At 71.1% G+C, this 56,175-nt stretch carries 52 protein-coding genes, 6 tRNA genes and 2 pseudogenes (1 of these 60 running past the window's edge); 23 read left to right on the top strand and 37 right to left on the bottom strand.

The window, feature by feature from the left end:
* Positions 1-349: 349 nt before the first annotated feature.
* From EG812_RS18300 to EG812_RS30290, 6 genes are all read right to left on the bottom strand, one after another.
* A complete protein-coding gene (locus tag EG812_RS18300) occupies positions 350-1,546 on the bottom strand; it encodes a helix-turn-helix domain-containing protein (protein ID WP_126712266.1) in 1,197 nt (398 codons plus the stop codon).
* 252 nt (positions 1,547-1,798) lie between these two features.
* A complete protein-coding gene (locus EG812_RS18295) occupies positions 1,799-2,068 on the bottom strand; it encodes a hypothetical protein (protein WP_126712265.1) in 270 nt (89 codons plus the stop codon).
* 856 nt (positions 2,069-2,924) lie between these two features.
* Positions 2,925-3,647 (bottom strand): hypothetical protein, encoded by a 723-nt coding sequence (locus EG812_RS18290; RefSeq protein ID WP_233579535.1) that lies wholly within the window; start codon positions 3,645-3,647, stop codon positions 2,925-2,927.
* A 146-nt stretch (positions 3,648-3,793) separates the two neighbouring features.
* Entirely contained in the window at positions 3,794-4,177 is a 384-nt protein-coding gene (locus EG812_RS18285) for a hypothetical protein (protein ID WP_126712264.1), read from the bottom strand.
* A 129-nt stretch (positions 4,178-4,306) separates the two neighbouring features.
* Positions 4,307-4,378 (bottom strand) — tRNA-Val (locus tag EG812_RS18280).
* Positions 4,379-4,428: 50 nt separating this feature from the next.
* Complete coding sequence (locus EG812_RS30290) at positions 4,429-5,103, bottom strand: TIGR02611 family protein (protein ID WP_502697201.1); 675 nt, start codon at positions 5,101-5,103, stop codon at positions 4,429-4,431.
* A gap of 300 nt (positions 5,104-5,403) precedes the next feature.
* On the opposite strand from EG812_RS30290, the gene EG812_RS18270 reads away from it, so the two are divergent.
* A complete protein-coding gene (locus EG812_RS18270) occupies positions 5,404-5,835 on the top strand; it encodes an SsgA family sporulation/cell division regulator (RefSeq protein WP_007457244.1) in 432 nt (143 codons plus the stop codon).
* A gap of 124 nt (positions 5,836-5,959) precedes the next feature.
* Here the strand turns inward: EG812_RS18270 and EG812_RS18265 are convergent, their stop codons facing one another.
* Positions 5,960-6,736, bottom strand: a complete 777-nt coding sequence (locus EG812_RS18265; protein ID WP_126712263.1) for a glucose 1-dehydrogenase — start codon at positions 6,734-6,736, stop codon at positions 5,960-5,962.
* Positions 6,737-6,926: 190 nt separating this feature from the next.
* On the opposite strand from EG812_RS18265, the gene EG812_RS18260 reads away from it, so the two are divergent.
* Both EG812_RS18260 and EG812_RS18255 read left to right on the top strand, forming a co-directional pair.
* On the top strand, positions 6,927-7,817 hold the full coding sequence (locus EG812_RS18260; RefSeq protein WP_013732432.1) for a helix-turn-helix domain-containing protein: 891 nt from the start codon (positions 6,927-6,929) through the stop codon (positions 7,815-7,817).
* A 60-nt stretch (positions 7,818-7,877) separates the two neighbouring features.
* A complete protein-coding gene (locus tag EG812_RS18255) occupies positions 7,878-8,333 on the top strand; it encodes an RrF2 family transcriptional regulator (protein WP_013732431.1) in 456 nt (151 codons plus the stop codon).
* A 12-nt stretch (positions 8,334-8,345) separates the two neighbouring features.
* Here EG812_RS18255 and EG812_RS18250 read toward each other — a convergent pair whose 3' ends face one another.
* On the bottom strand, positions 8,346-8,972 hold the full coding sequence (locus EG812_RS18250; protein WP_013732430.1) for a flavin reductase family protein: 627 nt from the start codon (positions 8,970-8,972) through the stop codon (positions 8,346-8,348).
* Between the two features lie 245 nt (positions 8,973-9,217).
* On the opposite strand from EG812_RS18250, the gene EG812_RS18245 reads away from it, so the two are divergent.
* Positions 9,218-9,397, top strand: coding sequence for a DUF4236 domain-containing protein (locus tag EG812_RS18245; protein WP_013732429.1), 180 nt, complete (start codon positions 9,218-9,220; stop codon positions 9,395-9,397).
* 120 nt (positions 9,398-9,517) lie between these two features.
* Positions 9,518-10,021 (top strand): potassium channel family protein, encoded by a 504-nt coding sequence (locus tag EG812_RS18240; protein WP_013732428.1) that lies wholly within the window; start codon positions 9,518-9,520, stop codon positions 10,019-10,021.
* Here EG812_RS18240 and EG812_RS18235 read toward each other — a convergent pair.
* Together EG812_RS18235 and EG812_RS18230 are read right to left on the bottom strand one after the other, a co-directional pair.
* Positions 9,996-10,856: a hypothetical protein gene (locus EG812_RS18235; protein ID WP_013732427.1), complete on the bottom strand. Its 861-nt coding sequence runs from the start codon at positions 10,854-10,856 to the stop codon at positions 9,996-9,998. The two genes, EG812_RS18240 and EG812_RS18235, sit on opposite strands and share 26 nt — an antisense overlap.
* Before the next feature lie 63 nt (positions 10,857-10,919).
* The gene (locus tag EG812_RS18230; RefSeq protein WP_126712262.1) at positions 10,920-11,441 is read right to left on the bottom strand and encodes a VOC family protein; all 522 of its coding nucleotides are present in this window, start codon (positions 11,439-11,441) and stop codon (positions 10,920-10,922) included.
* Between the two features lie 49 nt (positions 11,442-11,490).
* Between EG812_RS18230 and EG812_RS18225 the strand changes: the two genes are divergently transcribed.
* From EG812_RS18225 to EG812_RS18215, 3 genes are all read left to right on the top strand, one after another.
* Positions 11,491-11,952, top strand: coding sequence for a MarR family winged helix-turn-helix transcriptional regulator (locus tag EG812_RS18225; protein ID WP_043723507.1), 462 nt, complete (start codon positions 11,491-11,493; stop codon positions 11,950-11,952).
* A gap of 68 nt (positions 11,953-12,020) precedes the next feature.
* Complete coding sequence (locus EG812_RS18220; protein ID WP_126712261.1) at positions 12,021-14,000, top strand: tetratricopeptide repeat protein; 1,980 nt, start codon at positions 12,021-12,023, stop codon at positions 13,998-14,000.
* 155 nt (positions 14,001-14,155) lie between these two features.
* Entirely contained in the window at positions 14,156-16,444 is a 2,289-nt protein-coding gene (locus EG812_RS18215; RefSeq protein WP_126712260.1) for a HelD family protein, read from the top strand.
* 94 nt (positions 16,445-16,538) lie between these two features.
* On the opposite strand, the gene EG812_RS18210 is transcribed toward EG812_RS18215, so the two are convergent.
* The gene (locus EG812_RS18210) at positions 16,539-16,940 is read right to left on the bottom strand and encodes a hypothetical protein (protein ID WP_013732422.1); all 402 of its coding nucleotides are present in this window, start codon (positions 16,938-16,940) and stop codon (positions 16,539-16,541) included.
* Positions 16,941-17,355: 415 nt separating this feature from the next.
* Between EG812_RS18210 and EG812_RS18205 the strand changes: the two genes are divergently transcribed.
* Positions 17,356-17,730, top strand: coding sequence for a hypothetical protein (locus tag EG812_RS18205; RefSeq protein WP_013732421.1), 375 nt, complete (start codon positions 17,356-17,358; stop codon positions 17,728-17,730).
* A gap of 149 nt (positions 17,731-17,879) precedes the next feature.
* Here EG812_RS18205 and EG812_RS18200 read toward each other — a convergent pair whose 3' ends face one another.
* Both EG812_RS18200 and EG812_RS18195 read right to left on the bottom strand, forming a co-directional pair.
* Entirely contained in the window at positions 17,880-19,130 is a 1,251-nt protein-coding gene (locus tag EG812_RS18200; protein ID WP_126712259.1) for a sporulation protein, read from the bottom strand.
* Positions 19,131-19,347: 217 nt separating this feature from the next.
* Positions 19,348-20,727: a cellulase family glycosylhydrolase gene (locus EG812_RS18195; RefSeq protein WP_013732419.1), complete on the bottom strand. Its 1,380-nt coding sequence runs from the start codon at positions 20,725-20,727 to the stop codon at positions 19,348-19,350.
* 359 nt (positions 20,728-21,086) lie between these two features.
* Between EG812_RS18195 and EG812_RS18190 the strand changes: the two genes are divergently transcribed.
* Positions 21,087-22,049 (top strand): TIGR03557 family F420-dependent LLM class oxidoreductase, encoded by a 963-nt coding sequence (locus EG812_RS18190; protein ID WP_013732418.1) that lies wholly within the window; start codon positions 21,087-21,089, stop codon positions 22,047-22,049.
* Positions 22,046-22,903 carry an alpha/beta fold hydrolase gene (locus EG812_RS18185; protein ID WP_126712258.1) on the top strand — a complete coding sequence of 286 codons (858 nt, stop codon included), beginning with the start codon at positions 22,046-22,048 and terminating at the stop codon, positions 22,901-22,903. Before EG812_RS18190 ends, EG812_RS18185 begins: the two co-directional genes overlap by 4 nt.
* A 154-nt stretch (positions 22,904-23,057) precedes the next feature.
* Here the strand turns inward: EG812_RS18185 and EG812_RS18180 are convergent, their stop codons facing one another.
* The 8 genes and pseudogenes from EG812_RS18180 to EG812_RS18150 form a co-directional block, all read right to left on the bottom strand.
* Positions 23,058-23,825, bottom strand: coding sequence for a hypothetical protein (locus EG812_RS18180; RefSeq protein ID WP_126712257.1), 768 nt, complete (start codon positions 23,823-23,825; stop codon positions 23,058-23,060).
* Positions 23,826-23,981: 156 nt separating this feature from the next.
* A complete protein-coding gene (locus EG812_RS18175) occupies positions 23,982-24,755 on the bottom strand; it encodes an endonuclease/exonuclease/phosphatase family protein (RefSeq protein WP_126712256.1) in 774 nt (257 codons plus the stop codon).
* Positions 24,756-24,761: 6 nt separating this feature from the next.
* Entirely contained in the window at positions 24,762-26,252 is a 1,491-nt protein-coding gene (locus EG812_RS18170; RefSeq protein ID WP_126712255.1) for a phosphatase PAP2 family protein, read from the bottom strand.
* 106 nt (positions 26,253-26,358) lie between these two features.
* The gene (locus EG812_RS18165) at positions 26,359-27,375 is read right to left on the bottom strand and encodes a YihY/virulence factor BrkB family protein (RefSeq protein ID WP_126712254.1); all 1,017 of its coding nucleotides are present in this window, start codon (positions 27,373-27,375) and stop codon (positions 26,359-26,361) included.
* Between the two features lie 95 nt (positions 27,376-27,470).
* Positions 27,471-28,487 (bottom strand): diacylglycerol/lipid kinase family protein, encoded by a 1,017-nt coding sequence (locus tag EG812_RS18160; protein WP_126712351.1) that lies wholly within the window; start codon positions 28,485-28,487, stop codon positions 27,471-27,473.
* Between the two features lie 74 nt (positions 28,488-28,561).
* Positions 28,562-28,786: pseudogene (locus EG812_RS30285) on the bottom strand (Clp protease N-terminal domain-containing protein); the annotation flags it as partial.
* Between the two features lie 150 nt (positions 28,787-28,936).
* Positions 28,937-29,140, bottom strand: a pseudogene (locus EG812_RS30280) (Clp protease N-terminal domain-containing protein); the annotation flags it as partial.
* Positions 29,140-29,376: an HTH domain-containing protein gene (locus EG812_RS18150; RefSeq protein ID WP_013732409.1), complete on the bottom strand. Its 237-nt coding sequence runs from the start codon at positions 29,374-29,376 to the stop codon at positions 29,140-29,142. The pseudogene EG812_RS30280 and the gene EG812_RS18150, both read right to left, overlap by 1 nt.
* 132 nt (positions 29,377-29,508) lie before the next feature.
* Between EG812_RS18150 and EG812_RS18145 the strand changes: the two genes are divergently transcribed.
* The 3 genes from EG812_RS18145 to EG812_RS18135 all read left to right on the top strand — a co-directional run bounded on the left by EG812_RS18145 (position 29,509) and on the right by EG812_RS18135 (position 33,732).
* A complete protein-coding gene (locus tag EG812_RS18145) occupies positions 29,509-30,333 on the top strand; it encodes a universal stress protein (RefSeq protein WP_126712252.1) in 825 nt (274 codons plus the stop codon).
* A gap of 117 nt (positions 30,334-30,450) precedes the next feature.
* Positions 30,451-32,844, top strand: coding sequence for a phosphoketolase family protein (locus EG812_RS18140; protein WP_126712251.1), 2,394 nt, complete (start codon positions 30,451-30,453; stop codon positions 32,842-32,844).
* Between the two features lie 12 nt (positions 32,845-32,856).
* Complete coding sequence (locus EG812_RS18135) at positions 32,857-33,732, top strand: universal stress protein (RefSeq protein WP_013732406.1); 876 nt, start codon at positions 32,857-32,859, stop codon at positions 33,730-33,732.
* 30 nt (positions 33,733-33,762) lie between these two features.
* Here the strand turns inward: EG812_RS18135 and EG812_RS18130 are convergent, their stop codons facing one another.
* Positions 33,763-35,694 (bottom strand): heavy metal translocating P-type ATPase, encoded by a 1,932-nt coding sequence (locus EG812_RS18130; protein WP_199743898.1) that lies wholly within the window; start codon positions 35,692-35,694, stop codon positions 33,763-33,765.
* A gap of 231 nt (positions 35,695-35,925) precedes the next feature.
* Here EG812_RS18130 and EG812_RS18125 point away from each other — a divergent pair, with 231 nt between their 5' ends.
* Complete coding sequence (locus tag EG812_RS18125) at positions 35,926-36,924, top strand: Acg family FMN-binding oxidoreductase (protein WP_043720116.1); 999 nt, start codon at positions 35,926-35,928, stop codon at positions 36,922-36,924.
* A gap of 142 nt (positions 36,925-37,066) precedes the next feature.
* The gene (locus EG812_RS18120) at positions 37,067-38,695 is read left to right on the top strand and encodes a sensor histidine kinase (RefSeq protein ID WP_193386313.1); all 1,629 of its coding nucleotides are present in this window, start codon (positions 37,067-37,069) and stop codon (positions 38,693-38,695) included.
* A gap of 82 nt (positions 38,696-38,777) precedes the next feature.
* On the opposite strand, the gene EG812_RS18115 is transcribed toward EG812_RS18120, so the two are convergent.
* Positions 38,778-39,416 carry a response regulator gene (locus EG812_RS18115; RefSeq protein WP_013732401.1) on the bottom strand — a complete coding sequence of 213 codons (639 nt, stop codon included), beginning with the start codon at positions 39,414-39,416 and terminating at the stop codon, positions 38,778-38,780.
* A 258-nt stretch (positions 39,417-39,674) separates the two neighbouring features.
* On the opposite strand from EG812_RS18115, the gene EG812_RS18110 reads away from it, so the two are divergent.
* Positions 39,675-40,649 carry an Acg family FMN-binding oxidoreductase gene (locus EG812_RS18110; RefSeq protein WP_013732400.1) on the top strand — a complete coding sequence of 325 codons (975 nt, stop codon included), beginning with the start codon at positions 39,675-39,677 and terminating at the stop codon, positions 40,647-40,649.
* Between the two features lie 6 nt (positions 40,650-40,655).
* Here the strand turns inward: EG812_RS18110 and EG812_RS18105 are convergent, their stop codons facing one another.
* The 4 genes from EG812_RS18105 to EG812_RS18090 all read right to left on the bottom strand — a co-directional run bounded on the left by EG812_RS18105 (position 40,656) and on the right by EG812_RS18090 (position 45,492).
* Positions 40,656-41,669 (bottom strand): NAD-dependent epimerase/dehydratase family protein, encoded by a 1,014-nt coding sequence (locus EG812_RS18105; protein WP_126712250.1) that lies wholly within the window; start codon positions 41,667-41,669, stop codon positions 40,656-40,658.
* A gap of 252 nt (positions 41,670-41,921) precedes the next feature.
* On the bottom strand, positions 41,922-42,938 hold the full coding sequence (locus EG812_RS18100; RefSeq protein WP_126712249.1) for a LacI family DNA-binding transcriptional regulator: 1,017 nt from the start codon (positions 42,936-42,938) through the stop codon (positions 41,922-41,924).
* A 187-nt stretch (positions 42,939-43,125) separates the two neighbouring features.
* Complete coding sequence (locus EG812_RS18095; RefSeq protein ID WP_126712248.1) at positions 43,126-44,145, bottom strand: LacI family DNA-binding transcriptional regulator; 1,020 nt, start codon at positions 44,143-44,145, stop codon at positions 43,126-43,128.
* A 54-nt stretch (positions 44,146-44,199) separates the two neighbouring features.
* The gene (locus EG812_RS18090; protein WP_013732396.1) at positions 44,200-45,492 is read right to left on the bottom strand and encodes an extracellular solute-binding protein; all 1,293 of its coding nucleotides are present in this window, start codon (positions 45,490-45,492) and stop codon (positions 44,200-44,202) included.
* 253 nt (positions 45,493-45,745) lie between these two features.
* Between EG812_RS18090 and EG812_RS18085 the strand changes: the two genes are divergently transcribed.
* Together EG812_RS18085 and EG812_RS18080 are read left to right on the top strand one after the other, a co-directional pair.
* Positions 45,746-47,371 carry a glycoside hydrolase family 43 protein gene (locus tag EG812_RS18085; protein ID WP_126712247.1) on the top strand — a complete coding sequence of 542 codons (1,626 nt, stop codon included), beginning with the start codon at positions 45,746-45,748 and terminating at the stop codon, positions 47,369-47,371.
* 3 nt (positions 47,372-47,374) lie between these two features.
* On the top strand, positions 47,375-48,046 hold the full coding sequence (locus EG812_RS18080; RefSeq protein WP_232510710.1) for a polysaccharide deacetylase family protein: 672 nt from the start codon (positions 47,375-47,377) through the stop codon (positions 48,044-48,046).
* Between the two features lie 9 nt (positions 48,047-48,055).
* On the opposite strand, the gene EG812_RS18075 is transcribed toward EG812_RS18080, so the two are convergent.
* A complete protein-coding gene (locus EG812_RS18075; protein ID WP_013732393.1) occupies positions 48,056-49,354 on the bottom strand; it encodes an MFS transporter in 1,299 nt (432 codons plus the stop codon).
* Between the two features lie 112 nt (positions 49,355-49,466).
* Positions 49,467-50,510 carry a saccharopine dehydrogenase family protein gene (locus EG812_RS18070; RefSeq protein WP_126712246.1) on the bottom strand — a complete coding sequence of 348 codons (1,044 nt, stop codon included), beginning with the start codon at positions 50,508-50,510 and terminating at the stop codon, positions 49,467-49,469.
* 102 nt (positions 50,511-50,612) lie between these two features.
* On the opposite strand from EG812_RS18070, the gene EG812_RS18065 reads away from it, so the two are divergent.
* Positions 50,613-51,560, top strand: a complete 948-nt coding sequence (locus EG812_RS18065) for a helix-turn-helix domain-containing protein (RefSeq protein ID WP_126712245.1) — start codon at positions 50,613-50,615, stop codon at positions 51,558-51,560.
* A gap of 111 nt (positions 51,561-51,671) precedes the next feature.
* Here EG812_RS18065 and EG812_RS18060 read toward each other — a convergent pair.
* A tRNA-Val gene (locus EG812_RS18060) sits at positions 51,672-51,743 on the bottom strand.
* A 40-nt stretch (positions 51,744-51,783) separates the two neighbouring features.
* A tRNA-Gly gene (locus tag EG812_RS18055) sits at positions 51,784-51,856 on the bottom strand.
* A gap of 149 nt (positions 51,857-52,005) precedes the next feature.
* Here EG812_RS18055 and EG812_RS18050 point away from each other — a divergent pair.
* On the top strand, positions 52,006-52,248 hold the full coding sequence (locus EG812_RS18050; RefSeq protein ID WP_013732390.1) for a DUF6458 family protein: 243 nt from the start codon (positions 52,006-52,008) through the stop codon (positions 52,246-52,248).
* Between the two features lie 99 nt (positions 52,249-52,347).
* Here the strand turns inward: EG812_RS18050 and EG812_RS18045 are convergent, their stop codons facing one another.
* The 5 genes from EG812_RS18045 to EG812_RS18025 all read right to left on the bottom strand — a co-directional run bounded on the left by EG812_RS18045 (position 52,348) and on the right by EG812_RS18025 (position 54,558).
* Positions 52,348-53,562: an FAD-dependent monooxygenase gene (locus tag EG812_RS18045; RefSeq protein WP_126712244.1), complete on the bottom strand. Its 1,215-nt coding sequence runs from the start codon at positions 53,560-53,562 to the stop codon at positions 52,348-52,350.
* Positions 53,559-54,155 carry a PadR family transcriptional regulator gene (locus EG812_RS18040; RefSeq protein ID WP_013732388.1) on the bottom strand — a complete coding sequence of 199 codons (597 nt, stop codon included), beginning with the start codon at positions 54,153-54,155 and terminating at the stop codon, positions 53,559-53,561. Before EG812_RS18040 ends, EG812_RS18045 begins: the two co-directional genes overlap by 4 nt.
* Before the next feature lie 137 nt (positions 54,156-54,292).
* A tRNA-Val gene (locus EG812_RS18035) sits at positions 54,293-54,367 on the bottom strand.
* Between the two features lie 13 nt (positions 54,368-54,380).
* Positions 54,381-54,451: transfer RNA gene (locus EG812_RS18030), tRNA-Cys, on the bottom strand.
* A 34-nt stretch (positions 54,452-54,485) separates the two neighbouring features.
* Positions 54,486-54,558 (bottom strand) — tRNA-Gly (locus EG812_RS18025).
* A 293-nt stretch (positions 54,559-54,851) separates the two neighbouring features.
* Between EG812_RS18025 and EG812_RS18020 the strand changes: the two genes are divergently transcribed.
* Complete coding sequence (locus tag EG812_RS18020; RefSeq protein ID WP_043723486.1) at positions 54,852-55,454, top strand: TetR/AcrR family transcriptional regulator; 603 nt, start codon at positions 54,852-54,854, stop codon at positions 55,452-55,454.
* Positions 55,455-55,502: 48 nt separating this feature from the next.
* The gene (locus tag EG812_RS18015; RefSeq protein ID WP_126712243.1) at positions 55,503-56,078 is read left to right on the top strand and encodes a TIGR03086 family metal-binding protein; all 576 of its coding nucleotides are present in this window, start codon (positions 55,503-55,505) and stop codon (positions 56,076-56,078) included.
* A gap of 36 nt (positions 56,079-56,114) precedes the next feature.
* On the opposite strand, the gene EG812_RS18010 is transcribed toward EG812_RS18015, so the two are convergent.
* Positions 56,115-56,175: the 3' end of a hypothetical protein gene (locus EG812_RS18010; protein ID WP_013732385.1), read on the bottom strand. It continues 860 nt past the right edge of the window; 61 of the gene's 921 nt are visible here — the last part of the coding sequence; the start codon falls outside the window, past its right edge — the gene reads right to left on this strand; the stop codon is at positions 56,115-56,117.

Here is a 56,175-nt window from a genome sequence, read left to right as displayed (position 1 = left end):
CGGCGTGGGCTGAGCCGAGCTGCCGAATCGTGGTGGCCCTGGCACCGCCGCAGTTGCCTCGCGTGGTCGAGCAGCCGCTGTTGCGCCGCCGCCCGCTCAACGTCCTGGTACCGCTGCCCGGTCCCGGGCGGTGGCGGCGGTTGAGGCCGCCGAAACAGCCACCGCACCAACGCGCACAGCTCAGACCAGATCACCGCACTCGCCCCCTTGATCGAGCAACAGGAGGCGGCGACGAGACTCCGTCCGGCTCTATCGGGTGTCACGCAGGCACAGGCTCGCCGCCGCCAGTGACGGGAACGCTACGAGTGGTCACCGGCTGCGGCAGGGAGAGTTTGTACCTGAGGGAGGGTTACCCGATCATGCCGATGGCGAGGGCCAACTCCCGGGCGTCCTCACCGACCGTGCCCGGCCGGTTCGACAGTTCCAGGGCGACAGTGCGGGCGTACGGGTTGTGTCGCACCGTGTCGACGCTCTCCCGCAGTGCCCGGCCGAGCAGGTGCACCGCAGCGACCTCCCCACGGTCCAACATGTGCGCCCGAGCGGCATCGATCAGCGCCGCAGCCCGGCGGGTCTGCGAGGGCAACGCCCGATAGTCGGTGGCGTCGGCCCGCCGCACCGCCTCACCCGTGCGGCACAGGTCCGTCTCGATGGTGACCGCGTACGCAGCACATGCCGCCGATCCGAACATCAGCCACGGATGGACGTACCCACCGCCGAGTCGGCTCGCGGCCGAGTCGGCGGCATCCCACGCCCGCCACGCCCGACCGGCCCGGCCAGCCTTGCTGTGGCCCAGCGCGATACCGAGTTGCACCTGACCCCATCGCGCCAACTGCTCACCACCCGCGGCCGGGTCGACCAGATCCGCAGCCTCGGCCAGCACCTGCTCGGCGGCGTCGACCTGGTTCGCGCCGCGATAGACGTGCGCGTAGTACCAGGCAGCCACCGCCATCGCCGCCGGGTCATCGGCGTCCTGGGCGGCCGACATCGCCCGGTCGGCGGCGAGCCACACCAGTTCCGGATACGGCTGGTGCGCCAGGTACAACTGCACCAGGTGATACACCCGCGACAGCTCCGCCAACGCCAGCCGACGGTCCCCGCCATCGAGCATCCGAGCGCTCCGCTGCGCATCCGTCAGCAACCCCGGAAGCACCGCCGCCACCGCCGTACGCTCAGTCGTCGACCGATGCCACAACGCCCACGCCTGATCCACCAGATCGCGCATCACGACAACCGGTGTCACCGCGCCCCCCGGCACCGACGCCCGCTGCATCACCGCCGCCACCTTGCCGGCCTCGGAATGCCCCGCCCTGGTCACCGACGCCACCGGCAACGACTGATCGCCAGTCAGATCCGCAAGATCCGAGATGTCGAGCACCTCGGCCAGCCGCAGCAACATGGGCAGACGGGGCGGCAGTAGCCGACCATTCTCCAACGCCTTGACCCACTCCGCGCTACGCCCCACCAGCCCGCCGAGAACCGGTCGGGTCTTCCCCGCACGCTCGCGATACATCCGAAGGCGCGCACCGAAGGTCGCGGAATCGCTCATCATCGTCTCCCAGGTAGCGGTCTGGGCAGCGGACCACCAGCCACTACCCGGCAGACCACCACAGTCGACGGTACTCCCGCCCACCGTCTCGACGCGCCCCACCACGACGGTAGACAGCCCGCTTCACCGCCACACCGGCCGACGAGCAGCTGCCGCTGCTTCTTCCAAGGTCTCCCTCGCCGCTGCCCATCGTTCGGGCGATGATCTAGAGAAAGCCGAGCTGACGCGCGAACTCCTGGTGCACCGATCGGATCAGTCATCCTCGTCAAGGAGGCCAAACGCCTCCGGTGCCTCCTCCACAAACTGCCGGTACTGGGGCCGGATGTTCTCTGCTCTGGCGGCGATGGCTGCGGCCAGACGTGCCCGACCAGACGGATCCAAACCGCTAAGGCGGCCAGCCACGTCCTCAAGCTGCCGAACGGCGATGTCCGGGTGGAGCGTCTCGTCGTCACACAGCTCGAAGAACGCCAGACAGTCGAGCAGACTATCGAGCACTGCCGCGAACACCGGATCATCTGCCACGCCGCATGCTAAGGCGTTCAGACGTTGAAACGGAACGTAGATCGGGCTTGATCGTGACCTGCGGCGACCTGGCCGGCGGTCATCAGCGGGGGCCGAAGACCGAGCCCAGCTTGGACAGCCGAGCGTTGTCCAGCTCCCACTGCAGCACGGTATCGAGCGTGTCGAGTGCCCGCCCCTCGACCGTGGCCTTCGTGCTCTGCACGCCGTCGACCACCTCGGGCAGGGCCGCCACCACCGCTGCGATGGCGGCCCGGATGGGCTCATCGGCCCCGTCTGCCCTCGACCCGCCCTTTGCGGGAGCGGGCCGCCGCCCGGCCCGCCATGTCAAGCGGACCTTGACGCACGTTCGGACGCTGGCGGGGTCGGGCGGCGGTCTGCTCGGCTTGCCCAGGTCGAGGGCAGACGGGATGGCCTACCGGAACCACCCATGGACCGTGACCCGCCGACGGAGCCTCGGCCATCCTGGAGCCGGAGTGCCCCCGCCGGAGGCAGCAGTAACCGCAACCCCGCGACCCCCGCCAGCTCGCCAACGCAGCCGGCGTCCGCCGCCCTACGCCGCGCGGGCTCGCGGGCCGCGCGGCCCGGCCGGCTGCCGGCCCCACCACACGCCGGTCGACGCCCCTGTCGTTCTGCGGCGGCCCCTTGGGCTCCCCGCTTCCGCACCAGCCGCCGGGCGTGTTGCGTGGCCGGAGTCGGAGCGCCAGCGGAGCGACGGACGCGCGCCCTGGCGGCGGCGCGTGCGGCCCGTTCAGGGCCGCCTTGATAGCCGTACATAGCCGTACAGAAGTTCTCCCACATTGGCCGGTAGCTGGTTGTTGTAATCCGGTTGATGGGATACAAGGTCAAGCAGGAGTAGCTACGTCCTTGCCTGCGTTAGGAAGGATCGGGCGGCCATCTCGCCGGAACGGTTACGGGCCCACATCGCCCACTGGGCGGCGCCAGAGCCTGGGAACACGGTGGCGAACGTCTTCCAGATGTGCAGCCGGAAGCCGTCTTGCTCCCACCAGCGCTCGGTGTACCCGCACGCCTCCGGTATCGGGGTGAGGTGCGCGGCGTGTGCCTCGACCGCCGCCATGCCTGGCGCGTCGTCGAGCGATACCGGGATCCAGGTGGCGCACTCCTGGTAGAGCGCCTCGGCTTCGAGCATCGCGTCGATGCCAGGAAAGACGGGCACCACTGGCGCTGAGTGCGGGCCTGTGAAGCAGTAGACGACAGCGCCGTCGCCACGCAGCCAAACCGCGTACGGGTGCGCGACGTCGTGCGCGATCAGGTCGGCCATCGCGTCCTGGTCCTCGATGCCGTAGTCGTCTGCTGCCCATGGGATCGGCACGAACGTGACGGTCTCTTCAAACGACCAAGCGACGCTGCGGTACCGCAGACCCCCGTACCGGGCCGCTGCTCGCCGAAACAGGGTCAGCGTTGCCTGGACGTCCACGCCTGGCATCTGGCTCAACAAAGACCGGAGCTCGTCCGTCGCCGGCCCATTCGACACGTCGAACGAAGTTCGCTCCGCAGCATGCCTTAGAAAGCGACTGACTCTCGGCGACAACCCCGAAGGATCGTCCAGGACGTGACGCATGACTCCATGATCGAGGACACGAACCACCAAACCTAGCCGGGGGTGTCACGCAACATCCGACACCACGCCACGGCGGTGTAACCGTTCTCCGAGTCGACGGAAGGCATTCTCGATCGCCGCGCGGTCCAGCAGTGGGTCTTCAGCGCTCATGCGACGTTGAGCTCCTGCGCTGACACGAACACGCCACGACGGCGGAACGCCGCTGGGGCATGGACCACCGCGTCAACCCGAGCAGCGCGAGTGTTGAAGGGAAACCAGAATCGCCGCAGTGAGCGTGTCTCGACCCATGACGGTGCCCCACGCCCATCCTTGGCCGCCAGGTGTTCCGTCAACGCCGCCAAGAACACGTCCCAGTGTTCGTCGCCAGTGGTGGATGGCTCCTGCTGCAACAGGGCGGCACGCCTCTCCGATGGCTCCCAGCGGTACTCCTCAAGAAACTCTGCCACCAGCCGCCAGCGTCGCGTCTCATCAGCGTCGGCGAGCAGAGCACCCAACCGCGCCACCGTCAGCGGTTCGTACCTCCGCACCACGACTCGGCTCCTCACACCCCTGGGCCGGTACGCCCGCCGACAGGTTGACGGCCAGCCCGTGGCGTAGCCGCACTTTTCAAGAATGACAAGAGGCCCCGATCATCAATGTGATCCGGGCCTCTTTTTGCGTGGGCGATACTGGGATCGAACCAGTGACCTCTTCGGTGTGAACGAAGCGCTCTCCCGCTGAGCTAATCGCCCTCAGCGCGGATGACTCTACCCGATCGTGCGACCGGACCGCGAACCCGGGGTCAGTGCGTCGCGAAGTAGTGCAGGACCTGGGCGATCACGTCGATGTCGAGGCTGAGTTTGATCGAGATCAGGGCCACCGCGCCGACGAAGACGATGCCGACCGCGCCGAGCACGAAGCGTACGGCCAGTGATTGTCGCTTCACCCAGTTGGCCCAGCCGTGGACGTGGCGGCGGGTGAAGGTGAGCAGTCGTTTGGCCCAGTGGAACTCGACGGCCCAGATGCCGAGGCCGGCGATCACGATCAGCCAGCCGGGGCCGGGTAGCGGGATGAGCAGGATGCCGACGGCGACGACGAGGGCGCCGAGCACCCCGATGATGACCCGCAGGGCGAGCCGGCCGGTGGGGTTGGATCGGATCAGTGCGAGGGTGGTGGACACCCGACGACGCCAGCGGGGTCGGTCACGTCGTTCCGGCATGGTGACACCCCTCCTCTCGCGCCGTGTGGCCTGGCCCGCCTGCACTCGCTCATCCTGCATGAGGGGGTGGTTACCCCGTCGGGCGGGAGGTTGCCCGTTGGCAGGGCGGCGTGAATTGCGGCGGCTGCGGTCGCCGCCTGTCGGTCGGCGTTCGGCTGTTGACCGGCCGCGCTGGCCCTCCTGCTTTTTCGGCACCCCGTACCCCCGCTGTTCGTCTCGCGGACCGCGACGATCGACGGATCCGCCATGCCGTGGGATCCACTCAGGATCACTCAGCGGCCATTTCACCACCTAGTGTGGCGCGGGCCCGTCACTGTAACGGCCGACTGGACGTTACCGGAGTAAGTCGACGACTGAACCACCCGATGCCGGGCGGGATCTACGCACTGGGCAGAACCGGAAATCCTAGATGAATTTTCACATTCTCGTGGCCTTTCCGACCCCCTTCCCACCACTGGGTGAAGTCAGCGTATGGCGGAGCGTAGCCAGGAGTAGCGGCTGAGTATGGGAAAAGCGGGACACGCGCGTTCCGCACGCGGTGCCGGGGGGAGAACGTCCATGAGTGTCATCCGACCGACGACCGTTGAGGTCGAGACGTCGCTAAGGCTAGTCGCGCCTGACGCCACCGCCTTGCCGGTGCGTGCCAGCCTGCGCTACGACCCTGCTGACCCGTATGCGGTCCATGTCCTGTTCCATGCCGAATCGGCCGGCGGCGAGGCGGTGAGTTGGTCGTTCGCCCGCGAGCTGTTGGTCACCGGGCTCGACGAACCGGCCGGCATCGGCGACGTCCGGGTCTGGCCATGGGCCACTCCGCGCGGCGACTTCGTCGCGCTGGCGCTGTCGTCGCCGGACGGCAACGCCCTGTTCGAGGTGCCGCGCAGCGTGCTGGTGCGGTTCCTGCGGCGCACCTACGTCGTCGTCCCGCGCGGTCGCGAGGCCGAGCACCTGGACGTCGACACCGCGGTCAACCGGCTGCTCGCCGGGCGCTGACCAACGACCCACGCCAGGGCCGCGCAGACCTTCGGGGTCCGCGCGGCCCCAGCATGTCCGACGGTACGCGGGCAGCCTCCCGCCATCGGCCACGCGACCCGGATCCCCCCGCCCCGTCGCCGGCTCAGCCGTGCGTGGTGATGCCTCCGTCGACCGGGATCACCGCACCGGTCAGGTAGGCGCCGGCCCGGGACGCCAGGTAGATCGCGGTGCCCGCCATGTCCTCGGGTCGACCGATTCGTCCCAGTGGCACCTGCGACTCGATGGCGGCCCGTGACCCGGGGTCGTCAAGCGCGAACGCCATCATCCTGCTCTCGAACGGGCCGGGCGCGATCGCGTTGACGGTGATCCGCTCGCCGGCCAGCTGGTGGGCCAGGCTGCGGGTCAGCATGTGCACCGCCGCCTTGGTCGCCGAGTAGGCGTACACCTCCATCAAGGGCACCCGTAGGCCGTCGACCGAGCCGATGTTGATCACGCGGGCCGGGTCGTCGTCGGTGGCGGCGGCCCGCAGCGCCGGCAGCAGTGCGGTGGTCAGCCGGAAGACGGCCTTGACGTTGATCGCCCAGAGCTTGTCGAACGCGCTCTCCGGGTACTCCTCCAGCGGTGCGCCCCAGGTCGCGCCGGCGTTGTTGACAAGCACGTCGAGGGTGTCGACCCGCTCGCGTACCGCCTGGGCGAGCGCCTGCGCGGCCTCGTCGCTGCTCAGGTCGGCGGGGATCGCCTCGCAACTGCCGTACGCGGACAGTTCCTCGGCCACCGCCGCGCAGGCCTCCGCCTTGCGGGACGAAATGATCACGTGTGCGCCGGCCTCGACGAAGCCTCGGGCGATCATCAGCCCGATCCCCCGCGTCCCGCCGGTGACCAGGACCGTCTTGCCGTGGACCGAGAACAGATCGGTCATGCCCATCCTCTCGCAGGCCGGCCTGCCGGCCGGGATCGGCGACCCGTGCCCGCGCGAGCAGCACCGCGGCCGGGGCGCTATCGATCGGAACCTAGTCGTCGTGTCCGGCCACGACAAGCCGGTACGGGGACGCGGACGCGCGGGCCGGAGAAGATGCATACCGGTGGCTGTCGGGCTAACGTCGCTGGTGATGGTCGCTTCCGGTCACCTCTCCCCCGCCCGGCTCGATCCCACTGGCGAGATCGAAACGGTCACGCTCTGCAGCCTCGCGCCCGACCCACGGTGGCGCCGGCCGATGCTGCTCGACCGGGAGCTGATCGTGCTGGCCACCAGCGGTCACGGGTACGCCGAGGTCGATTTCCGCCCACTGCCGTGTCGGCCCGGCACGCTGTTGCGGGTACGGCCCGGCCAGGTGCTGCGCTGTGCCCTGCCCGACCTGGACGCCACGGTCATCCGCTGGCACCCGGAGGCGCTGCACGGGCTGGACGTCGCCGCCGACGACGGGCCGGCCTGGTTCCAGCTCGCCGGGGAGGACGAAGACGCGGTCATCAACGAGGTGAGCCAGTTGACCGTGGACGCCCGCCGGCACCGGGACACTCCGGCCGGTCGGAGCCTGCTGCGCCATCAGCTGAGCGTGCTGCTGCTGCGGTTGAGCATGCTGCCGAACGCCGACTGGCGGCCCTCGCGTCCGGAGGAGGTCACCTACCACCGCTTCCGGCGTGAGGTCGAGATCGGGTTCTCGCACAGCCGTCGGGTCGAGGATTACGCCGACCGGCTCGGCTGCTCGGTGCGTACGCTCACCCGGGCCTGCCTGGCGGTGACCGGGCGCAGCGCGAAACAGGTGCTCGACGAGCGGGTGGCGCTCCAGGCCGGTCGGCTGCTCGCCGCCACCGACGAGCCGATCGCGCAGATCGGTCGACAGCTCGGCTTCACCGAGCCGACCAACTTCGGTCGGTTCTTCACCCGTGAGGTCGGGGTCAGTCCGGGCTCGTTCCGCGCCGCCCGCGACCAACGCGGGCCGGGTCCGATGGTCCGTCCGCGTACCCCGGTCGACGCCCGGACCGACAGTCACCAGGGGTGACGAACGAATTCGACCGGCCCGGCGGCGCTGCCGGCGGGACGGATTGGGCATGATGGCAGGGTGCAGATCTCCGCGCGTGGCGACTATGCGGTACGGGCGGCGCTGAGCCTGGCGGCCGCGTACCCGGCACTGCTGTCCACCCAGACCATCTCCGCGGAGCAGGACATGCCGCGCAAGTTCCTGGAGGCGGTGCTGGCCGACCTGCGTCGGGCCGGTGTCGTTCGCGCCCAGCGCGGGGCGGAGGGCGGCTACGCCCTGGCCCGGCCGCCCCGGGAGGTGACCGTCGGTGCGGTGCTGCGGGCGGTGGAGGGGCCACTGGCCGGCGTACGGGGTCTGCGTCCCGAGGAGACCAGCTACGAGGGTGTGGCGCAGCACCTGCCCGGCTTCTGGGTGGCGGTCCGCGCCTCGCTGCGGCGGGTGGTCGACGAGGTGAGCCTGGCCGACGTGCTCAGTGGGCGGTTGCCCGCCCACGTGCGACGGCTGACCACCCAACCCGATGCCTGGGAGCCTCGCTGATCCGCACCACTGTCATCTGACAGCCGGCGTCGCCGTGGCGTAGCCGCCGGGCTGATGCAGCAGCGGGTCTCCGTCGACGCCGACGGAGAGCGCCAGCGGCTCGGCGACGACGAGCGTGTGGTCGCCGACGGGAATCCGGTGCACCACCCGGCAGAGCAGTCGGCCCAGCACGCCGGTCAGCAGCGGCAGCCCGAACGGACCGGCCTCCCAGTAGGGGTATGCGGCGAACGGGTCGACGCCGGGGGTGGCGAAGACGGTCGCCGCTTCGGTCTGGTTGGCGGCGAGCAGATGTACGGCGACGTGCTCGGCCCGGTCCAGCACCGGCGCGGTGGGCGCGGCGGTGTCGTGGCTGAACGACACCCGTGGCGGGTCCAGCGACACGGTGGTGAAGCTGGTCGTGGTGAAGCCGGCTCGTGGTGTCGCGCCGAGGCCGCCCAGGCAGGCGGACCGGTTGTTCCGGGCCACCGCGGTGACCACGGTGACCGTGCCGACCTGCTGCTGCCGCAGCCGGTCGAACAGGTCACCGTCCACCGGTCGCAACTGGTCGACGCGGTCCCGCCCGGCGGTGGTCACGCCGGTGTCGGTGTCGCGCCGCGGCAGGATGGTGTTGCTGGCGCGCAGAGGTGCGGGGTGTTGCATGAGGGGTCCTCTCCGGTGCGCGAGATCGAGCGAGCTCCCGGCACCATCAAAATCTGAGACAGATGCCGCCAGCTCCCCACAACATCGATCCAAGCAGCATCTACTGCTCGGCAAAACCCATCTGATAAATGGGATATTCGGGTTGCGGTGAGGCGACGGCCTCCACTGGAGACCAGCGGAGTTTGCGGCGTGGGCGTTACGGGCATCTTCGAGCGCGCAGGGGACGCGACGAAGGGAGGCCCGCAATGGGTCTGATGTTCCGCAAGCGCAAGAAGTTCGGGCCGCTGATCCTGAACTTCACCCAGAACGGCTTCTCGTCCTGGAGCATCAAGCTCGGACGATGGTCCTGGAACTCGCGGGCCAAGGCGCACAGGGTTGACCTACCCGGCCCGCTGTCCTGGAAACAGGACAAGTCTCAGGCGTGAGGTTTCGAGGTCGAGCGGGGCACCGGTCCGGTGCCCCGCTTTCCTGTCGGGTCTCCGTGTCCCGGCAGGGAAATGACCGATCGACCCGATGCGCGACCGGCCAAATCAGACAATGGAGAGATGAGGCAGAAACCGGACCATCCGCAGGAGTTTCGGCGTGCCGGGCTGGCCTGTGCCCTGCTGCTGGTGACCTACTTCGTCATACCGGTGGAGCCCGACTCCAACACCGCGCGGATCGGCGTACGCCTCGGCCTCACCCTGTCGATGGTGGGTGCGGTGGCCTGGCTGGTGACCAGCCAGGTACGTCGCCAACTCGTCGCCGGGCCGGCCCGGGAGGCCCGGTCGCTGGCGCACCTGGCGATAGCCCTGGTCGCCGGGCTGCTCGCCTTCGCCCTCGCCGACTTCGTCGTGGCCCGGGCCGCCCCGGCACAGTTCGTCGACCTGGAAACCCGGATCGACGCGCTCTACTTCGCGCTGACCACGTTGACCACCGTCGGCTACGGCGACGTGCACGCCGAGGGTCAACTGGCCCGAGGGCTGGTCATCGTGCAAATGCTGTTCAGCATCGGGGTGATCGCCACCGGGGTGTCCCTGGTGGTCAGGCAGTTGACCGGACGGCCGTGACCAGCACGTCGCCACCGAGGCGGCCCTGCTCCGGATCGCGGCTCACCTGCCCCGCGTCGAGCAGTCCGGTCAACGCCCGGACCGCGTCCGTCGCCCGGTAGGCGGTGTCGGTGACCGCGTGCCGGCGCAGTTCGGTCACCGTACGCGGGCCGTGCCGGACCAGTTCGGCCAGCAGCACACCGGCCAGCGGCGCGACGTCCACCGGCAGGTCGGCCCGCAGCGGCACGCCGTCCGGGTCGCGCAGCGCCGCCCCGGTCGCCCACACCGCCTCCTTGAGCGCCTCCAGGTTGCGATCCGAGCCGGTGCCGAACCCGATCCGCCCAGCGGGGTCGGCCAATTCCACCTCGGTCACCAGCGGGAACCCGGCGTCGGCCAGGGCCGGTCGCAGCGACGTGCCCGCGCCGGAGAGGACCAGCACCTCGGCGGGCCGGCCGGTCGCAGCAGCGGCGAGCGTCGCCGGGTCCAGCGCTCCCCCGGTGCCCAGGTAGGACAGGACCGGGGCACCGGCGGCACCGGCCGCCCGCAGCGCCACCGACAGTCGACCGGGAGCACCGGGTGCGCCCGGCATCAGGTGCACCGCCACCTGCGGCGGCAGCTGGGCCTCGACGGCACCGAGGCGGGCCGGCAGGTCTTCGGTGCCGTCGGCCAGCACCAGCACTGAGAGCCGGCAGCCACGCAGCCGGTCGCCGTGCTCGCCGATCACCCGCAGCGCGATCTCGGCCGGGCGGGCGTCGTCACCGGCGTACACGATGGCGAGGGTGGCTCGCCGGGCCCGCTGGCACGCCCCGGTCAACCACCCACCCAGATACCGCTCCCAGACCCACAGACCCGCCACCCTCCCGTTCTACCCCACCGACCCCGGCCGCGGCCGGTCAGGGCCACCGACGAGGTGACGCGGTCAGGCGGGGACCGAGATGCCGACGCCGCCGCGGGTGGCGCCGCCGTAGCGGGCGATCTCGGCGGGCAGGTCGAGCCGGCCGATGCGGGTGCGGGCGGCGAGCGCCGCGTCGTCGAGCCGGTCCGCCGGCACCAGCCAGACCACCTCGAACTCCAGCCCGTCGGGGTCGCGACCGTAGAGGCTCTTGGTGGTGCCGTGGTCGGAGGCGCCGACGAGGGCGTCCGCTGCGGTCAACCGGCGGGCGGTCTCGGCCAGTTCGTCGAGGGTGTCCACCTCCCAGGCCAGGTGGTACAGCCCGACGGTGGTGCGGCCGGCGGTCGAGGGGCGGGCCTGCGCGCCGAGGGCGAACAGGCCGAGGTCGTGGTCGTTGGTGGAGCCGGGTGCCTGGAGGAAGGCAGCGCCGTGGGAGCCCTTCGGGGTCATCGGGACCAGTCGGAAGCCCAGCACGTCGCGGTAGAACGCGACGCTGCGGTCAAGATCGCTCACGTAGAGCACGGCGTGGTTGAGGCGGTGAATTCCCATGTCACGACGGTAGCGCGATTTGGTTGAGCGTTCAACTATCGAGACTATGATGGCGGTCATGACCCGCTGGCTTGATCCGGACGAGCAGCGCACCTGGCGAGCGTTCCTGGCCGCCTCCCGCGCGTTGATGGACACCCTCGACCGTGAGCTGCAACGCGACGCCGGGATGCCGCACGCCTACTACGAGATCCTGGTCCGGCTCTCCGAAGCGCCCGAGCGTCGGCTGCGGATGAGCGAACTGGCCGACGCCACCGGCTCCTCCCGCAGCCGGCTGTCCCACGCGGTGACCCGACTCGAAGCGGCCGGCTGGGTGCGCCGCGAGGACTGCCCGACCGACCGACGTGGGCAGATCGCCCGGCTCACCGACGACGGTTTCGCCACCCTGGCCGCCGCCGCGCCCGGCCACGTCGAAGGCGTACGCCGACACCTGTTCGACGCACTCAGCCCAGCTCAGGTGGACCAACTGCGGCGCATCAGCGAGGCGCTGACCGATCACCTGAACCAGCCATGACCGGATCCTGACCGAACCGCTACGGCGCGGGACTTGTACATAACGTCGTCGGATGAGCACGATGGGGCGTGCCTTCCGGCTTCGGTGAACTGACTGATCAGGCTCACGACCTGGTCTCCGCCGGCGACCTCGCCGGCGCCCAACGGCTGCTCGCCGACGCGTTGACCGGCGCTGACCCGCGCCCGGCCCACGCGACACCCGAGCTGGCCGAGGCGGCGAGCCTGCATGCCCGCGTCCTGGTCGCGCTCGGCGAACCGCACTCGGCCCGGGGCTGGGCCGCCTTCGCGTACGCCGCCACCACCGGTCTGCACGGCCGCTCCGACCCGCGTACGGTCGCCGCCGCCGCGACCCTCGCCGCGGTGCTGCACCGGGTCGGCAGCTGGTCCCGGGCCGCCCGGCTCTACCAGGAAGTCATCATCGAGCTCACCGCCACCGACGGCCCCGAATCCCTGCGGGTACTGGCCGCGCACGCCGACCTGGCCACCGTGGAGTACGCCCGCGGCCAGTGCCAGGTCGCCCGCGACCGCCTGCAGGACGCCTGGGAGCTGCACCGCGAGGTGTACGGCGACGGCCACCCGAGCGGGATCAAGATGCTGGCCCGGCTCGGCTCCATGCAACGCGACTGCGGGCAGTTCAGCGAGGCACACGACAACCTCGCCCTCGCCCGCGAGCTGAGCCGCCAGCACCTGGCCCCGGACGACCCGCTGACCGCACAGGTGGCGGCCCTGGCCCGCGCCGCGGCCAACCCGGATCACGTCTGCGCCGACAACCCGCCGGTCAGCAACGAGGACCCGGTCGTGCCGGCCGCCCGCACCCCACCGCCGGGCGACACCCCACCGGCACCACAGTGGCCGATCGACCCACCGGAGAGCGCCACCGTCCCGCCCACCACCGCCCCGCCTGCCGACGGCCCGGCCGCCACCGTCTCGCCCGCCGACAGTCCGGCCTGGCCCACTGACGGTCCGGCCTGGCCCAGCGGGGAGTCGGGGTGGCCGGCGGAGCAGGATCCGGCGACGGCACATCCTTCCGCCGAGGAACAGCACCCGGTCGAGGGCTACCACCCCAGCCACGGGTACCACCCGGGGAGCCCACCACCTGCCGGCGCAGCCTCGCCGGTCCCCACCCCACGCCAGCCCGCCGAGGGCCCGGCCGGGCCACCGGACGACTGGTGGACGCCACCGGCCACCGACCAGCACCCCGACCGGGACCGATACCCGGACACCGACCGGGACGCGTACGCCGATACGTACGCGGACACCGCCCGCGACCCGTACTCGGACACCGCCCCCTACTCGGACACCGCCCCGGATCCGTACAGCGACCGGGATCCGTATGCCGCGCCGGACCCGTACCGCACCGACCGGGACGCGTATGGCGCGCCGGATCCGTATGCCGACAAGAGCGGGCGGACGGCGGGGCCGGCCGACCCGTACGCCGATCGGAGCACCTCGGTCCCGCCGAGCGTGGTGGGACTGACCGGGCCCGCGCCGCAGGCGCCCGGGGTCTACCGGCTGCGTCGGGTCGACGAGCCGCCGCAGTCCGGGCCACCGTCGCGGCTGCTCCCGGTGCCGGTACGCCGCGCCGCCCCGCCCCCGCGCCAGCCCAACCGGATGGTGCCGATCGTGGCCGCCGGGGTGGCCGTGGTGCTGCTCGGTACCGCCGCGGTCATCGCCGGCATGTCCCGGCTCGACAGCGGCGCCGACCCTGGTGCGCCCGCCACCAGCGGCGCCCCGGGCAGCACGCCGGTCACCACGGCACCGCAGGCGTCCGTCTCCCCCGGCGCCCCGCCCACCGGGCTCGCGTTGCGCGACAACCGGGACAGCGTGACGTTGAGCTGGGAGTACCCGGCCGGCAGTGAGGGGCCGGTGATCGTCTCCGGTGGCCGGGCGGGGCAGCCACCCAGCCCGTTCGCCGATCTGCCCGCCGGCACCGACAGCTTCGTGGTGTACGGGTTGAACCGCCGCCTCGACTACTGCTTCACGGTGGCGGTCGCCTGGTCCACCGACGTGGTGGCCCGCTCGGAGCAGGTCTGCACCGACCGTAGCTGACGGTCACCGCCGTGGCCGCGCACGCGTTGATGTGACGGCCACCCGCTGACTGGTTTCATGGGTGCCCGGCGCGGTATCTTTATCCGTTCAGGCAACAAAAAAGAACGGCGATAAAAGCCGTTCCTATCTCGGAGACTAGCCAATTGGGAGACGGATTGTCAAGGCACTCCGACGGTTCGCCGTCCGACGACGAGATCGGCCGCGAGCAGGAGTACGTCTCGATGCTCTACCAGCGCCTGGACGGCCTGCGGGAGCAGGCGTCGCAGCGGCTGACCGAGGAACTGCGGGTGACCGGTGGCACATTGCAGGCCCGTTCCCAACGCGACAGCGCGGTACGGATGTACGCCGACCAGGTCGAGCAGTTCTCGGCGGTGGAGAACGGTCTGTGTTTCGGCCGGCTGGACACCGACGACGGCGCGCGCCACTACATCGGCCGGATCGGCATTTTCGACACCGACGGTGACTACGATCCGCTGTTGATGGACTGGCGCGCCCCGGCCGCCCGCGCCTTTTACCTCGCCACCGCCGCCAACCCGCAGGGCATCCGGCGGCGGCGGCACCTGCGGACCCGGCAACGCAAGGTGATCGGCCTCAACGACGAGGTGCTCGACCTGAACACCGCCTCCCCCACCGCCCATGAGGAGTTGACCGGCGAGGCGTCGCTGCTTGCCGCGTTGAACGCCGGTCGTACCGGGCGGATGCGCGACATCGTCGAGACCATCCAGGCCGAGCAGGACCGCATCATCCGTGCCGACCTGCCGGGGGTGCTGGTCGTGCAGGGTGGCCCCGGCACCGGCAAGACGGCGGTGGCGCTGCACCGGGCGGCGTACCTGCTCTACACGTACCGGCGGGAACTGTCGACCCGGGGCGTCCTGCTGGTCGGCCCGAACCTCACCTTCCTGCACTACATCTCCCAGGTGCTGCCCGCGCTGGCCGAGACGGGCGTGCTGCTGCGTACCCAGGCCGATCTGTTCCCGGGGGTGAACGCGCGACGCGCGGAGCCGGCCACCACCGCGGCGGTCAAGGGTCGGCCGGTGATGGTCGAGGTCCTGACGAACGCGGTACGCGACCGGCAGCGGGTCCCCGACGAGCCGCTGGAGATCGAACTGCCGCAGCGGGAGATCCTCGTGCTCGATCCGGCGACCGTGCAGGCAGCCCGCGACCGGGCCCGCCGCAGCGGTCGGCCGCACAACCTGGCCCGCGCCGTGTTCGACATCGAGATCATCCACGCGCTGGCCGACCAGGTCGCCGAACGCATCGGCGCCGACCCGCTCGGCGGGGAGAACCTGCTCGAGGAAGCAGACCTCGCCGAGATCCGCCGGGAGCTGCGCGAGGAGCCCGAGGTACGCGCCACCCTCGACGAACTGTGGCCGGTGCTCACCCCGCAACGCCTGCTCGCCGACCTGTACGCCGACACCGACCGGATCGCCACCGCCGCGCCGATGCTCACCGCGGACGAGCGGGCCGCGTTGCACCGCGAACCGGGCGGCTGGACCCCGGCCGACGTGCCGCTGCTGGACGAGGCGGCGGAGCTGCTCGGCGAGGACGACCGGGCCGCCGCCGCCCGCCGGGAACGCCTGCGCGCCCTGCAGCGCGAGTACGCCGAGGGTGTGCTGGAGATCGCCCGGGGCTCCCGGTCGATCGACGTGGAGGACGAGGCCGACGGCGGCGAGATCCTCGGCGTGACCGACCTGCTCGACGCCGACCAACTGCTCGAACGTCAGGAGGAAGCCGACCGGCTGACCACCGCGCAGCGGGCGGCGGCCGACCGGTCCTGGGCGTTCGGCCATGTGATCATCGACGAGGCGCAGGAACTCAGCCCGATGGCCTGGCGGCTGCTGATGCGCCGCTGCCCGAGCCGGTCGATGACCATCGTCGGTGACGTGGCGCAGACCGGCGCGCTGGCCGGCACCCCGTCGTGGGCGCAGGCGTTGGCGCCCTACGTGGCCGACCGGTGGCGGCTGACGGAGCTGACCGTCAGCTACCGCACCCCTGCCGAGATCATGGCGGTCGCGGCGGAGGTGCTGGCCGAGATCGACCCGACCCTGCAACCACCCCGCGCCGTACGCTCCAGCGGCCGTACGCCTGCCGCTCGCCGCGCCCCGGCCGAGAGGCTGGCGACGGAGCTGGTCGAGATCGTCACGGCGGAAGCCGCCGCACTCACCGACGGACGCCTCGGCGTGATCGTGCCGGCCGGCCGCGTCGACGACCTCGGCGCGACGGTGACCACGGCGCTTCCCGAGGCCACCGTCGGCGAACAACCCGACCTGGAGAGCCGGGTGGTCATCCTGACCGTCGCCGAAGCCAAGGGCCTCGAATTCGACTCGGTCATCGTGGTCGACCCCGACCAGATCGTCGCCGAGTCCCCCCGGGGCCGCAGCGACCTGTACGTGGCCCTCACCCGAGCCACCCAGCACCTGACCACCCTCACCCCTACCCCCTGACCCACCCCGCCCTCGGTCGATCATGAGGTGGCGCGATCTCCACGTCGCCGCCTCATGATCAGTGCCGTGGGGCGGGGTGGGTGGGGTGGGTGGGTCAGTCGAAGTTGCCGACGTGGGTGGCGGGGGTCGACTGGTCGCTTGTGGAGCCGCCGCGTGGCGTGCTCAGGCCGCCGGTGGTGGCGTCACCCGTGGTGGTCGGTGCCACCTTGCCCCGGTGACGCTCCGGCTGGCGGGCCACCCGCCGTACGCTCGCCGGACCGGCCGTGCCTCCGGTGGTGGTGATCGCGCCCTGTCCGCGGGTCGGACCGCCGTCACGCAGCACGTTGGGGTCGATCGGCACCTTCGCCGGATCGTCCGGGTCATCGCGCTGGATGGCACTGTTCACATCGGTGGGCGGCACCGTCACCTCGTCCAGCGCCCCCTCGCCGTACACGCCGGCGGTGAGCCGCTCCTCGGCCCGACGGGCAGCGTCCTGTCGCAGGTCGTCCTCACGCATGATCCATCACCTCGCTCACGTGTCGATCCCTGAAGCGTGCCCGGTGACCGCCCAAACAAACCCCGCCCCCGCTGGCCGCACAGCGTCCCCACCCGGGCCCAGGCGGATGATCGCGCTCGATCCGGGATTGAGTGGTGTCCAGGCAGCCCCGAAGCCACTCGATCCCATATCGAGCAGAGGAGCGAATCGGACGGTGGGAACAGGGGACGCGAGGTGGGACCGGACATTCGGCCGAGCCGGCGCAGTGTGGGCCATAGGTGGACGCGGGACGGGTCTGGCCGGCGGATCCGGGGTTACTGCTGTCGAGCCACCGGGTAGACCCGTCGTGCCCCCGCCAGTACGCGAACCGTGCCGTGGCCGAAACGCGGTAGCGGGGCGAGGGATCGCAGGACTCATCGCATCCTGAGGAGGACAGATGAGCACGCAGGCTGCATCCACCAGGCCGATGAACCGTCCGGCGCAGGACGTTCAGCATCGTCAGGCCATGCAGGACATGCCCACCCGGCAGATGCCGGCGTACGACGGTCATCGGGAGCCGGCGCAGGCGCCCGGTACGGAGACCAAGCAGTCGTTCCTGACGACGGAATTCTGGATCTACGCGGCGGCCGTGGCTGCTGTGGTGATCGCAGCGTTCTGGCGAGGCACGACCGCGAACGGCCTGAACCTGAACAACCCGGGTCAGGCGTGGTTCTTCATCACCCTGCTGACCCTGGGTTACCTGGGTAGCCGTGGCCTGGCCAAGGCCGGTAGCCCCAAGCGTTCGGGCGAGGAGCGTAAGCGGGGGCGTTGATCGGGAAGCCCCAGCGGGCGTGTCAGACAGCCCCAGCGGGCGTTGAGCCCCGAGCATGACGCACGGTGGCCCTCCGGGAACGATCCCGGAGGGCCACCGTCTGCTGTCGGCTGACCTGCACCCCGGTTCGACCGGGAGGCCATCGGCTCCTAGAACTCCTCGAAGCCGCCGAAGTCGCCGCCGAAGTCCTCGCCACCGAAGTCACCGGCGGCCTCGGCGATCTGCTCCTCGCCACCTTCCAGGGCGTTGCCGATCATGTGACCGGCGACCATGCCGCCCATGGCGCCGAGCGCCGCGCCCGCGACGATCCCGCCCATGCCGGGGCCGCTGCGGTGGTGCTGCTGCGGGTGGCCGTACTTGTTGGGCGGGCCGTATCCGGGCGGAGCACCGTAACCCTGCTGCGGGTAGCCCTGCTGCGGGTAGCCCTGGGCGGCGTGCGGCGCCGGGTAGCCCTGCGGCGGGTAGCCCTGGGCGGCGTGCGGCGCCGGGTAGCCCTGCGGCGGGTAACCCTGCGGTGGCACGCCCTGCGGCGGGTAGCCGGGCGCGCCGCCGTAGCCCGGCTGCGGACCGTAACCCTGCGGTGCGCCGTACCCGGGCGCAGCGAAGTGCTGGCCGCGCATGCTGCCGTACCGTCCGACCGTCTCACCCAGCCAGCCGTCGACGACCTGCACCCAGTCCGGCCGGTCGGCCTCGGCGTGCGAGACCTGGTACCGGCCGAAGACGTCGTGACCCGGGTTGAGGAAGCCGCCGCGCTTGTCGCACTCCAGCACCACGTCCACGCCGTGCGGGTTGGTGACGAAGGTCAGCTCCAGCTCGTTGATGGTCTGCGCGTACTGCGGCGCGGCGAAGAACTCGATCTCCTGGTAGAACGGCAACGTCTGCTGTACACCGTGGATGCGTCCACGCTCCAGGTCGGCCGCCTTGAACCGGAAGCCGAGCTGGAGGAACGCCTCCAGGATGCGCTCGTGCACCGGCAGCGGGTGCACGCTGACCTGGTCGAGGTCGCCCTTGTCGACCGCTCGCGCGATGGACAGCTCGGTGCGCAGCCCCATCGTCATGCCGCGCAGACGCTGGCCGTACACGTCGGTGATGGGGGTTTCCCAGGGCACCACCAGCTGGAACGGGATGGAGAGCTGCTGCTTGGGGGCGAGCTGGAACGCGCCGCTGATCGGGTGCCGGTGGAACTCCATGACCCCGGCGTACTCGCTGTCGCCGCTCTCGATCTCGACCCGGGTGACCAGCCCGACGGCAAGGTGCTCGATGTTCGCCGGGGCGTCTCCGCCGATCAGGTTGACCTGGCCGTCGAGGGTCTGCCCTGGCCGGGTATGCGGATTGGCCAGGACGGTGTCCACACTGGGACCGCCCACCCCGAGCGCGCTCAACATCTTCTTGAAGACCATCGGTACTCCCGCTGGGGTCTGGTGCCCGGTCTCCCTTGAGGAGCGGACGCTGACGCTGGCACCCTATCGACTGCCGCTGTGAGGTCGCTGAAAACCGACACGACACACAGCAAAAGCGGTCGGTACAGCCCCACCGGGCGCGGCGGTCGGCGGTGTTGCGGTGTCGGGAGCAACCCCTCCGGTGGCCGGGTCCGGGTGGACCCGGCCACCGGGGTCGTCAGCTCGCGGTGCAGGTCACCGTGGGTACGGAGTTGGTACCGGCCCAGCCGCCGATGAAGCCGAAACTGGTGCTGGCACCGGCACCGAGCCGGCCGTTGTAGTCGACGTTACGGGCGGTCACCGTCGAGCCGCTGGTGCTGACCGTCGCGTTCCACGACTGGGTCACCGACTGGCCGTTGGCGTACGTCCACCGCACCGTCCAGCCGTTGATGGCGCTGGCTCCGGCGGTCACCCGTACGTCGCCCTGGAAGCCGCCCTGCCACTGGTTGCTGATCGCGTACGTGGCGGTGCAGCCGGCGCTCGGCGGCGGGCTGCTCGGGGGCGGCGAGGTGGGGGGCGGTGAGGTCGGCGGCGGAGTGGTCGTGGGCGGGGGCGAGGTCGGCGGCGGGAGCGAGTCGTAGACGCTTGCCTGCCGCGAGGTCTGCCGGATGCCGTTGGTGCCGTTGAACAACCGCTGTCCCCAGCTGGTCAGCTGGTTCGGGTTGAAGTTCGTGGCCATGTCCAGGTATTCGACGCCGCCACCGTTGCCGCTCCACGACCAGCCCAGCCAACCGATCCCGTTGGCCTGGGTGTACGACAGGATGGCGTCCTCGTCGGGGTCGCCGTCGGAGTGGTAGTGGCCGAATTCGCCGACCACGATCGGCAGCTGTCGACTGCGGAACCGACCCAGGTAGTCGCTGATCTCGGCGGCGGTGTCGAAGACGCCGTACATGTGGATGGAGAAGACGATGTTGCGGGCCGGGTCGGCGTTGAACACCGTCGGCGCGTTGTCGCGCATGGTGAAGGACCAGTCCTGACCCCAGTTCGGGCCGTCCACCATGATGGTGTGGGTCAGGCCCGCGTTGCGCAGCCGCCTGATCGCGTTGCTCGTGTCGGTGGCCCAGGACGAGTAGTTCTGGTTGCCGTACGGCTCGTTGCCGATGTTGACGATGACGAACCGTTCCTGGCCGTTGAGCGCGCTGGCGATGCTGAGCCAGTAGTCGACCGCGCGATCGAGGCTGACCGCGCCGCTCTGCTCGCCGTAGCCGGTGGTGTCGTGCACCTCCAGCACGCAGATCAGCCGGTTGGCCTTGCAGAGCTCGATCACGTTGCGCACGTCGTCGGCGCTGTTGCGGGTCCACCGGTCGCCGCTGGAGAGCACGACTCGTACGGTGTTCGCGCCGAGCGCCTTGATGTTGGCGAAGGAACTGGTCTGGTGGGTGTACCAGGTGTGCGCGTGGTTGACCCCGCGCATGATGAACTCGTTGCCGTTGGCGTCGTAGAGTTTGCCGCCGCTGACCGTGAAGCCGGAGGCTGCCTGCGCCGACGGGCCGAAGGCGAACACTGCGGCGACGGTCGCCAACAGGATGGCGCCGACGCCCGCGAATAGCTTTCTCATGGTCTTCCTCGCATGAGGTTTCTCCCCCGTGCCCAGGGGGTGATGAGTGACGGGTGGCGGCTGCAGCCCGACAGCCGCGGAAGCAGGGCCCGGCGAGGCGGACATCAGCGTAGGCCGATGAATCGATGGAAAGCAACCGGTTCAGTACACCTAGCGAACCGCACCGCCCCCGTGACTGCGTACAGGACCGAGCTGTCACGGGGGCGGCCATCCCCACCACAGGGCACGCGGCAGGTCAGCACCTGAACCGGTTCAGGTCAACGGTAGGCAGGGGGCCGGTGGGCGTCAAGCATCGGCGAGGGTTGACACGTGCGGACCGGGGTATCCGGAACGGGCCACCCGGCCCGGAAGGAGACACCATGGTCAACATCGGCTACACCCTGATGTGTGAACAGGCAGGCCCGAAGGAACTGGTCGACTACGCGGTACGGGCCGAGGCGGCCGGTTTCGACCACATCGTCACCTCCGACCACTACTACCCCTGGCTGGAGTCACAGGGCCACTCCCCGTACGCCTGGTCGGTGCTCGGCGCGGTCGCCCACGCCACCTCCCGCGCGGAGCTGATGTCCTTCGTGACCTGCCCGATCCGCCGCTACCACCCGGCTGTCGTGGCGCAGAAGGCCGCCACCATCGGGGTGCTCTCCGACGGACGGTTCACCCTCGGCCTGGGCGCCGGGGAGAACCTCAACGAGCACATCGTCGGCGCCTGGCCGCACGTGCAGCAGCGGCACGAGATGTTCGAGGAGGCGTTGCAGATCATCCGGCCGCTGCTGGGCGGTGAGACGTTGACCTTCTCCGGCAACCACTACGACGTGCCGGACGCCTACATCTGGGACCGGCCCGACGCTCCGGTGCCGATGGCGGTGGCCGCCTCCGGCCGACAGTCGGCCACCCTCGCCGCCGAGTACGGCGACGCCATGGTCGCCACCGACCCGGAGGCGCGCCTGGTCGAGATGTACGAGCAGGCCGGCGGTGCCGGACGACCCCGCTACGGGCAGGTGGCCATCTGCTACGGCCCGGACGAGGCGGAGTGCCGCAAGATCGCCCACGACCAGTTCCGCTGGTTCGGGCTGGGCTGGAAGGTCAACACCGACCTGCCCGACAACGACGCCTTCGAGGCCGCCACCCGCAGCGTCCGCGAGGAGGACGTGGCAGCCGGCATCTCCTGCGGGCCGGACGTGGACAAGCACGTCGAGGCGTTCAAGAAGTTCGTCGACGCCGGGTTCACGCACGTGGCGCTGGTCCAGGTCGGCGGCGACAGTCAGCCGATGTTCCTCGACTGGGCGCAGGAGCAACTGCTGCCCCGCCTGCGCGACCTGTGAGCACCGGGGCACCGGGTCGGGGCACGGCGAGCCGAGCCCCGCTGCGCCTCGCGCTCGCCGCACCGGCCGACACGGCCGGGCTGACCAGTCAGTGGCGACACGTCGACGGGCTCCGCACCCACGTCCGACGCAGCGTCGACGCACCGCCCGGGACACCGGTCCTGCTGGTGCACGGGCTGGCCGTGTCGCACCGCTACCTCACCCCGCTAGCCGTGGCGCTGGCCGACCACCACCCGGTGTACGCGCCGGACCTGCCCGGCTTCGGGCTCAGCGCCCACCCCGCCGAGGCGTACGACGTACCTCGGCACGCCGACCACCTGGCCGCGCTGCTGGCCGCGTACCGGCTGCCGCCGGTGTGCGTGTTCGGGCACTCGTTCGGCGCGGAGGTCGCCGCCGCCCTCGCCGTACGCCATCGACACGCGGTACGCGCCCTGGTGCTCGCCGGACCGACAAGCGATCCGCGGGCCCGGTCCCGGAGCGGCCAGCTCCGCCGCCTGCTGCTCGACCTGCCCCGGGAGGCGCTGTGGCAGGCCCCGGTCCTGGTACGCGACATCGCCGACGCCCGCCCACGGCGGGTGTGGGCCACCCTCTCGCACTCGGTCCGCAACCGGATCGAGGACGACCTGACCCGACTCACCGTCTCCACCCTGCTGCTGACCGGTGCCCGGGATCCGATCGCACCGCCGGCCTGGCGGGACCGGGCAGCTGCCCTGGTGCCCCAGGTCCGTACCGTCTCGGTGCCGGGCGCGGCACACAATGTCGCCAGCACCGCCCCTCGCCAGGTCGCCGACGCCGTCCGGGCTCTGCTCGACGACCGCGTCCTCGACCGACTCGACACGCTGACGAACAGGTGAACCCATGCGTATCGGCAACACGGAGATCCGACCCGCTGGTGGCGGCCTCGGCTGCCTTCTGATGATCCTCGTTTCGATCGTCGCCTCGATCGTGCTGACCGTCCTGCTCAACCTGGTCCTCTGACCGTCCTGCGCGTTCCGGTCGGGCCGCCGGTCAGCGGAGCAGGCCGAGGGCGAACAGGGTCTCGCGGATCTCCCGCCCGACCGGCTCCAGGACGCTGGTCCGCAGCCAGCGGGCCGGCGCTACGACGGTGAATCGCCAGACGGCGCGGATCGCCCGGCCCACCGGCACCACCATGTTCCGCCACAGCCAGCGGGTGGCCAGCCAGAGTGGACGCAGGGTCAGCGCCCAGCACCACCACAGGATCCGGCCGGACGCCCACCAGGCCCAGGACAGCGCCGCGCCCAGGTGCCCGCCCACGACCACCAGCCACCGGCCCACCTGCTGCCAGGCCGGGGTGAGCACCCGTACCAGCCAGGTCACCGGCACCCAGACCAGGTAGTACAACGGCACCCACACCAGGGTGTGGAACAGCCAGGCCAACCCCCGCGCGCACCAGCGCAGCGGGGGCCACAGGACGTGGTGCCACAACCAGACCAGGCCCTGCCACAGCCAGGTCAGCGGCAACCAGACCAGGGTCTGCCACAGCCACCCTGCGGCGCGGCCCAGCCAGAGCAGCGGAATCCAGATCAGATGCTGCAACAACCACCCGAGTGGACGCAGCAGCCACCGGTCCAGGAACCGGCCCGTCGGGGCCAGTACCCAGCGGTACAGTCCTTTGCCGACGGCCGCCAGCAGCTCCCAGGCCAGCCGGAACGGCAGCACCATCACCAGCACCACGCCGCGCGCGAGGACCCCCACCACCGACGGGTCATCGTCGCCGTTGTCGCTACGCCGAACCGGCGACGATGAATCCATCACAGCCGGCCACCCTAGCCCTCACCCACAACCCTCACCCTCCCCTGCCCTCTCGCCCCAGCCCACCCCAGCCCCAGCCTTGTTGGTCAAGAGGTTCTGGTCATGACAGGCCGGGTCGGTAGACCAGAACCTCGTGATCGACAAGGGCAGGGCGCGGGGTCAGGTGGGGGTTAGGGAGAGGGTGGTCAGGAGGGGGTGGTGGTCGGAGGCCTGGTGGGTCTGGGGGGTGCGGAGGACGTCGACCGTCAGCAGGTGGGTGGCCAGGGCGGGGGTGGCGAGGAGGTAGTCCAGGCGCATGTCGGCGAACTCGGCGCCGGCGTAGCCGGTGGGCACGGTGGGACCGGCGGCCGCGCCCAGGTCGACCAGGCCGGCGGCGAGCAGTCGGGCCACCGCACGGGTGTCCGGGGTACGACCGTCCCGGCGCAGGTGACGGCGACGGTACGTCTCGGGCAGCCGGGCGATCTGTTCGGCGTGTTCGGCGTACGGGTCGAGGGTGTTGAGGTCACCGGCGAGCAGCGCCAGGCCGCCGCGGGCCCGGCGCAGCGCGGCGGCCGCCCAGCCGGCTTCGATCAGGCGGCGTCGACCGGAGTACGGATAGAAGTGGGTGCTCAGCACGGTCAGCGGGCCGGCGTCGGTGCCGATCGTGACCCGTTGGGCGCCGTGGTGGAACGGGCGGCGGACCGGCGCGGCGGCCAGCACCGGCCAGGTGGGCCGGACCAGCACCGCGACCGGCTGCCCGAACCAGCTGCCCGCCACATAGGGCCGCAGGCCCAGCCGGGCGGCGAAGGCGGTCACGTCCAGTCCTCGCAGCTCCTGCAGAGCGAGCACGTCGGGGCGGGTCTGCGCGATCACCCGCAGCAGCGCGTCGCGTCGATCCGGGCCACCGGAGTCCCGGCCGCCGTTGCGGACGTTCCAGGTGAGCACCCGCAGCACGGCGGATCAGTCCGCCCGACCGGCCTTGGCCAACTCGTCGTCGAGGGTGTCGACATCCTCGGACTCGATTGTCGGCTGGTTGCCTTCGTAGACGTCCTCGTTGGGTCGCAGCACCCAGTACAGCAGCCCGATCCACAGGCCGGTGAGCATGATGGCGCCCATGAAGTCGGTCGGGTGGTGCATGCCCCGGTACATCCGGGAGACCGCCACGCCGACCGGCATCACCACCGCCGACACCACGAACAGCCACCGCCACCACCGGTCGGTACGCGGAAAGACGATGACCGCGATGGCGACCCACAGGCACAGGGTGGCCGCGATGTGGCCGGACGGGAAGGATGAGGTCGGCATCGGGCCGTCCAGGTTCTCCACCGGCGGGCGCGGGCGGTCCACCGCGGCGGCGGAGGCGAGGAAGAGGGTCAGCTCGCCGAACATGGTCAGCGCCACGAACAGCACCGGCCGCCAGCGCCGCCAGATGGCCAGCACCAGCGGGCAGAAGATCATCGAGACGAGCAGGATGGCGTGGGTGTCGCCGAACTTGCTCCACCACCAGCTCAGATCGTTCAGCGCCGGGGTCTGCCGGGCGGCGAACCAGGTCGGCACCACCTCGTCCCAGGTGGCGAGGAAGGTGCCCTTGGCGTGGTAGCCGACGAACGTGCCGAAGGTGTACAGCGCGCCGAAGACCAGCACCCAACCGACGATGATCTCGGCGATGCCGCCTCGGGCGTGCGGCAGCAGCTTCTCCTCGTCCGGCGCGGGCGCCACCTCGTGTGCCGCCTCCGGTTCCAGTCCCTCGGTCAGCGGCGCGGCCGGGCGTCCCCGCTCCACCCGCCACATGCGGAAGGCGTACGCGGTGACGCCGAGCCAGGCCGCGCCGAGCAGCCAGGCGCCGATCACGTCGGAGAGGAAGTGCACGCCGAGTGCGATCCGGGTGAAGCCGATCAGGAAGACCACCACACCGACCGCGACCATCGCCGGCTTCCGCCAGCGCGGCGCCATCGCCGGCAGGAAGACCAGCAGCAACGCACCGTAGGCCACCATCGACCCGAGCGCGTGGCCGCTGGGGAAGCTCTGGCCGGCGTACGACCCGATCGGCGTGGCCACCTCGGGCCGCAACCGGTCCACCAGGGTCTTGAGGGCCGGGTCGAGGATCAGCGCGCCGGCACCGGTGACGATCACGAAGACGGCGAGCCGGCCCTGCCGCCGGATCAGCAACCCCACCACGGCGACGGTGACCAGCCAGACGATGACCGCTCGACCACCCAGATCGGTGATCGCGTTGAGCACCGTGACCAGCGGGCCGATCGGCGAGACCCGAGCGTTGAGCCACTGCGCCACACCGTGGTCGACGTCGTACAGCGGCGACCACTGCACGCGGACCAGCACCAACACCAACCCGAAACCGACCCCGGCACCGAGTACGAGCGCCAGGCCGGCGAGCGTACGTTCGGTGAAGTGTCCCAGGGGTCGACGCAGTACGTCCTTGACCGCGCCCACGGCAGCCTCCTTCGCCTCTGGCGTGCCGCTGTACCCGGTCGATGTGTCGCGTACACCCGTCGCGTGTCGTGTACACCCGGCGCGTCGGCGGGTCGGCTCGTTCGGGCTACAGGGCGGTCATCTCGCCGGTGTCGAGCAGGTCGTCGCGTTGTGCCTCGGGCTGCCACAGATCCGGCTGGGCGGGCTCCGGTACGCCGATGCGTACCGCCTCCAACTGGGCCGCGAACGCGAGACCGCCGAACAGCGCCATGCCGGTGAGGTTGGCCCAGAGCAGCAGCGCCATGATCCCGGTGAGCGCACCGTAGGTCTGCCCGAAGTCCGCACTGAACCGGACGTACCCGGCGAGCAGCAGGCTGGCCAGCCACCACAGCACGGTGGCGATGCCGGCGCCGAAGAACAGCCAGGACAGGCCGGGTTGGTGGCGTCGGGGCGCGTGCCGGAACAACACCGCGACGGCGAGCACGGTCAGCCCGAGACTCAGCGGCCAGCGGATGACGTCCCAGCCGGTGGCGGCCACGTCGCCCCAGGCGTAGTGCCGCTGCACCGAGTCACCCATCGGCCCACCGCCGACCAGGATCAGGAAGCCGGCCAGCGCCGGCAGACCGGCGGTCACGGCGAGCACGGCGGCCCGCAGGTACTTGCGCAACGCCGGTCGGTCCCGTTCGACGCCGTAGATCCGGTTGGCGCCGCGTTCGATCTGCGCCATGGTGCTGGTCAACGCCACCAGCCCGGTCATCAGACCCAGGGTCAGGGCCACCTCGCCGATGTCCTCGGCCCGTTCGGCACCGGCCCCCTCGCCGTCGCCGAGCAGCTCGGCGACCACCTGCTCACTGGCACCCGGCGTCAACGCCAGAACGGTGTCGGCGACCACCTCGCCGCCCTCGGCCGCACCGAGCTCGGCGATCAGCCCGGTCAACGCGATCAGGAACGGCACCACGGCCAGGCAGAGCTGGAACGCGAAGGCCCGGGAGTGGCTGAACCCGTCGCCGTAGCGGAACCGGGTGAAGGCGTCCCGCAGCAGGTGCCAGCCGCCCTCCCGGCGCAGCGTCTGCCAGGCGTGGTCGGCGCAGAGCTGCTCGTCGGACATCAGCCGCGTCTCCGGCACCAACTTGGTACTACTCACCGGAGCCGCCTTTCGTTCGCGACTGCGGGGCTCGCAAGCTCACTCCTCGCGCTCACCGGAGCCGCCTTTCGTTCGCGACTGCGGGGCTCGCAAGCTCACTCCTCGCGCTCACCGGTATGACTTCTCTCGACGAGCTGTTCACCTCGCTCGGCAGCGGCTTCAGCGTCGTCGGTGAGGTCGGGGGCCTGCTCGGGCCGGGGTACGCACAGCCACAACGCGCGGCGGTGGATCTGCGCCTGCAGGGTGGTCCCCGGCTCGATCAGGTCACCGTCGAGTTCGCGGGGTTGGGCCCGGTTGCTGGTGATCTCGACCCGCCGGGCCCGGAACTCCTCCATCCGGGGCACCCGGTCGCGGCGGCGCAGCACCCCCCAGCCGAGGGCGAGCCAGTGCCGCAGCGTACGCGGGCTGAGCACGGCGATGTCGAAGTAGCCGTCGTCGGGCGCGGCCTCGGTGAGCAGGGTGACCCCACCTTGGAGCCGGCCGACGTTGGCGACCAGCACCGAACGGGCCCGACGGGTCAGCGGCGGCTGGTCGTCCAGCCGGATCGACACCCGCATCGGCCGGTCCCGCAGGTGTCGCACGGCTCCCACCACGTACGCCGGCCAGCCGATCCGTCGTTTGGTGGTCTCGCTGGTGGCGGCGAGCATCTGCGCGTCGAAGCCCATGCCCGCCATCACCGCGAAGTGCTGGCCGTCCACCTCGCCGACATCGAGCAGCCGGCGACCGCGTTCCACGGCGACCGCCAGCCCGGCGGCCAGGTCGGTGGAGAGTCCGAGGTTGGCGGCGAGCAGGTTGCCGGTGCCCTGCGGCAGCACGGCGAGCGCCACCTCGGTGCCGACCAGCGCGCTGACACAGGCCCGTACGGTGCCGTCGCCGCCGCAGGCGAAGACGACGTCGACGCCGGCGGCGACAGCCTGCGCGGTCTGGCCCCGACCGGGGTCGTCGATGGTGGTCTCGTACCACAGGGGTGCCGGCCAGCCGGCGGTGGCGAGGGTGTCCGCCACGGTGTGGCGCAGCGCGTCGAGGTCGTCCACCTTGACCGGGTTGACCACCACCGCGCTGCGCAGCGACCGCGTCTGCCGTCCAGCTTCCACGGCGTCAGTGTGCGCCATGGTGCGGGGTTCGGCGACCTGGCGGCGAGTGGGCAGGTTCACCCGGCCGACGCGTTTGGATCGCGCCGAAGAACTCAGGCGGCGGTACGCAGGGCGGCTTCCACCCGGCGACGGGTGTCGGCCAGGTCGACGCCGGCCTCGGCGAGGACCAGCGCGCCCAGTCCGCTGCCCTCGCGCAGCAGGCCGAGCAGGATGTGTTCGGTGCCGATGTGCCGGTGACGCAGCCGGATCGCCTCGCGCAACGACAACTCCAGCACCTTCTTCGCCCGGTGCGAGAACGGGCCGCCCGGCCGCTGGCGGCGGCCCCACCGGCGTCGTGGCGGCGGTACGGCCTCGCGCAGCGCGTCGGGGCCGAAGGACTCCTCGATCCGGGCCACGATGGCGGCCAGGTCGATGCCGATCTCGCGCAGCGCGGCGGCGTCGGCCTCGGCCAGCCCGGTGCTGCCGGTCTCGGTGTGTCGGCGGATGCGCGCGCGAAGGTCCTCGGCGGTGACGCCGGCGTCGCGCAGCACCCGGACGGCGAGGCTGTCGCCGTCGGCGAGCAGGGCGAGCAGCAGGTGCTCGGTGCCGACGGGTCGTTGCCCCTCGGCTCGGGCCTCGTCGCGGGCCTGGCGCACCAGGGTGCGTGCCCGGTCGGTGAACCGTTCGAACATCACGCCTCCCAGGAGGATTCGACCGCCGGACGCCCGGCGTGCTTCTTGTGGACCGCCTGCCGGCTGACCTCGAGCGCGTCGGCGATCTCCTGCCAGGACCAGCCCTGTCGTCGGGCGTTGTCCACCTGGACCACCTCCAGTCGTTCGAGCAGCCGACGCAGTGCACGGACCGCGCGTAGGCCGACCCGGGGATCGGTGCTGCCGGCCGCAGCGGCGAGTTCGGTAGCCTGACTCATGCTGTCAACTTACATTGACAACACCCCGTCGTCAACCAATGTTGACACCCAGTCTTCCGATCGCGCCCCTGAGCAGCACCGCCACGACTAGCCTCGTACGCAGGTCAGGCGGGGACAGGGGGTGAGGTCGGGGTGGCCTCAACCAACGACGCGCCGGTGCTGGCCGGCATCGGTCCGAGCGACGCCCTGCCGGTGGCCCGGGTGGCCGCGCGGGTGGCCGCCGGGCACGGCTGCGGCGTACACCTGCTGCACGCCTTCAACTGGGCGGCGATGGCGGCACCGGCGGTCTCCGGTTCGCGGGCCGACGCCGAGCGGCTGATCGCCGAGGCCAGCGAGGCGGTCCGGCTCAGTCAGCCGAAGGTCCCGATCACCACCGAGATCGTCGAGGGTCCGGCGGTGGCGAACCTGGTACGCAAGTCCGAGTCGGCCTTCCTGGTGGCCGTCGGCGACGGCGGGATGGCCCACTGCGACAGGTGCATCCCGGCGGACAGCCCCGCGGTCCAGGTGGCCGCCCGCGCCGACTGCCCGGTGCTGGTCGTCCGGCGGGAACCACCGCCGCAGGGGCCGGTGCTGGTGGGCGTCGACGGGTCGGCCTCCGCGGAGGCCGCGCTGGCCTGGGCCGTCGCCGCCGCCGAGGAACTGCAGGCCCGACTGATGGCCGTGTGGGTGGTCGACACCGACGACGCCATCGAGGCGGCCACCCAGCGGCTCGGCGACCTGGTGGCCCGGGTGAGCGCCGACGAGACGGCCGTCGAATGCCACGTCGTACGCGGTGAACCCGGCTCGGTGCTTGTCGACCAGTCCCGGTCGGCGCAGCTGACGGTGGTTGCCGCCCGCGGCGACGAGCCGTGGCGCGGCATGCTCGGCGCGGTCAGTCAGGCGGTGCTCTACCACGCCCCGTCACCGGTGATCGTGGTGCGTGGGGTGACCGGCGGACCGGATGCCGACGGGTCGTGACACCCGGGCGGGCGGGACCAATGGCCCTGATTCATGGCCGCCGATGTCGCCAGACTCAAGGAGGAACCCACGTGTTGCGGATGCGAAATCCGCCGAACAGGGAGAGGCTCACCCAGTATGGACACCGCCCTGAATCCGAAGAGCACCCTGACCGATGAGGAGCTGCGCCGGCTGGACGCGTACTGGCGGGCGGCGAACTACCTGACCGTCGGCCAGATCTACCTGCTCGACAATCCCCTGCTGCGCGAGCCACTGGCCCCCGAACACGTCAAGCCCCGGCTGCTCGGCCACTGGGGAACCTCCCCCGGCCTGAACCTGATCTACGCTCACCTGAACCGGGTGATCGTGGCGCGGGACCTGTCCGCGATCTACATCACCGGCCCCGGGCACGGTGGTCCGGCCCTGGTCGCGAACAGCTGGTTGGAAGGCACCTGGAGCGAGCGGTACCACGGCATCGACCGCGACGAGGCCGGGATGGCCCGGCTGTTCCGCCAGTTCTCCTTCCCCGGCGGCATCCCCAGCCACGTGGCAGCGGAGGTGCCGGGTTCGATCCACGAGGGCGGCGAGCTGGGGTACGCGCTGAGCCACGCCTACGGCGCGGCCTTCGACAACCCGGATCTGCTTGTCGCCTGCGTGATCGGTGACGGCGAGGCCGAGACCGGCCCGTTGTCGGGCAGCTGGCTGTCCAACGTGTTCCTCAACCCGGCCCGCGACGGCGCGGTGCTGCCCATCCTGCACCTCAACGGCTACAAGATCGCCAACCCGACCGTGCTGGACCGGATCCCCGAGTCCGACCTGCTCGACATGATGCGCGGCTACGGCTACCAGCCGTACGTGGTGGCCGGTGACGAGCCCGCCGCCGTGCACGAGTTGCTGGCCGCCACGTTCGACCGGGCGCTCGACGAGATCGCGGAGATCCAGCGGCAGGCCCGCTCCGGGGGAACCGTCACCCGGCCGCGCTGGCCGATGATCGTGCTGCGTACGCCGAAGGGCTGGACCGGGCCGAGCGAGGTCGACGGCAAGCAGGTCGAGGGGACGTACCGGGCCCACCAGGTTCCGCTGTCGCAGGTACGCACGAACCCGGCGCACCGGGCCGAGCTGGAGCGCTGGCTGCGCAGCTACCGGCCGGAGGAGCTGTTCGACGCCACCGGCGCACCGGTCGCCGAGCTGGCCGCGCTGCCGCCCACCGGTGACCGGCGGATGAGCGCCAACCCGGTCACCAACGGCGGGCAGGTGCTGCGCGACCTGACCCTGCCGGACTTCCGCGACTACGCGGTCGAGGTGCCCCGACCTGGTGCGACGGTCGCCGGAGCCACCGGTGAGCTGGGCAAGTGGATCCGCGACGTGATCGTCGCCAACCCGCAGACGTTCCGGCTGTTCGGCCCGGACGAGGTGGCCTCCAACCGGCTCCAGGCGGCCTTCGAGGTCACCGACCGCGCCTGGATGGCCGGCATCGTCCCCGGCGACGACCACCTCTCCCCCGACGGCCGGGTGATGGAGGTCCTCTCCGAGCACCTGTGCCAGGGCTGGCTGGAGGGTTACCTGCTCACCGGCCGGCACGGCATCTTCACCAGCTACGAGGCATTCATCCACATCGTCGACTCGATGGTCAACCAGCACGCCAAGTGGTTGAAGGTGACCCGCGACATCCCCTGGCGGCTGCCCGTCGCGTCGCTGAACTACCTGCTCTCCAGCCACGTCTGGCGGCAGGACCACAACGGCTTCTCGCACCAGGACCCGGGCTTCATCGACCACGTGATGAACAAGAAGGCCGAGGTGGTCCGGGTCTACCTGCCGCCGGACGCCAACACCCTGCTGTCCACCATGGATCACTGCCTGCGCAGCCGGCACTACATCAACGTGGTGGTGGCCGGTAAGCAGTCCGCGCCGAACTGGCTGACCATGACCGAGGCTGTCCAGCACTGCCGGCGCGGCCTGGGGATCTGGGACTGGGCCAGCACCGACGGCGACAGCGAACCGGACGTGGTGCTCGCCTGTGCCGGCGACGTACCGACGCTGGAGACCCTGGCCGCGGCTGACCTGCTGCGCCAGCACCTGCCCGAGCTCAAGGTGCGGGTGATCAACGTGGTGGACCTGATGCGGCTGCAACCGCCGAGCGAACACCCGCACGGGCTGCCGGACAACGAGTTCGACACGCTGTTCACCCGGGACAAGCCGATCATCTTCGCGTACCACGGCTACCCGTGGCTGATCCACCGGCTCACCTACCGGCGTACCAACCACGACAACCTGCACGTGCGTGGGTACAAGGAGGAGGGCACCACCACCACTCCGTTCGACATGGTGATGCTCAACGACCTGGACCGCTTCCACCTGGTCATCGACGTGATCGACCGGGTGCCCGGGTTGGCGGCCCGCGCCGCACACCTGCGCCAGGAGATGACCGACGCCCGGCAGTCCTGCCGCGACTACACCCGGCAGTACGGCGAGGACGACCCCCGGGTCGCCGAGTGGCGTTGGGTCCGCGAAACCGACCAGACCAACCCGTAGCGAGGTGACATCGTGAGCGACGAGCAGATCCTGGTGGGTTACGACGGCTCGCCGGACGCGGCGGCGGCCCTGGAATGGGCACTGGCGCAGGCCGGACGGGACGGTCGGCCGGTACGGCTGGCGTACATCTTCGAATGGCTCACCGTGGCCGGCTGGGTCGGGCCCGGCATGACGCCCGGGATGTGGCCGGACGAACAGGCCCGGCAGCAGGTCGAGGAGTTGGTGCGCAAGGCGGCGGCGGACGCCGCCGCCGCGCACCCCGACCTGACGGTCAGCGGCGAGGTGCTCGACGGGCCACCCGCCCTGGTGCTGGAGGAGTGCTCCACCGAGGCCGGCCTGGTGGTGCTGGGCAGCCGTGGGCACGGCGGCTTCACCGGCCTGCTCGCCGGCTCCACCGCCGTCAGCGTCACCGCACACGCGCACTGCCCGGTGGTGGTCGTCCGCCGGGACACGGCCAGCACCGCCCGGGCCGGACACGTCGCGGTCGGCGTGGACGGCTCGGAGCAGTCCCTGCTGGCGCTCGGGTTCGCCATCGAGCAGGCGGCGTTGCGCCGGGTGCCGCTGCACGTGCTGCGGGCCTGGCAGCCCGGCCGGGACCAGTGGAACCTGACCGGCGAGCAGGCCCGGGAGGCGGCGCTCGCCGCCCAGCGCACCGAGCTGGACGAACCGCTGCGCCGCTGGCAGGCGACCTTCCCCGACGTCGAGGTGAGCGTCGAGACGGCCGCCGCCGCACCCGCCGGGCTGCTGATCGACGCCAGCCGCAACGCACAGCTGATCGTGGTCGGCACCCGGGGACGCGGCGGGCTGCGCGGCATGCTGCTCGGCTCGGTCAGCCAGCAACTCATCCAGCACGCCCACTGCCCGGTGGCGGTGGTCCGGGAGCGCTGAGCGTCACGCCACCGGTTCCCCCTCGGTCGTTCAGGCCGACGGGGAACCGGTGGCGTGTAGACCGCCGTACAGGGCGCGTAGCGCGTTGAGGATCACCAGCACGTCGATGCCCTCCTGGAGGAAGGCACCGGCCACCGGTGGAAGCAGGCCGGCCGCCGCGAACCCCATCGCGCACACGGCCAGCCCCATTCCGATGGTGGCGCTCTGCACGGCGATCCGGCGGGCGTACCGGGCGATCTCGACCGCGTCGGCGAGCGGATCGAGCCGGTCGACGGTGAGCACCGCGTCGGCCACGTCGGCGGAGGCGGTCGCCCCGGTGGCCCCCATCGCCACCCCCACGTGCGCCTCGGCCAGCGCCGGGGCGTCGTTCACCCCGTCGCCGACCATCACCGTGACGGCCCGGTCGGCCTCGGCCCGTACCCGCGCCACCTTCTCCTGCGGCGCGCACCGGGCAATCACGTCGTCGACACCCACCGCCTCGGCGACCCGCCGGGCAGCGTCCGGCCGGTCGCCGGTGACCATCACGATCCGGCTCAGGCCGGCCGCGCGCAGCCGGTCGACGGCTCGGCGGGCGTCGGGGCGTACCGGATCCTCCAGCAGGATCGCCCCGATCGGCCCGGTGTCGTCGGCCACCCAGACCACCGAGTGTCCCGGTTCCTCGATCCGGGGCCGGGCCCAGGACGGCGGGTCACCGTCGAGTTGCCCGACCCGGATCCGCCGCCCGTCGACCCGCCCGCGCACCCCCCGGCCCGGCTCCTCGGTCACCTCGGTCGGCATGGTCAGCCGCAACCCCCGGTCGCGGGCGTGCTCGACAAGCGCCGCCGCCATCACGTGCGGAGACAACTGCTCCACCGACGCGGCCCACCGCAACACCTCGTCGGGGTCACCGCCGGCCGCGACGACGGTGTCGGCGACCCGCGGGCGGCCCGCCGTCAGCGTGCCGGTCTTGTCCACCAGCAGGGTACGGACCCGGCCCAGCGCCTCCAGCGAGCCGCCGTCGCGTACCAGCACGCCCCGGCGGGCCACCCGCGACAGCCCGGAGACGATCGCGATCGGGGTGGCCAGCAGCAGCGGACACGGGGTCGCCACCACCAGCACCGCCACCGCGCGGACGATGTCGCCGGACAACAGCCAGCCCAGCCCGGCCAGCACCAGGGTGAACGGTACGAAGGCGGCGGCGTACCGGTCGGCCAGCCGTACCGTCGGTGCCTTGCGGGCGGTCGCCTCCTCGGCCAGCCGCACGATTCCCGCGTACGTGCTGCGGGCGGCGCTCTCGGTGGCCCGCAGCCCGAACCCGGCGCCGGCGTTGACCACGCCGCTGGCCACTGCCGCACCGACGGCCTTCTCGACGAGTTGGGACTCCCCGGTGACCACCGACTCGTCAAGCGTCGCCGGATCCTCGGTGACCCCGTCGACGGCGACCACGTCACCCGGGCCGACCAGCAGCCGGTCGCCGACCGCCACCTGGTCCACCGGCACCACCTCGATGCCGCCGTCGGCGGTGCGCCGTCGCGCGGTTCGTGGTGCCCGCTCCAGCAGGGCCCGCAGGTCCCGGGTCGCCCGCCGCTGCGCGTACGCCTCCAGCGTCCGACCGGTGGCCAGCATCACCGCGATCACCGCACCGGCCAGGTACTCCCGGACGACGAGCGCACCGACCAGCGCCAGGACCGCGATCACGTCCACGCCGAAGCGGCGCCGCCACAGATCACGCAGCACGGAGAGGGCGGCGGGCGCCAGCGCGACCAGGGTGACCGCCGCCCACACCAGGTCGGCCGCGCCAGGACGCCCGGCCCACCGCAGCGCCGCGCCGACCAGCACCAGCACGGTCAGCCCGGTCAGCGGCGCCCACAACGCCCACCGCCGGCGCAGCGGACCGCCGGACCGGCCGTGCTGCGCCGGATGCTCCGGCAGGCACTCGTTGCCGCCCTGCCCCGGCCCGCTGGCCCCCGACTGCTCCCCCACCAGCGGATCGTCCCAACCCGCGAGCCCCGACGTCACCACTTCCGGCACACGACCCGGGCGAGGTCGGCCGGTTGCGTACGCCGACGTACGCCCGGATCCGGGCCGGAGTGCCCCCGCCGGCGGGCCCAGCGGTCCGTGCGGACGGCCGCCGTCTGCCCCAGGATGAACGGGACCCGCCCCACAGCCGTACCGAGGTACGGCACGATGGGGACATACGGAAAGGTCGTGACGATGAGCCACCAGACGCCCGCTACCCGCCGCCCGTTGACCACCGCCCTCGCGGAGGCCGCCGCGATGGCCGGTCACGCGCCGTCGGTGCACAACACCCAGCCCTGGCGTTGGCGGGTGCTTCCCGAAGCGTTGGAGCTGCGGCTGGTCTCCGACCGCCAGCCGACGGCCACCGACCCGACGGGCCAGTTGGTCATGCTCAGCTGCGGTGCCGCCCTGCACCACGCGCGCCTGGCGCTGGCCGCCGAAGGCTGGACGGCGACGGTGCACCGGATGCCCGATCCGGGCGAGCCGGAACTGCTCGCCCGGTTGACCGACCCGAAGGCCTCCGGCGTGGACCCGGACGCGATGCGCATGGTGCAGTGCATGCAGGTGCGACACACCGACCGACGGCCGGTCAGCGAGGAACCGGTCAGCGAGGAGCACCTGACCGCGATCGCGTCGGCCGCCGCCGGGGAAGGCGCCCACCTGGAGATCCTCGACCGCGACCAGGTGCTGCAACTGGCCGCCGCGGCCTCGCACGCCGCCGAGGTCGAGTCGGAGGATTCCCAACTGCGTGCCGAGCTCGACTACTGGACCAGCCGCGCCGGTGGCAGTGGGCTTCCGCCGGAGGTGCTGCTGCAGCAGCCCGCGCAGACCACCGTGCCGGGCCGTGACTTCGGCCGTCCCGGCACCCTGCCCGGCGGTCCGGGGCACGACCGGGCGGCCTCGTACGGGGTGCTCTACGGCGACGAGGACGACCCGCGCGCCTGGCTGCGCGCCGGAGAGGCGCTCTCCGCCGCCTGGCTGTTCGCCACCCGGCTGGGTGTGTCAGTGGTCCCGTTGAGCGGGGTGGTGGAGGTCGGTGGCACCCGCCAGATCCTGCGTCAGGTGCTGGCCGGATTCGGTCACCCGTACCTCGTCCTGCGGCTGGGGATCGCCGACCCGGAACACGCCGGTCCGCCGCACACCCCGCGGCTGCCGCGCGAACAGGTGGTGGACACCACGGCCGTGGACCACTGACCGATCGCGCGGCGTTCTGTCCCGCCGGTGCGCCGGATAGCATCGCCGGGTGACTGACGGCGCATCGAACCCCCGCCACGAGCCCCCCTCGCTCGGGCTCAGTCCGTTGTCCCGGGTCCACCTCGACGAACTGCTCCAGGAGATGCTGGACCGGGTCGGCGAGGTGGTGACCAGCCGGGAACGGCTGCGTGCGCTGCTCGACGCGGTCGTCGGCATCGGCACCGACCTGGATCTGCACAGCACCCTGCTACGGATCGTGCAGTCGGCCTGCGAGTTGGCCGGCGCCCGGTACGGCGCGCTGGGTGTGATCGGCACCGACCGGACCCTGCACGACTTCATCACGCACGGCATCTCGCCGGAGCTGCACGCCAAGATCGGTGACCTGCCGCACGGGCGGGGCGTGCTCGGTCTGCTGATCGATGATCCGAAGCCGCTGCGGATGCCGGACATCACCCAGCACCCCCACTCGTACGGCTTCCCGCCGAACCACCCGCCGATGCACACCTTCCTCGGGGTGCCGATCCGGATCCGGGACCAGGTCTTCGGCAACCTCTACCTGGCGGAGAAGCAGGGCGGCGCGCAGTTCACCGACGACGACGAGGAGATCGTCGTGGCGCTCGCCGCGGCGGCCGGCGTGGCGATCGAGAACGCCCGGCTGTACGCGCTGGCCAGCCGGCGGGAACGCTGGCTCGCCGCCACCGCCGAGATCACCTCGCTGCTGCTCGGTGAGGTACGCCGCACCGACGCGCTGACCCTGGTGGCGCGCCGCGCCCGCGAGGTCGCCGAGGCCGAGTTGGCCCTGGTGCTGCTCTACGACGACATGGCCGACCATTTCACCGTCGAGGTCGTCGACGGTTCCGGCACACAGGCCCGCGCGCTGGTCGGCACGGTGCTGCCGGCCGACGACACGAGTTTCGCCGCTGCGGTCGCCGAGGGCCGGCACGCTTCGGTGGACGACCTCGCGCACGCCGCGCCCTGGCCGGCGGTGCTGCACACCGGGCCGGCGGTGATCTCACCGCTGGCCACCGCCGACACGCTGCACGGTGTCCTGGTGATCGCCCACCGCGCCGACCACGACGGTGCCACCGACGACGACGTGGTGCTGCTGGGCAGCTTCGCCGGGCAGGCCGCGCTGGCCATGGAGCGGGCCCGGGGGCAGGAGGAACGGGAGCAGTTGGTGGTCCTGGAGGACCGCGAACGCATCGCCCGGGACCTGCACGACGTGGTCATCCAGCGGTTGTTCGCCACCGGTCTGCAACTGCAGAGCGCGGTGCCGCTGGCCGGTCGTCCGGAGTTGGCGAAGCGGATCAACGCTGCGGTCGACGACCTGGACGCCACCATCAAGGACATCCGGCGCACCATCTTCGAGCTGCGCAGCCCGGTGAGCGCGGCGTTGCGCACCGAGATCCGGGAGGCGATCGAGGTGGCCGCCGAGTCGCTGGGGTTCCGGCCCCGACTGGAGCTGATCGGGCCGATCGACAGCGCCGTGCCCGACCCGGTCCGCCCCGACCTCACCGCCGTGCTTCGCGAGGCCCTCTCCAACGCCGTACGCCACGCCGAGGCATCGGCGGTGTCGGTGACCGTCAGCGTCGAAGCCACCCGGGTCAGCGTCGTCGTCACCGACAACGGGGTGGGGTGCGACCCGGCCGCCGCCCGGGGCGGGCTGATCAACCTGCGCGAGCGCGCCGAACGCCACGGCGGGGTCTTCGAGGTGCACCCGACCGAGCCGCGCGGCACCCAGCTGCACTGGTCGATCCCGCTGCGGGACTGACCAGCGACGCCGTTCCCCTGCGGGCCGGTCGTCTCGGCGTACCGTGGCGCGGCCAGGCCCCGGTGGGCCTGGCCGCCGTTGGTCAGTGGCCCTTGCCGAGCAGCCGGGTGGCGAGGACGGCGGCCTGGGTGCGCCGCTCCAGCCCCAGCTTGGCCAGCACGCTTGACACGTAGTTCTTGACGGTCTTCTCGGCCAGGAACATCTTGCCGGCGATCTCCCGGTTGGTCAGCCCTTCGGCCACGTACTCCAGGATGCGCCGTTCCTGCTCGGTGAGGGACTGCAACTCGCGCGGCTGCTCCACGCCGCTGCGGATGCGATCCAGCACCCGGGTGGTGATCGCCGGGTCGAGCAGCGACTGACCGGCCGCCACCCGGCGCACCGCGTCGACCAGGTCGGTGCCGCGGATCTGCTTGAGCACGTAGCCGGAGGCACCGGCCATGATCGCGGCGAACAGCGCCTCGTCGTCCTCGTACGAGGTCAGGATCAATCCCTTGATCGAGGAGTCCACCGCCCGGATGTCCCGGCAGACGTCGATGCCGTTGCCGTCGGGCAGCCGAGCATCGAGGATCGCCACGTCCGGACGCAGTGCGGGGATCCGCCGGGCCGCCTCCTGCGCGGAACCGGACTCACCGACCACCTCTATGTCGCCGCTGGCGTGCAGCAGATCGGCGAGACCACGACGGACGACCTCATGGTCGTCGAGCAAGAACACCCGGATCATCCCCCGTTTCTACCCCCTCCACCCCACCCCCCGCACGGGCCAAAGGTCCCAACCACCCCCTCTCCCCCGCCTCCACCCCTGTTGATCAAGACGTTTGCGTCGTCATCGCGCCGGATCCAGACCGATAGCTCTTGATCAACACGGGCGAAGGGGGGGTGGCCGGGGGTCCTGGGGGGTTGGGACCAGTGGCCCTGCTGTCGGGGGGTGGTGGGAAGGCACCGTGGAAGGGGTAACGGGAGAGTGTGAGGGGGTCCGACCATGGACATCGGCTACAGCGTCGAACAGTTGCGGGTTGCGGCCACCGATGCGGTACGCGCGCCGTCCCTGCACAACGTCCAGCCGTGGCGGTTCCGGCTGCGCGACGGCGGCATCGAGATCCTCGTCGACCCGGCCCGCCGGCTACCCGCCACCGACCCCAGCGGCTGGGGTGCCCGTGTCGCCGCCGGCGCGGCACTGTTCAACCTGCGGCTGGCCCTCGCGGTGGCCGGCCACCCGGCGACGGTCCGGCTGCGACCGTACCCGGCGGAACCGGACGTGGTGGCCCGGCTGATGCCGGACGTGCCACGTCGCCCCACCCCGACCGAACAGAGCCTGTACGCGGCCATTCCCCGCCGGTTCAGCAACCGTGCCCCGTTCTGGCCGGATCCCGTACCCGCCGACGCCCGCTGGCGGCTCAGCGACGCGGCGCGCGCCGAGCACTGCTGGCTGGAACTGCTGATCGGGGTCAGCGCGGTCAACGCGTTCGCCGAAATCGCCAACGGCGCGAACCGAGTCCTGGAACGCGACCCGGCCTACCGGGCGGAACGGCAGGCCTGGATCCGCCGTGAGCACGCCCTCGACGGCGTACCCACCGCTGCCGGCGGCCCTCGTGCCGAGCCACAGGACCTGCTGCCGGCGCGGGGCTTCGGCGACCGGTGCCGCCCGCCCGGCCGCGACTTCGAACCCGAACCGCTGGTCGCGGTGCTCGGCTCGACCGGCAACACCGCCGTCGACCAGGTCGTCGCCGGTCAGGCGTTGCAGCGGGTGCTGCTCACCGCCACCGACTGCGGATTGTCGGTGTCGATGCTGTCCCAACCGGTGGAGGTGCCCTCGGCGCGGGAGCAGTTGCGCGTGTCGCTGGGACGCTTCGGCGCCCCCCAGATGGTGATGCGCATCGGGTACGGCCAACCCGGCTGGCCCACCCCGCGTCGGGACGTCGACGAGGTGCTGGACCTGCCGGTGCACCAGGTGTAGCGGCGGCTACCCGGTCCGGTCCGCGGTGGGCGTGGCGAGCAGGGCGGCCTCCCGCTGCGGGTCGAGACCGACCGGCGGCCGGGCCGGTCGACCGGCCCGGGACGGCAGTTCGCCGACCCGGCGCAACCACGACCAGGTGTCGGCCACCGTGTCGGCCAGTGGCCGACAGCGCAGTCCGTCGGCGTACGCGCGGGTGACGTCCTTCTCCTGCATCCACCGCCATTCGTGGCCCGGCGGAATCCAGATCGGCAGGTCGTTCCACGGCACCACCCCGGCGGCGAGGATGCGCTCCGGCTCGACCCAGCGCAGCCGGGCGTCGGCACCCGTGACGGTACGACAGGCGTCGAGCAGTTCGCCGAAGGTGGCCGACCCGGGCCGACCGACCACGTTGACCGGCCCGCCACGGCGTGCGCTGCCGGCGTCCAGCAGGAAGGCGGCCAGGTCCCGGACGTCGATGTACTGCACCGGCAGGTCCGCGGGTCCCGGTGCCAGCACGTCGCCGCCGCGCGCGATGCGACTCAGCCACCACGGCAGCCGACCGATGTCCTCGCCGGGACCGAGGATCAGCCCGGCCCGGGCCAGCAACACGCGCTCGCCGAACACCTCGCGCAGGGCCCGTTCGGCGCCGGCCTTCACCTGCGGGTAGTCGCCCTCGGTGGCGTCCGGGTCGGCGTCCACCACCGGGCTCTGCTCGGTCACCCCGACCGGCACCGGCGGAGCGTAGACGGAGCCGCTGGAGACGTAGACGTAGTGGCCGATCCGACCGTCCAGCAGCCGCGCCACCGTCCGCGCCGCCCTGGGTGCGCCGTCCCAGGTGTCGACGACCAGGTCCCACTCGCCGTCGGCGAGAGCGGCCAGCCCGTCGGGGGCGAGGCGGTCACCCACCAGCCGTCGTACGCCGGCCGGCGCAGCCCCGTGCCGCCCCCGGTTGAACACCGTCACCGACCAGCCACGAGTCAACGCTTCCCGGACCGTCGCCCCGCCGACGAATCCCGTCCCACCCAGCATCAGCAGTCGCATACCGCCACCCTGCCGTCGCTTGCGGACGGACGGGAGTCCGGTTCGCCGTCAGCGGATCTGCCGACGGCAGAACGAGGGTGCCCGCGCCGGCCGGACGATCAGTTGTCCGGTCGACGCGGGCCAGGTTCGGCGGTGCCGCGGGCACGGCGGGCGACCACCTGATCACGTCGTTACGAGAACGGGTGACCGACTCCATCGTCGGCGGCGGCCGATACGTCGGTCAACAACTTCCGGAAAATTATCGGTAGATTGCTATGCGGCCGGGGCCGCACTGTCCCGGATCACGAGTTCGGTGGCCAACTCCACCCGGGGGCTCTCCACCCGCTCCCCCTTGGCCAGCCGCAGCACCGTACGCGCGGCCAGCATCCCCATCTCGCTCAGCGGTTGACGTACGGTGGTCAGCGGCGGCGAGCACCAGCGCACCTCAGGCAGGTCGTCGAAGCCGACCACGCTGATGTCGTCCGGAATGCGCAGCCCACGCCGTCGTACGGCCTCGTAGACGCCCAACGCCATCTGGTCGCTCGACGCGAAGATCGCCGTCGGCGGATCCGCCAGCCCCAGCAGTCGCCCGCCACCGACGAAGCCGGCCTCGTGGTAGAAGTCGCCGGGGCAGACAAGTGCCTCGTCGAAGGCGATCCCGGCGGCCTCCAGGGCGGCCCGGTAGCCGTCCATCCGGGCCCGACTGCACATCAGCTGCGGCGGCCCGGCGATGAACCCGATCCGCCGGTGCCCCAGGCCGATCAGGTACTCGGTGGCGCGCAGTCCACCGGCCCAGTTGGCGGCACCGATCGTCGGCGCCTCCTGGGCCGGCAGTCCGTCCGCGTCGACGATCACCACGGGCACGTCGAGCCGACGCAACTCGGCCTGCAGCGGCGCTTCGACCATAGAGGTCACGAAGATCACGCCCTCGGTGCCGCGCCGCCGCATGCCGTCGAGCCACTGTTCCGCGGAGGTGTTCTGGCGGTGGATGGCGGAGACCACCGTGCCCACCCCGGCGCCGTGCGCCACGTCCTCGACCCCGCGGATGATCTCCACCGCCCACGGACTGTCCAGGTCGTTGAAAACCAGATCCACCAACCCCGAACTCGCCCGCATACTCGGCGGCCGACGCCGATAACCATGCCGCGACAGCAGCTCCTCCACCCGCTGACGCGTCTGCGGAGCCACATCCGAACGACCATTGATCACCCGCGACACCGTCGGCACCGACACCCCGGCCAGGTCGGCGATCACGGAGATGGTGACTTTGCGGGTCTCTCTGGCAGCCACAGCACTCCCAACCGGTACGGCGACAGCCCGCGCGGCGACGAGGAGCGGCCGGGACGGGCTGCCGGCTGCCTCCCCTACCCTAGTGCCGAGAAATTCCAGCCGCCTACCGGTAATTGGTGCAATTCACATCGGGCCAACGGCCAACGCACGGCAGCGGTCGGGCTGCTGCCGTGCTGCCCCGGCCAGGTCAGACCTTGGGCGGTGCCGCACTGTCCCGAATCACGAGTTCGGTGGCCAACTCCACCCGGGGGCTCTCCACCTTCTCCCCCTTGGCCAGCCGCAGCACCGTACGCGCGGCCAGCATCCCCATCTGGGCCAACGGTTGACGCACCGTGGTCAGCGGCGGCGAGCACCAGCGCACCTCGGGCAGGTCGTCGAAGCCGACCACGCTGATGTCGCCGGGCATCCGCAGCCCGCGTTGCCGTACCGCCTCGTAGACACCCAACGCCATCTGGTCGCTCGACGCGAAGATCGCCGTCGGCGGGTCCGCCAGCGCCAGCAACCGCGCCCCGCCCGCGAACCCGGCCTCGTGGTAGAAGTTGCCGGGCTGGATCAGCCGGTCGTCGATCGGCAGTCCGGCGGCTTCCAGGGCGGCCCGGTAGCCGTCCATCCGGGCCCGACTGCACATCAGCTGCGGCAGTCCGGCGATGAACCCGATCCGCCGATGGCCCAGGCCGATCAGGTACTCGGTGGCGCGCAGGCTGCCCGCCCAGTTGGTGGCGCCGATGGTCGGCGCGTCCTGGGAGGGGACACCGGCCGGGTCGACGATCACCACGGGAATGTTGAGCCGGCGCAACTCGGCCTGCTGCGGTGGCTCAAGGGTGGAGGTCACGAAGATGACCCCCTCGGTGGACCGGGTCCGAATGTTGTCGAGCCACTGCTTGGCCGACGATGTACGGCGGTGGATGGCGGAGACCACCGTGCCCACCCCCGCGGCGTGCGCCACGTCCTCGACCCCGCGGATGATCTCCACCGCCCACGGACTGTCCAGGTCGTTGAAAACCAGATCCACCAACCCCGAACTCGCCCGCATACTCGGCGGCCGACGCCGATAACCATGCCGCGACAGCAACTCCTCCACCCGCTGACGCGTCTGCGGAGCCACATCCGAACGACCATTGATCACCCGCGACACCGTCGGCACCGACACCCCGGCCAGACGGGCGATCGCCGCGATGGTCACCGTGCGGTTGTCGTTGGCACCCACGCGGCCCTCCCTCTTGCTCACTTTTCCTTGCCGGCCGTCGGCCGACGGACATCACTACTGCTTCTGCGCAACTCGGGTGATGTCCTTGACGATCTGCTCCGGCTTCTTGGAACCGACGATCAGATCGGCGACGCTCTTGTTGATCTGCTCGCCGACAGCCGGCGGGAAAGCCTGGTCGAGATAGAGCTGGAACCCGCTGGCGACAGCCAGATGCGCCGCGACCACCTGGTTGTTCGGGTCCTTGATCCGACCGACGGCCGCCAGGTTGGTGGGCAGCACCGCGCCGGTCTCCGCCGCCCAACGCTGGTTCTCCGACCGCAGCAGCGACCGCAGGAAATCCACTGTGGCCGGTGGCGCGTTACGGCCGACCGCGAAGCCGTTGCCACCGCCGAAGGCGTCGGTGGCCTCGCCCTTGCCACCCTCCACCGTCGGGAAGGTGAAGAAGCCGAGTTGCCCGCCGATGCCGAGCTTGCTGGTCGACGACGACGCCTGGATGGAGGGGGCCCACTGGCCCATCAACTCCATGGCCGCCTCGCCGTTGCCCATCGCCGCGGCCTGCCCGTTCGACGACCCGTACTCGGCGCGCCGGAAGCCCGGCTGGAACGGTTGCAGGTCGATCAGCTGGCGGAAGTGTTCGCCGGCCGCCACGAAGTCCGGAGTGTTGAAGTTGCCGTCCTCAGCCGCCTGTCGCAACGCACCCAGGCCACCGATCCGCATCGCCAGGTACGCCCAGTAGTAGTGCCCGGGCCACTTGTCCTTGCCGGCCAACGCGATGGGCACGATGCCCGCGGACTTGAGCTTCTGAACCGTGGTCAGCAACTGGGCCCAGGTGGTCGGTGGCGAGGTGATCCCGGCCTCGGCGAAGAGGTCACGGTTGTACCAGAAACCGATCATGCCGATGTCGAACGGGATGCCGTAGATCCGGCCGTCGATGGTGTACGGCTGCAACGCGGCCGGCAGCAGTTGGCCGATCCACGGCGACACCTCCGAGGTGATGTCCTTGACCAGCCCCGCCTCGGCCTGTTCGCGCAGCAGGCCACCACCCCAGGACTGGAACAGGTCCGGCGGCGAGCCCGCCTTGGTGACCTTGGCCAGTTCCGCCTTGAAGACCTCGTTCTCCAGCGGATTGACCTCGATGGTGATCTTGTCATGCCGGGTGGTGTACAACCGCGCCATCTCGGCCCACACCGGCAGCATGGGATCGGTGTTCTGGATGTGCCACCAGTCGATCTGTTGTGGACTGGTCGGGCCGCTGGGCTCGTCGTCCGCACAGCCGCCGAGCAGAACCGCGCCGACACCCGCACCAGCCAGGCCGAGCAGCGATCTGCGGGAAACGTGCGTTGTCATGCCTCATCCCTTTCAACCATGTGACGTGCGCGCGCAACACCACAAACGGCGAGAGGCCAGTCGGCAGCCCGAAAGTTTTCAGCCTGATGCCGGTATTTTCGAGGTGATGGCCGGCACGTTACGACGCGTTGACACACGCGGTCAAGAGGGGTGTCGCAAGGAGACGCCAGCCGATACCGTGAGGGCAATCCTGGCGTGTCCAACGGCGAATTTTCCGGAAGTAGTCCGGGATCAGAGCCTGAAGGAGTCGAACATGTCGACCGAGACCGCAGACGTGACGACCACCCGGTCGATCCGCAATCCCGTGCTCCCCGGCTTCCATCCGGACCCGTCCATTCTGCGGGTCGGCGACGACTACTACCTGGCCACCTCGACCTTCGAGTGGTACCCGGGGGTACGCGTACACCACTCCAGAGACCTCGTCCACTGGCGGGCGCTGGGCGGCATCGTCACCGAACGCCGGCTGCTCGACCTGCGCGGCTGCGGCGACTCCAACGGCATCTGGGCTCCCGACCTCACCTGGCACGACGGGCTGTTCCACCTCGTCTACAGCGACGTGGCCAGCTTCGCCAGCGGCTACTGGGACGCCCAGAACTTCCTCACCACCGCACCGGCCATCACCGGCCCCTGGTCGGATCCGGTCCGGCTGCACTCGCACGGCTTCGACGCCTCACTGTTCCACGACGACGACGGCACGGTGTGGCTGCTGGCCATGAGCGCCGACTGGCGTCCCGGCCGCAACCGCTTCGGCGGCATCGAGATCCAGCAGTACGATCCCGACCGCCGGCAACTGGTCGGCCCGACCCGACTCATCTTCACCGGCACCGAGGTCGGCCTGACCGAGGCACCGCACATCTACCGCCACGACGGGTGGTACTGGCTGGTCACCGCCGAGGGCGGGACCAGCTGGGAACACCAGGTCACGGTCGCGCGCTCGCGTGAGCTGTTCGGGCCGTACGAGGTCGACCCGGCCGGGCCGCTGCTCACCTCGGTGGGCCGACCGGATCTCACCCTGCAGAAGGCCGGCCACGGCAGCCTGGTCCGCACCCAGCACGGCGAGTGGTACCTCGCCCACCTGGTCGGCCGCCCCTACACCCCGCTGGGCAACTGCGTCCTCGGCCGGGAAACCGCCCTGCAGAAGGTCGAATGGTCCCCCGGCGGCTGGCCGCGGATCCCCGGCGGCATTCCGGCCGACGAGATCGCCGCCCCCGACCTGCCGGCCCATCCGTGGCCAGCCGAACCGGCCACCGACCACTTCGACACGCCGGAACTGGCCAGCTGGTGGTCCACCCTGCGCCGGCCCGCCACCGACGACTGGATCGACCTGCGGTCGCGCCCCTCGCATCTGCGCGTCTACGGAGGTCAGTCGCCGGTCGGGAAGCAGACGCCGAGCCTGGTGGCACGGCGGGTCGGTGCACCACGCTGCTCGCTGGAGACGGTCGTCGAGTTCGACCCCGGCAACCACCGTCACCTGGCTGGCATCACCGGCTACTACAACACCCAGAACTGGCACTATCTGTATCTGACCCGGGCCGACGACGGGCGGACCGTGCTGGAGCTGCTCAGCTGCGACAGCGGACGACGCACCGCGTACCCCGAACTCACTGTCGACACCGGCGGTGCCCGCCGGGTCGGGCTACGGGTGAGATTCGACGGCCCGGCGTTGCACTTCGCGTACGACCTCGGCGACGGCTGGCGAGAACTGCCCGTCACTCTCGACGCCACCATCCTCTCCGACGAGCACGCAGCCCAGATCGTCGACGGGGAACCCGCCGCCTGGGGCTTCACCGGCGCCCTACTCGGCCTCTGGGTGCAGGACATCGGCGGCGACGGCCACTACGCCGACTTCGACCACGCCACCTACCACCAAAAGGGCTGACCGATGTCCCCGCACCCCGCACCCCCGATGACCGCGCGGCACAGCAGTTCCATGCCGGGCGTCCCGGCCTGCCCCGAAGCGACGATCGGCACCGACCGCGTCCTCTGTCTCACCTTCGACGACGGACCGCATCCGGTGCACACCCCACGCCTGCTCGACGTGCTCGCCGCCCACGATGTGCCGGCGGTCTTCTTCCTGCAGGGCGACCAGGCCGCCAGCCACCCGGACCTGGTCCGTCGGATCGTCGCCGCCGGGCACGCGCTGGGCAACCACAGCATGCATCACGACGACATGAGCGACTGGACCCCCGGCCGGATCGCCTCAGACCTGCTGGAAACCAACGCGGTCATCCGCCGGGCCGTGCCGCAGGCGCCACTGCCCTACTTCCGGGCCCCGTACGGCGCCTGGGGTCAGAGCCCGACCGTGGCGACCGCGTTGGGGATGCGGCCGATGGGTTGGCAGTTGGCCGTGACCGACTGGGTGCCTCCCGGCACCGACGAGTTGGCCCGCCGCCTCACCGAGGGCGTCACCCCCGGCGCGGTGGTGCTGCTGCACGACGGCGGCGGCGACCGCAGCCAGACCGTCGACGCAGTCGACCTTGTCATCCCACCACTACTGGCCGACGGCTGGCGGTTCGCCCTGCCCGCACCAACCGGAGCCTCCACCGGCAGGTGAACCGACACGTTACTGGTGAGCCTTGATCAGGGTCTGCTCGCCCTGGCTGACATCGGACGAAACCGGGCCGACCGTTCTGCCCTTCACCGCCCGCCAGATCGCGATCGCCGCGGCGATGACGCCGAAGGCCACCGTCAGCACCGCTGCGGCCAGGATGGTGAACTCGGCACCGACGCCGGTGATCAACGGCCCGGCGGTGATGGTGCCCAGCGGCACGGACAGCGTCGCGATCGCGGCGTACGCGGCGAGGACCGGTGCTCTGCCGGCACCGTCGGTGCTGCGTTGCAGCAACGCCATCGTGGCGGCCGGGTACGGCGCCCAGATCAGGCCACCGATCGCGATGGCGACCAGGGCCACGCCTGTCGGTGCGCCGAGCCCGAGGGGTAGCAGTGCCGCACCCCAGCCGACGACGATGGCGATGATGGTCGGCCACAGCCGCCAACGGCGCAGGTAGCCGGCGGCGAATCCGCCGATCAGCGCCCCGGCGCCGAACGCCGTCCAGAACGCGGCAAGGGTGCCGGCGGAGTTGCCGAGCGACTCGGCGACGTGGATCGGCAACGCCACCTGCACAGGCCCGTAGAGGAAGAAGAACCCGAAGGTCAGCGTGGACAGTCCGAGCAACGGGCGATCGCGCCAGATCGCGGCGAAGCCGGCGAGGCTCGATGCCTGCCGCTGCTCGATGGGGGCCCGAGCCGCCCTCGGCACGGCGATCAGGTAGCTGACCGCGAGGACGGCGTACGTGCCGGCGGCGACGGCGATGACGAGCACCGGCCCGGCGGCCGCGATGAGCAGCGCCGCCAGGGCCGGCCCGATCAGGGTCGACGCCTCGCTGAACAGTCCGATGAGCGCGTTGCCCGCCAGCCGGTGCTCGACCGGCAGCAGCTCCGCGATGAGGGTGAACCGGCCGGCCGACCCCCACGAGCGCAGCAGTGCGGAGCATCCGAGCAGCAGCGTGAACCACCTGATGTCGAGGGCTCCGGCGAGGTGGACGACGGGGATCGCCCCGAGCATCACCGCTCGGAGGACAGCGTCCCAGGCGGCCAGCTGAGCCCCGCTGCGCCCACTGAGCGCCCGGGCGAACAGCACGGTGCCGAGGGCACCCGGCAGCGTGTACGCGGCGACCGCGGCGGCCACCCAGACACCGGCGTTCGCCCGGGGCGCCAGCTGGATGGCCAGCCAGCTGACCGCCAGCAGCGCCATCCCCTCCCCGAGGTACGACAGCGCGAAGCCCGGCAGCAGCCGCCGCAGGATCCGGTGCCGGACCACCGGCCAGTAGGGTGACGAACGAACGAACGCCGGGGTGCCCATGCGGGAAGTCTGGCAGCCCGATCGATCATTGCGGCCCAGGCTTAGCGCCCGGCAGAACGCGGATCACCGCCTGCTCATTGAGCACACTACTGGCCGCGGTCTCGATCGCTGGTCAGCCGCGTATGCCAGGTGAGAGATGCAGTGAGAGGTGCGAGGAGATGGCGCGGAGGAAATCCGGGGCGTCGAAGATCGCGCCCGCGGAGGCCACGCCGGTGCCCCTGGTCCGGCCCGTGAGGATGCGGTCGACGGCCTCCACCGCGAGGGGTGCGCTGACGGCGTAGATGTCCTGGCCGGCGGCGGCCAGGCGGCGTTCCGTTCCGCCGGAGCGAACGAGGACGTCGACGACGAAGGTCTGCGCGGAACGGCCGCGCTCATCGACGGCGTCCGGCGCCGAAGCGTACGGAGCGGAGAGCTCCGCGGCCGCCTTGGCGGTCATGTAGGTGCGAATCTCCGGGACGGTCAGGTGGCTGGCAATGGTGACGATGTCGGCCATGGTGAACTCTGCGATGACGCTCTGCGGGCCGAGCGGAGCAGGGAAGTGCCACTGCACGGTCGGCAGGGCATCGTCGTGGTACTCCACGTGTCCGCCGGTGTAGCGGACCCGCCGGCCACCGCGTCGCTGCTGCGACACCACACCCGAAGCGACCGTTCCGCCGGTGGGGCGCCAACTGCTCAGGCCGTAGGCGACGTGCACCTCGTCGGCCGTCGTCCAGTCGCCCATCGCGGTGGTGACCAGCAGGTCACCGAGGCCACCGTAGAAAGCCATCGCTGGCACCACCACGGTGCCCGCGGCGTTGGCGCGCTCCGCGAAGTGCGCGAACGTGTCGAGGTTCGCCTCGATCTCGGCCGCCACGTCGACGTACGCGATGCCGGCGCGTAGCGCCGCCTCGACCATCGGGGCCACCGTGGCGGCGAAGGGCCCAGCGCAGTTGATCACGGCGGCTACGCCCTCCAGCGCACGGTCGATCGAGGCCGGATCGTCGACCGAGGCCTGACGCACCCCGAGCCCCGGATGGGTCTGCACAAGCGCCCGCAACTTGTCCTGGTCGCGGCCGAGGAGCAGCGGGACGTATCGGCGCTCGCGTAACTCCGCGACCACGAAGCGCCCAGTGTGCCCGTACGCGCCGAACACCGCCACGGTCTGACCTGATCCCACGCCTGCTCCCAGGTACTCGAAGTGATCCACTGCGGACAATCCTTTCCCTGTCGACCAACCCGGACCAGTGTCTGAAACGACACGCCTCGTACAATTCCCGACATGAGTCCTGCGCGGCGCTCCGTTGCGGTCGCCGCTACCCACGGGATGCTGCACTTCGAGCTGGGCCTGGCCTACGAAGTCTTCGGCTCCAAGCCGGACGTCGTGCCAGGCCCCTGGTACGACGTCCGGGTGTGTGGCACGGCCACCGTCCGGGTCGGCCGGTTCCTGCTGGAGCCGGACTGCGGGCTCGACCGGCTGGCAGATGCCGGCACCGTGATCGTCCCCGCCCTGGCCGATGTCGACGAGGAGCCACCGGCCGACCTGGTCGAGGCGGTGCGTGCGGCCCACGCGTCAGGCGCGCGGGTGGTCTCCCTGTGTACGGGCGTGTTCGTGCTCGCCGCCGCCGGCCTGCTGGACGGGTTGTGCGCGACCACGCACTGGGCCCACACCGAGCAACTGGCCACGCGCTACCCCCTGGTGAAGGTCGACCCGGATGTGCTCTATGTCGACAACGGCAGCGTGCTCACGTCCGCGGGCAAGGCTGCGGCGATGGACCTGTGCCTCCATCTCGTCCGCCGCGACCACGGCTCGGCGATCGCCAACGTCGTCGCCCGCCGCCTGGTCGTGCCGCCGCACCGAGACGGTGGCCAGGCCCAGTTCGTCACCACACCGGTACCCGCCCACGACGACCATCCCCTCGCCACGTTGCTCCCCTGGGTGATGCGGCGGCTGGACCAGCCGCTGACCGTGGAGGACCTGGCCCGCCAGGCGAACATGAGCTCGCGCCACCTGGCCCGCCACTTCCACGCGGTAACCGGCACCACCCCATTGCAGTGGCTGCTGACGCAGCGGATCCGCCGCGCACAGGAACTGCTGGAGACCACGGACGACAGCATCGACACCATCGCCTCGACTGCGGGCATGGGCACTGCGACGACCCTGCGCCGCCACTTCCACCGCACCGTCGGCGTACCGCCGGACACCTACCGTCGCACGTTCCGAGGATGAGGACACGGTCCTCGCCCCGACCGCACCCGGCACCCTGTGCGAACCACTAAAAAAGCGGCCTGATCAGCGAGTTCATCGCTGTGGCAGGCCGCGCTTGGTACGCATTTCGAGTGGGCGATACTGGGTTTGAACCAGTGACCTCTTCCGTGTCAAGGAAGCGCGCTCCCACTGCGCCAATCGCCCGTGGTGACCGCCACACCCGATCGGGTGTGGGCGAATCGCGAGCGGACGACGGGATTCGAACCCGCGACCCTCACCTTGGCAAGGTGATGCGCTACCAGCTGCGCTACGTCCGCCTGCCCCGGCACCGCCGGGGACGCGCCAACTGTACCCGATGACAAGATCGCCCGAGTGGGCACCCCACAGTGCGGGTGATTGCGCCGGTCACCGCCGGGGTACAGAGCCCTTCGACAGCACACCGCATCCCCGGAAAAAGGAGGCTGTCATGGGTATCGGCACCAGTATTTTTCTGCTCGCGGTGGGCGCCATCCTCACCTTCGCGCTCAACGCCAGCATCGGCGGTCTGGACCTGGACGTCGTCGGCTGGATTCTGATGGCAGCCGGTGTGGTCGGCCTGATCATGACCACGCTCGTCTGGGGACGCCGGCGTGAGGTGGTCGCCACGACCGAGGAGCCGGTGGAGTACCGCCGCGTCGAGGAGCGTCGGGACGTCGCACCGCCGCTGTGACCAGCGGTCGAGCAAACTGAGCGGTCAAAACGACGGTGGCGGCTACCGAAGTCGGTGGCCGCCACCGTCGTGTCCGGGCGCGGATCGCAGCGCCGCCGGTCAGTGTTGCGCCAGCTCCGCGCTGACCGGGGCGTCCCAGTCGATGCGGTAACGCTGTTCGGCGCCGAGGGACCGTTCCGGGTTGAGGAAGGTACGCAGCGCCAGCGGCATCATGATCCGCATCATCCGCTTCGCGACCGGTCCGGCCGTCTTGGTGGAGGTGGTCTGCCGGCCACGGCGGACCACCTTCTCCACCCGCGGGCGACGCAACCGTTCGTAGGCGGTCAACGCCGCCGGCAGGTCAGGGTGGTCGCGCAGGCAGCGCGCCAGCTGCACGGCGCTCTCCACGGCCAGTGACGCGCCCTGGCCGGAACTGGGTGACGGGGCGTGCACCGCGTCGCCTACCAGGACCATCCGATCGCGGTACCAGTGCGGCACCGACGGCATGCTCTCGATCGACCCGATCGCCACCACGTCGGCGGCTTCGGTGTGCGCGAGCACCTGGTGGGCCGGCACGTCGTCGGCGTACACCTCGCGCAGCCGGTGCAGCCACTGGTCCGGCGGGGTCTGGTTGGCCTCGGCCCAGGTGGTCGGTCGCGGGTCGGGCACGTTGGCGAACCAGGCCGTCCGGCCGTCCGGCTCGACCCAGTAGCCGAAGAACCCCCGGGAGCCGAAGACCAGGTACATCGCCTCCGGATCGGCGTCGGGCACCGCGTACCGGGCGGCGCCGCCGAGGTTGAGCAGCGGCAGCACCTGCGGGTCGGGGGCGGCCGGATCGATCAGGGTACGCACCCGGGAGCGGATGCCGTCGGCACCGATCAGCAGGTCGGCGGTGGCGGTCGAGCCGTCGCCGAACCGGGCCAGCACCCCGTCGGTGGTCGACTCGGCGTCGACGAGGCGCTTGCCGTACACGATGGGCACGCCCTGCGCCTCGGCCCGCTCACGCAGGGCCCGTGCCAGGTCGTCGCGCCACAGACCGACGGTGACCGGCTCCACCGCGACGTGCGGAAGGGTGCCGATCAGCCCGCCGCGACCGTCGGTGATCACCGTTCGGCGCATCGGCAGGCCGACCTCCCGGACGGCCTGCTCGGCGTCGACGGCGCGCAGCGCGGCGAGCCCGTTGGGGGCCAGGGTCAGGGTGACGCCGGCACCGTCGGCGGCCGACGGGTGGCCCTCGTACACCGTGGCTTCGATCCCGGCGCGGCGCAGGGCCATCGCGGTCACCGGCCCGGCGATGCCACCGCCGACGACCAGGGCGGTACGGACAGCTGTCATGTTCGATCCCCCATGGTTTCCTGCCAGGACCTGGCGTAGTCCGGCTGCTTGAGCGACTCGATGAGGTCGGCGACGAACCGCCGTTCCGCCTCCAGCAGGGCGAGGCTGTACTCCTCCTCGACCAGGTAGATCCAGGCGAGACCGTCGGCGCGGGCCTCGGCCACGGTGGTCCGGGTCTCCTCGATCTGCCCGGCCAGCGCCGCCGAGCGGCGGCGCAGCACCTCGACTGCCTCGTCGGGCGGCAACAGGCTCAACAGGGACAGCGCGACGGCGAAGTGCGGGTACTCCTGGCGTGGCTGGGCGAGCAGCGTACGCAGCCAGTCGTGCACCTCGTGCCGGCCCTCGTCGGTGATCGCGTACACGGTCCGCTCGGGTCGGGCGCTGTCTCGGACGGTTTCCTGTGGTGCGACGAAGCCCGCCCGGGTGAGCTGCTCCATCACCATGTACAGCGAGCTGCGGGTGTAGCGGATCTGCCGGTCCTGGCCGGCCTGCTTGAGCCGCCGCCCCAACTCGTACGGATGCATGGGCTCCCAGAGCAGCCAGGCGAGCACGGCCAGGGCCAGCGGGTTGGGAACCTTGCGTCGGCGCTCCACGCCACCTCCTTAGTCAGTACTGACTATGCAGGACTGACTAAAGGCCCGTCAACGATGAGCGGAGTAAGGAGCTGGCAGCGCGAAACGACGAAGCCCGTCACCGCGATCCGGTGACGGGCTTCGTCGTCAAATTCATCTGGTGGGCGATACTGGGTTTGAACCAGTGACCTCTTCCGTGTCAAGGAAGCGCGCTCCCACTGCGCCAATCGCCCTTGCTGTTGTCCGAGGTGGGGACGGGATTTGAACCCGCGTACACGGCTTTGCAGGCCGTTGCCTCGCCTCTCGGCCACCCCACCGAGGTTGCCCCCGTCAAGCGTGGCGGCAGCTCCGAGCGGACGACGGGATTCGAACCCGCGACCCTCACCTTGGCAAGGTGATGCGCTACCAGCTGCGCTACGTCCGCGTGCCCCCGGCGCGTTCTCCGGTGACGGATGAGAACTTTAGCCGAGCCATGGAACGGTTGCCAAATCGGGTACCACCCTCCGGCGAGTCAGAAACGCTCCGCCCTCGTCGGAAACCTCCACCGCCGGGCTTCCTAGGAGGATGGGTAGGTGGGCTTGCCGCGCAGGCCGGGAAGGTGAATGCCGAACGAGAAAATTCCCCACGAACAATTGTCTGGTGTCCGACTGTCGCAAGATGGATCTACCGGGCTTTGGTGACAGGCCGTATCCGCTTCGATGGGCTACGGTGACGGACGTGACGAGACGTGCGGCTGAAATCCGCCTGGATGCCCTGCTACGCACCGCGTGTGACGTGATTGCGCAGCGCGGATTGGCGAACACCCGCACGGCGGACGTGGCGCAGGCCGCCGGGGTGAGTCAGGCACTTGTCTTCTACCACTTCGCCACCAAGGAACGCCTGCTCGCGCAGGCGTTCGCCTACGCCGTCGAGCAGGACCTGGCCCGGCTGGACGCGATCACCCGGTCCAACGCCCCGCCGCTGACCAAACTGCGGCGCATCCTGCGGCTCTACACCCCCACCGGGCGGCCCACCTCCTGGTCGATGTGGATCGACGGCTGGTCGGAGTCACTGCGTACCCCCGAACTGGAGAAGTTGTCCCGCCGCCTGGACCTGCGCTGGCGGCAGGACCTCGCCGCGGTCATCTCCGACGGCGTACGCGAGGGGGTCTTCGAGTGCGCGGACCCGGCCGGCGCGGCGTGGCGGATCAGCGCGGTGATGGACGGCCTGGCGGTGCAACTCGCGGTGCACGAGCGGGTGATCTCCCGCCGGCAGTTCGCCGAATGGGTACGCCTGGTGGCCGCTCGGGAACTCGGGCTCGACCCGACACAACTGGACTGAGCCCGGGAACCGGTCACCGGCGGCGCTCCTGGCCGCCACAATGACGCCATGGACCTGCTGGAAACGTACCGGCGCAGCGTGGCCGAGTTCGCCGACCGGGTGCCGCTTGTCGCCCCCGGACAATGGTCGGCGCCCACACCGTGCGCCGACTGGGACGTCCGAACGCTGGTCAACCACGTGGTCGGCGAGGACCGCTGGAGCGTCGCCCTGCTCGCCGGGCGGACCATCGCCGAAGTCGGCGACCGGTACGACGGTGACCAACTCGGCGCGGACCCGGTCGAGGCCGCCCGCGACGCGGCGGCGCAGGCCGAGCTGGCCGCCACCCGCCCCGGGGCGCGGGACGCCACCGTGCACCTGTCGGCCGGCGACACCCCGGCCGAGGAGTACCTGCGCCAGCTGATCGCCGAACACCTCGTACACGGCTGGGACCTCGCCGTGGCGATCGGCGCCGATCCGAAGCTGGACGCCGAGGCCGTCGCCGAGTGCGCCCGCTGGTTCGCCGGGGAGGTCGACGCCTACCGGAGCAACGGTCTGGTCCGTGCCGAGGTGGATGTTCCCACCGAAGCTGACGAACAGGACCGGCTCATCGCCGCCTTCGGCCGTGACCCCGACTGGGCCCCGTGACGGCCCCATCGGCCACCGACACCACCGGACACCCGCTCAGCGGGGCACCGTCCGCCATCGCCGTCGGTCCGGCGGCTGCTCCCACTCCCCGGGCGGC

The organism is Verrucosispora sp. FIM060022 (assembly GCF_003977705.1).
GTDB lineage: Bacteria > Actinomycetota > Actinomycetes > Mycobacteriales > Micromonosporaceae > Micromonospora > Micromonospora gifhornensis.
The sequence above is the reverse complement of the archived record's forward strand: the minus strand, read 5'-3'. Positions and strand labels throughout refer to the sequence as shown.

What these genes read in the sequence shown, in the direction of transcription:
- EG812_RS18300 (WP_126712266.1), bottom strand. Translation starts at nt 1,546, where the DNA reads ATGAGCGATTCCGCGACCTTCGGTGCGCGCCTTCGGATGTATCGCGAG.
- EG812_RS18290 (WP_233579535.1), bottom strand. Translation starts at nt 3,647, where the DNA reads ATGCGTCACGTCCTGGACGATCCTTCGGGGTTGTCGCCGAGAGTCAGT.
- EG812_RS18270 (WP_007457244.1), top strand. Translation starts at nt 5,404, where the DNA reads ATGAGTGTCATCCGACCGACGACCGTTGAGGTCGAGACGTCGCTAAGG.
- EG812_RS18265 (WP_126712263.1), bottom strand. Translation starts at nt 6,736, where the DNA reads ATGACCGATCTGTTCTCGGTCCACGGCAAGACGGTCCTGGTCACCGGC.
- EG812_RS18260 (WP_013732432.1), top strand. Translation starts at nt 6,927, where the DNA reads ATGGTCGCTTCCGGTCACCTCTCCCCCGCCCGGCTCGATCCCACTGGC.
- EG812_RS18250 (WP_013732430.1), bottom strand. Translation starts at nt 8,972, where the DNA reads ATGCAACACCCCGCACCTCTGCGCGCCAGCAACACCATCCTGCCGCGG.
- EG812_RS18245 (WP_013732429.1), top strand. Translation starts at nt 9,218, where the DNA reads ATGGGTCTGATGTTCCGCAAGCGCAAGAAGTTCGGGCCGCTGATCCTG.
- EG812_RS18240 (WP_013732428.1), top strand. Translation starts at nt 9,518, where the DNA reads ATGAGGCAGAAACCGGACCATCCGCAGGAGTTTCGGCGTGCCGGGCTG.
- EG812_RS18230 (WP_126712262.1), bottom strand. Translation starts at nt 11,441, where the DNA reads ATGGGAATTCACCGCCTCAACCACGCCGTGCTCTACGTGAGCGATCTT.
- EG812_RS18225 (WP_043723507.1), top strand. Translation starts at nt 11,491, where the DNA reads ATGGCGGTCATGACCCGCTGGCTTGATCCGGACGAGCAGCGCACCTGG.
- EG812_RS18210 (WP_013732422.1), bottom strand. Translation starts at nt 16,940, where the DNA reads ATGCGTGAGGACGACCTGCGACAGGACGCTGCCCGTCGGGCCGAGGAG.
- EG812_RS18205 (WP_013732421.1), top strand. Translation starts at nt 17,356, where the DNA reads ATGAGCACGCAGGCTGCATCCACCAGGCCGATGAACCGTCCGGCGCAG.
- EG812_RS18200 (WP_126712259.1), bottom strand. Translation starts at nt 19,130, where the DNA reads ATGGTCTTCAAGAAGATGTTGAGCGCGCTCGGGGTGGGCGGTCCCAGT.
- EG812_RS18195 (WP_013732419.1), bottom strand. Translation starts at nt 20,727, where the DNA reads ATGAGAAAGCTATTCGCGGGCGTCGGCGCCATCCTGTTGGCGACCGTC.
- EG812_RS18190 (WP_013732418.1), top strand. Translation starts at nt 21,087, where the DNA reads ATGGTCAACATCGGCTACACCCTGATGTGTGAACAGGCAGGCCCGAAG.
- EG812_RS18160 (WP_126712351.1), bottom strand. Translation starts at nt 28,487, where the DNA reads ATGGCGCACACTGACGCCGTGGAAGCTGGACGGCAGACGCGGTCGCTG.
- EG812_RS18150 (WP_013732409.1), bottom strand. Translation starts at nt 29,376, where the DNA reads ATGAGTCAGGCTACCGAACTCGCCGCTGCGGCCGGCAGCACCGATCCC.
- EG812_RS18140 (WP_126712251.1), top strand. Translation starts at nt 30,451, where the DNA reads ATGGACACCGCCCTGAATCCGAAGAGCACCCTGACCGATGAGGAGCTG.
- EG812_RS18125 (WP_043720116.1), top strand. Translation starts at nt 35,926, where the DNA reads ATGAGCCACCAGACGCCCGCTACCCGCCGCCCGTTGACCACCGCCCTC.
- EG812_RS18120 (WP_193386313.1), top strand. Translation starts at nt 37,067, where the DNA reads ATGCTGGACCGGGTCGGCGAGGTGGTGACCAGCCGGGAACGGCTGCGT.
- EG812_RS18115 (WP_013732401.1), bottom strand. Translation starts at nt 39,416, where the DNA reads ATGATCCGGGTGTTCTTGCTCGACGACCATGAGGTCGTCCGTCGTGGT.
- EG812_RS18110 (WP_013732400.1), top strand. Translation starts at nt 39,675, where the DNA reads ATGGACATCGGCTACAGCGTCGAACAGTTGCGGGTTGCGGCCACCGAT.
- EG812_RS18105 (WP_126712250.1), bottom strand. Translation starts at nt 41,669, where the DNA reads ATGCGACTGCTGATGCTGGGTGGGACGGGATTCGTCGGCGGGGCGACG.
- EG812_RS18090 (WP_013732396.1), bottom strand. Translation starts at nt 45,492, where the DNA reads ATGACAACGCACGTTTCCCGCAGATCGCTGCTCGGCCTGGCTGGTGCG.
- EG812_RS18085 (WP_126712247.1), top strand. Translation starts at nt 45,746, where the DNA reads ATGTCGACCGAGACCGCAGACGTGACGACCACCCGGTCGATCCGCAAT.
- EG812_RS18080 (WP_232510710.1), top strand. Translation starts at nt 47,375, where the DNA reads ATGTCCCCGCACCCCGCACCCCCGATGACCGCGCGGCACAGCAGTTCC.
- EG812_RS18075 (WP_013732393.1), bottom strand. Translation starts at nt 49,354, where the DNA reads ATGGGCACCCCGGCGTTCGTTCGTTCGTCACCCTACTGGCCGGTGGTC.
- EG812_RS18065 (WP_126712245.1), top strand. Translation starts at nt 50,613, where the DNA reads ATGAGTCCTGCGCGGCGCTCCGTTGCGGTCGCCGCTACCCACGGGATG.
- EG812_RS18050 (WP_013732390.1), top strand. Translation starts at nt 52,006, where the DNA reads ATGGGTATCGGCACCAGTATTTTTCTGCTCGCGGTGGGCGCCATCCTC.
- EG812_RS18045 (WP_126712244.1), bottom strand. Translation starts at nt 53,562, where the DNA reads ATGACAGCTGTCCGTACCGCCCTGGTCGTCGGCGGTGGCATCGCCGGG.
- EG812_RS18015 (WP_126712243.1), top strand. Translation starts at nt 55,503, where the DNA reads ATGGACCTGCTGGAAACGTACCGGCGCAGCGTGGCCGAGTTCGCCGAC.